The 57,487-nt window shown below is 61.8% G+C and carries 54 protein-coding genes (2 of these 54 running past the window's edge); 23 read left to right on the top strand and 31 right to left on the bottom strand.

The genetic code is table 11. The annotated features are described in order from the left end of the window. Window positions 1-3,607 carry the 3' portion of a hydantoinase B/oxoprolinase family protein gene (locus tag PPGU16_RS32060; protein WP_180726738.1) on the top strand. The gene continues 26 nt to the left of window position 1, outside the view, so the window shows 3,607 of its 3,633 coding nt (coding positions 27-3,633); the start codon falls outside the window, past its left edge; its stop codon occupies window positions 3,605-3,607. A gap of 92 nt (window positions 3,608-3,699) precedes the next feature. Here the strand turns inward: PPGU16_RS32060 and PPGU16_RS32055 are convergent, their stop codons facing one another. Then, a complete protein-coding gene (locus PPGU16_RS32055; RefSeq protein WP_180726737.1) occupies window positions 3,700-3,954 on the bottom strand; it encodes a hypothetical protein in 255 nt (84 codons plus the stop codon). Between the two features lie 106 nt (window positions 3,955-4,060). After that, window positions 4,061-4,330, bottom strand: a complete 270-nt coding sequence (locus PPGU16_RS32050; RefSeq protein WP_180726736.1) for a hypothetical protein — start codon at window positions 4,328-4,330, stop codon at window positions 4,061-4,063. 385 nt (window positions 4,331-4,715) lie between these two features. On the opposite strand from PPGU16_RS32050, the gene PPGU16_RS32045 reads away from it, so the two are divergent. The 3 genes from PPGU16_RS32045 to PPGU16_RS32035 all read left to right on the top strand — a co-directional run bounded on the left by PPGU16_RS32045 (window position 4,716) and on the right by PPGU16_RS32035 (window position 8,594). Then, a complete protein-coding gene (locus tag PPGU16_RS32045; protein ID WP_180726735.1) occupies window positions 4,716-5,399 on the top strand; it encodes a glutathione S-transferase family protein in 684 nt (227 codons plus the stop codon). 133 nt (window positions 5,400-5,532) lie between these two features. Beyond that, window positions 5,533-6,555 (top strand): LLM class flavin-dependent oxidoreductase, encoded by a 1,023-nt coding sequence (locus tag PPGU16_RS32040; protein WP_180726734.1) that lies wholly within the window; start codon window positions 5,533-5,535, stop codon window positions 6,553-6,555. Between the two features lie 521 nt (window positions 6,556-7,076). Continuing rightward, a complete protein-coding gene (locus tag PPGU16_RS32035; RefSeq protein WP_180726733.1) occupies window positions 7,077-8,594 on the top strand; it encodes a CoA-acylating methylmalonate-semialdehyde dehydrogenase in 1,518 nt (505 codons plus the stop codon). A 129-nt stretch (window positions 8,595-8,723) separates the two neighbouring features. Here PPGU16_RS32035 and PPGU16_RS32030 read toward each other — a convergent pair whose 3' ends face one another. Next, window positions 8,724-9,899, bottom strand: coding sequence for an MFS transporter (locus PPGU16_RS32030; protein ID WP_180726732.1), 1,176 nt, complete (start codon window positions 9,897-9,899; stop codon window positions 8,724-8,726). A gap of 188 nt (window positions 9,900-10,087) precedes the next feature. Next, on the bottom strand, window positions 10,088-10,978 hold the full coding sequence (locus PPGU16_RS32025) for a LysR family transcriptional regulator (RefSeq protein WP_180726731.1): 891 nt from the start codon (window positions 10,976-10,978) through the stop codon (window positions 10,088-10,090). 121 nt (window positions 10,979-11,099) lie between these two features. Between PPGU16_RS32025 and PPGU16_RS32020 the strand changes: the two genes are divergently transcribed. From PPGU16_RS32020 to PPGU16_RS32005, 4 genes are all read left to right on the top strand, one after another. Further along, window positions 11,100-11,978, top strand: a complete 879-nt coding sequence (locus PPGU16_RS32020) for an SDR family oxidoreductase (RefSeq protein WP_180726730.1) — start codon at window positions 11,100-11,102, stop codon at window positions 11,976-11,978. Between the two features lie 888 nt (window positions 11,979-12,866). Beyond that, window positions 12,867-13,520, top strand: a complete 654-nt coding sequence (locus PPGU16_RS32015; protein ID WP_180726729.1) for a cysteine hydrolase family protein — start codon at window positions 12,867-12,869, stop codon at window positions 13,518-13,520. Between the two features lie 194 nt (window positions 13,521-13,714). After that, window positions 13,715-14,098, top strand: coding sequence for a tautomerase family protein (locus PPGU16_RS32010; RefSeq protein WP_180726728.1), 384 nt, complete (start codon window positions 13,715-13,717; stop codon window positions 14,096-14,098). Window positions 14,099-14,140: 42 nt separating this feature from the next. Further along, complete coding sequence (locus PPGU16_RS32005) at window positions 14,141-14,731, top strand: TetR/AcrR family transcriptional regulator (protein WP_180726727.1); 591 nt, start codon at window positions 14,141-14,143, stop codon at window positions 14,729-14,731. Window positions 14,732-14,840: 109 nt separating this feature from the next. Here the strand turns inward: PPGU16_RS32005 and PPGU16_RS32000 are convergent, their stop codons facing one another. Beyond that, entirely contained in the window at window positions 14,841-15,470 is a 630-nt protein-coding gene (locus PPGU16_RS32000; RefSeq protein ID WP_180726726.1) for a TetR/AcrR family transcriptional regulator, read from the bottom strand. A 185-nt stretch (window positions 15,471-15,655) separates the two neighbouring features. Here PPGU16_RS32000 and PPGU16_RS31995 point away from each other — a divergent pair, with 185 nt between their 5' ends. Continuing rightward, complete coding sequence (locus PPGU16_RS31995; RefSeq protein WP_180726725.1) at window positions 15,656-15,910, top strand: hypothetical protein; 255 nt, start codon at window positions 15,656-15,658, stop codon at window positions 15,908-15,910. A gap of 99 nt (window positions 15,911-16,009) precedes the next feature. Here the strand turns inward: PPGU16_RS31995 and PPGU16_RS31990 are convergent, their stop codons facing one another. The 11 genes from PPGU16_RS31990 to PPGU16_RS31940 all read right to left on the bottom strand — a co-directional run bounded on the left by PPGU16_RS31990 (window position 16,010) and on the right by PPGU16_RS31940 (window position 26,345). Further along, window positions 16,010-17,092, bottom strand: coding sequence for an extracellular catalytic domain type 1 short-chain-length polyhydroxyalkanoate depolymerase (locus tag PPGU16_RS31990; protein ID WP_180726724.1), 1,083 nt, complete (start codon window positions 17,090-17,092; stop codon window positions 16,010-16,012). Between the two features lie 42 nt (window positions 17,093-17,134). Beyond that, on the bottom strand, window positions 17,135-17,560 hold the full coding sequence (locus tag PPGU16_RS31985) for a CopG family transcriptional regulator (RefSeq protein WP_180726723.1): 426 nt from the start codon (window positions 17,558-17,560) through the stop codon (window positions 17,135-17,137). A gap of 109 nt (window positions 17,561-17,669) precedes the next feature. After that, the gene (locus PPGU16_RS31980; protein ID WP_180726722.1) at window positions 17,670-18,965 is read right to left on the bottom strand and encodes a TRAP transporter large permease; all 1,296 of its coding nucleotides are present in this window, start codon (window positions 18,963-18,965) and stop codon (window positions 17,670-17,672) included. Then, window positions 18,962-19,510 (bottom strand): TRAP transporter small permease, encoded by a 549-nt coding sequence (locus PPGU16_RS31975; RefSeq protein WP_180726721.1) that lies wholly within the window; start codon window positions 19,508-19,510, stop codon window positions 18,962-18,964. Before PPGU16_RS31975 ends, PPGU16_RS31980 begins: the two co-directional genes overlap by 4 nt. Window positions 19,511-19,519: 9 nt before the next feature. Then, window positions 19,520-20,539 carry a TRAP transporter substrate-binding protein gene (locus PPGU16_RS31970; protein WP_180726720.1) on the bottom strand — a complete coding sequence of 340 codons (1,020 nt, stop codon included), beginning with the start codon at window positions 20,537-20,539 and terminating at the stop codon, window positions 19,520-19,522. Window positions 20,540-20,598: 59 nt separating this feature from the next. Continuing rightward, window positions 20,599-21,507: a GTP-binding protein gene (locus PPGU16_RS31965; protein ID WP_180726719.1), complete on the bottom strand. Its 909-nt coding sequence runs from the start codon at window positions 21,505-21,507 to the stop codon at window positions 20,599-20,601. After that, window positions 21,504-22,682, bottom strand: coding sequence for a CaiB/BaiF CoA transferase family protein (locus tag PPGU16_RS31960; RefSeq protein WP_180726718.1), 1,179 nt, complete (start codon window positions 22,680-22,682; stop codon window positions 21,504-21,506). Before PPGU16_RS31960 ends, PPGU16_RS31965 begins: the two co-directional genes overlap by 4 nt. Further along, a complete protein-coding gene (locus PPGU16_RS31955; RefSeq protein WP_180726717.1) occupies window positions 22,679-23,143 on the bottom strand; it encodes a cobalamin B12-binding domain-containing protein in 465 nt (154 codons plus the stop codon). The genes PPGU16_RS31960 and PPGU16_RS31955 overlap by 4 nt, the downstream gene beginning before the upstream one ends. Beyond that, the gene (locus PPGU16_RS31950) at window positions 23,140-24,765 is read right to left on the bottom strand and encodes an acyl-CoA mutase large subunit family protein (RefSeq protein WP_180726716.1); all 1,626 of its coding nucleotides are present in this window, start codon (window positions 24,763-24,765) and stop codon (window positions 23,140-23,142) included. The genes PPGU16_RS31955 and PPGU16_RS31950 overlap by 4 nt, the downstream gene beginning before the upstream one ends. Before the next feature lie 45 nt (window positions 24,766-24,810). After that, entirely contained in the window at window positions 24,811-25,614 is an 804-nt protein-coding gene (locus PPGU16_RS31945; RefSeq protein WP_180726715.1) for an enoyl-CoA hydratase/isomerase family protein, read from the bottom strand. Continuing rightward, the gene (locus PPGU16_RS31940; protein WP_180726714.1) at window positions 25,614-26,345 is read right to left on the bottom strand and encodes an IclR family transcriptional regulator; all 732 of its coding nucleotides are present in this window, start codon (window positions 26,343-26,345) and stop codon (window positions 25,614-25,616) included. The genes PPGU16_RS31945 and PPGU16_RS31940 overlap by 1 nt, the downstream gene beginning before the upstream one ends. 379 nt (window positions 26,346-26,724) lie before the next feature. Between PPGU16_RS31940 and PPGU16_RS31935 the strand changes: the two genes are divergently transcribed. From PPGU16_RS31935 to PPGU16_RS31925, 3 genes are read left to right on the top strand one after another with little or no spacing between them, the layout of a single operon-like run. Next, the gene (locus PPGU16_RS31935; protein WP_180727134.1) at window positions 26,725-28,011 is read left to right on the top strand and encodes an MFS transporter; all 1,287 of its coding nucleotides are present in this window, start codon (window positions 26,725-26,727) and stop codon (window positions 28,009-28,011) included. Window positions 28,012-28,042: 31 nt separating this feature from the next. Next, window positions 28,043-28,912 (top strand): amidohydrolase family protein, encoded by an 870-nt coding sequence (locus tag PPGU16_RS31930; protein ID WP_180726713.1) that lies wholly within the window; start codon window positions 28,043-28,045, stop codon window positions 28,910-28,912. A 32-nt stretch (window positions 28,913-28,944) separates the two neighbouring features. Beyond that, window positions 28,945-29,724 (top strand): class II aldolase/adducin family protein, encoded by a 780-nt coding sequence (locus tag PPGU16_RS31925; RefSeq protein ID WP_180726712.1) that lies wholly within the window; start codon window positions 28,945-28,947, stop codon window positions 29,722-29,724. An 18-nt stretch (window positions 29,725-29,742) separates the two neighbouring features. On the opposite strand, the gene PPGU16_RS31920 is transcribed toward PPGU16_RS31925, so the two are convergent. Next, window positions 29,743-30,339: a TetR/AcrR family transcriptional regulator gene (locus PPGU16_RS31920; protein WP_180726711.1), complete on the bottom strand. Its 597-nt coding sequence runs from the start codon at window positions 30,337-30,339 to the stop codon at window positions 29,743-29,745. Window positions 30,340-30,610: 271 nt separating this feature from the next. Here PPGU16_RS31920 and PPGU16_RS31915 point away from each other — a divergent pair, with 271 nt between their 5' ends. From PPGU16_RS31915 to PPGU16_RS31895, 5 genes are all read left to right on the top strand, one after another. After that, window positions 30,611-31,273, top strand: coding sequence for a DUF3313 domain-containing protein (locus tag PPGU16_RS31915; protein ID WP_180726710.1), 663 nt, complete (start codon window positions 30,611-30,613; stop codon window positions 31,271-31,273). Between the two features lie 26 nt (window positions 31,274-31,299). Then, window positions 31,300-31,509, top strand: coding sequence for a hypothetical protein (locus tag PPGU16_RS31910; protein ID WP_405032065.1), 210 nt, complete (start codon window positions 31,300-31,302; stop codon window positions 31,507-31,509). Window positions 31,510-31,620: 111 nt separating this feature from the next. Next, window positions 31,621-33,180 (top strand): PqiB family protein, encoded by a 1,560-nt coding sequence (locus tag PPGU16_RS31905; RefSeq protein ID WP_180726709.1) that lies wholly within the window; start codon window positions 31,621-31,623, stop codon window positions 33,178-33,180. 13 nt (window positions 33,181-33,193) lie between these two features. Next, window positions 33,194-34,231, top strand: a complete 1,038-nt coding sequence (locus PPGU16_RS31900; RefSeq protein ID WP_243460742.1) for an alpha/beta hydrolase family protein — start codon at window positions 33,194-33,196, stop codon at window positions 34,229-34,231. Between the two features lie 348 nt (window positions 34,232-34,579). Next, window positions 34,580-35,524: an AEC family transporter gene (locus PPGU16_RS31895; protein ID WP_180726708.1), complete on the top strand. Its 945-nt coding sequence runs from the start codon at window positions 34,580-34,582 to the stop codon at window positions 35,522-35,524. A 23-nt stretch (window positions 35,525-35,547) separates the two neighbouring features. Here PPGU16_RS31895 and PPGU16_RS31890 read toward each other — a convergent pair whose 3' ends face one another. Then, window positions 35,548-36,795 carry a Zn-dependent hydrolase gene (locus PPGU16_RS31890; protein WP_180726707.1) on the bottom strand — a complete coding sequence of 416 codons (1,248 nt, stop codon included), beginning with the start codon at window positions 36,793-36,795 and terminating at the stop codon, window positions 35,548-35,550. Window positions 36,796-37,329: 534 nt separating this feature from the next. On the opposite strand from PPGU16_RS31890, the gene PPGU16_RS31885 reads away from it, so the two are divergent. Beyond that, window positions 37,330-37,638, top strand: a complete 309-nt coding sequence (locus PPGU16_RS31885) for a DUF4148 domain-containing protein (RefSeq protein ID WP_180726706.1) — start codon at window positions 37,330-37,332, stop codon at window positions 37,636-37,638. Window positions 37,639-37,793: 155 nt separating this feature from the next. Here the strand turns inward: PPGU16_RS31885 and PPGU16_RS31880 are convergent, their stop codons facing one another. From PPGU16_RS31880 to fdnG, 4 genes are all read right to left on the bottom strand, one after another. Beyond that, on the bottom strand, window positions 37,794-38,939 hold the full coding sequence (locus PPGU16_RS31880; protein WP_180726705.1) for a porin: 1,146 nt from the start codon (window positions 38,937-38,939) through the stop codon (window positions 37,794-37,796). A 441-nt stretch (window positions 38,940-39,380) separates the two neighbouring features. Continuing rightward, a complete protein-coding gene (locus PPGU16_RS31875; protein ID WP_180726704.1) occupies window positions 39,381-40,016 on the bottom strand; it encodes a formate dehydrogenase subunit gamma in 636 nt (211 codons plus the stop codon). Further along, window positions 40,013-40,951: a formate dehydrogenase subunit beta gene (gene fdxH / locus PPGU16_RS31870; protein ID WP_180726703.1), complete on the bottom strand. Its 939-nt coding sequence runs from the start codon at window positions 40,949-40,951 to the stop codon at window positions 40,013-40,015. The genes PPGU16_RS31875 and fdxH overlap by 4 nt, the downstream gene beginning before the upstream one ends. A gap of 10 nt (window positions 40,952-40,961) precedes the next feature. Next, on the bottom strand, window positions 40,962-44,033 hold the full coding sequence (gene fdnG / locus PPGU16_RS31865; RefSeq protein WP_180726702.1) for a formate dehydrogenase-N subunit alpha: 3,072 nt from the start codon (window positions 44,031-44,033) through the stop codon (window positions 40,962-40,964). Between the two features lie 289 nt (window positions 44,034-44,322). Here fdnG and PPGU16_RS31860 point away from each other — a divergent pair, with 289 nt between their 5' ends. Then, the gene (locus tag PPGU16_RS31860; RefSeq protein WP_243460741.1) at window positions 44,323-44,910 is read left to right on the top strand and encodes a DNA-3-methyladenine glycosylase; all 588 of its coding nucleotides are present in this window, start codon (window positions 44,323-44,325) and stop codon (window positions 44,908-44,910) included. A 7-nt stretch (window positions 44,911-44,917) separates the two neighbouring features. Here PPGU16_RS31860 and PPGU16_RS31855 read toward each other — a convergent pair whose 3' ends face one another. Beyond that, the gene (locus tag PPGU16_RS31855; protein WP_180726701.1) at window positions 44,918-45,838 is read right to left on the bottom strand and encodes a LysR family transcriptional regulator; all 921 of its coding nucleotides are present in this window, start codon (window positions 45,836-45,838) and stop codon (window positions 44,918-44,920) included. A 139-nt stretch (window positions 45,839-45,977) separates the two neighbouring features. On the opposite strand from PPGU16_RS31855, the gene PPGU16_RS31850 reads away from it, so the two are divergent. Continuing rightward, complete coding sequence (locus tag PPGU16_RS31850) at window positions 45,978-47,198, top strand: MFS transporter (protein ID WP_180726700.1); 1,221 nt, start codon at window positions 45,978-45,980, stop codon at window positions 47,196-47,198. 81 nt (window positions 47,199-47,279) lie between these two features. Here the strand turns inward: PPGU16_RS31850 and PPGU16_RS31845 are convergent, their stop codons facing one another. The 8 genes from PPGU16_RS31845 to PPGU16_RS31810 all read right to left on the bottom strand — a co-directional run bounded on the left by PPGU16_RS31845 (window position 47,280) and on the right by PPGU16_RS31810 (window position 54,737). Then, window positions 47,280-48,290, bottom strand: coding sequence for a GlxA family transcriptional regulator (locus PPGU16_RS31845; RefSeq protein WP_180726699.1), 1,011 nt, complete (start codon window positions 48,288-48,290; stop codon window positions 47,280-47,282). Window positions 48,291-48,514: 224 nt separating this feature from the next. Further along, window positions 48,515-48,898, bottom strand: coding sequence for a nuclear transport factor 2 family protein (locus PPGU16_RS31840; protein WP_180726698.1), 384 nt, complete (start codon window positions 48,896-48,898; stop codon window positions 48,515-48,517). A gap of 97 nt (window positions 48,899-48,995) precedes the next feature. Beyond that, window positions 48,996-49,262 (bottom strand): transposase, encoded by a 267-nt coding sequence (locus PPGU16_RS31835; RefSeq protein ID WP_180726697.1) that lies wholly within the window; start codon window positions 49,260-49,262, stop codon window positions 48,996-48,998. 288 nt (window positions 49,263-49,550) lie between these two features. After that, complete coding sequence (locus PPGU16_RS31830) at window positions 49,551-50,966, bottom strand: purine-cytosine permease family protein (RefSeq protein ID WP_180726696.1); 1,416 nt, start codon at window positions 50,964-50,966, stop codon at window positions 49,551-49,553. A 93-nt stretch (window positions 50,967-51,059) separates the two neighbouring features. Next, entirely contained in the window at window positions 51,060-52,229 is a 1,170-nt protein-coding gene (gene argE, locus PPGU16_RS31825; RefSeq protein WP_180726695.1) for an acetylornithine deacetylase, read from the bottom strand. Beyond that, window positions 52,222-52,899: a DUF1028 domain-containing protein gene (locus PPGU16_RS31820; RefSeq protein WP_180726694.1), complete on the bottom strand. Its 678-nt coding sequence runs from the start codon at window positions 52,897-52,899 to the stop codon at window positions 52,222-52,224. The genes argE and PPGU16_RS31820 overlap by 8 nt, the downstream gene beginning before the upstream one ends. A 10-nt stretch (window positions 52,900-52,909) precedes the next feature. Next, window positions 52,910-53,347 carry a RidA family protein gene (locus tag PPGU16_RS31815; RefSeq protein WP_180726693.1) on the bottom strand — a complete coding sequence of 146 codons (438 nt, stop codon included), beginning with the start codon at window positions 53,345-53,347 and terminating at the stop codon, window positions 52,910-52,912. Between the two features lie 55 nt (window positions 53,348-53,402). Continuing rightward, entirely contained in the window at window positions 53,403-54,737 is a 1,335-nt protein-coding gene (locus PPGU16_RS31810) for a flavin-containing monooxygenase (RefSeq protein WP_180726692.1), read from the bottom strand. 243 nt (window positions 54,738-54,980) lie between these two features. Between PPGU16_RS31810 and PPGU16_RS31805 the strand changes: the two genes are divergently transcribed. The 3 genes from PPGU16_RS31805 to PPGU16_RS31795 form a co-directional block, all read left to right on the top strand. Next, entirely contained in the window at window positions 54,981-55,907 is a 927-nt protein-coding gene (locus tag PPGU16_RS31805) for a LysR family transcriptional regulator (RefSeq protein ID WP_180726691.1), read from the top strand. A 189-nt stretch (window positions 55,908-56,096) separates the two neighbouring features. Continuing rightward, a complete protein-coding gene (locus tag PPGU16_RS31800) occupies window positions 56,097-57,245 on the top strand; it encodes an SRPBCC family protein (RefSeq protein ID WP_180726690.1) in 1,149 nt (382 codons plus the stop codon). A 32-nt stretch (window positions 57,246-57,277) separates the two neighbouring features. Continuing rightward, window positions 57,278-57,487, top strand: the 5' end (the start) of a protein-coding gene (locus PPGU16_RS31795; RefSeq protein WP_180726689.1) for an ABC transporter ATP-binding protein. It continues 978 nt past the right edge of the window; the window shows 210 of its 1,188 coding nt (coding positions 1-210); the start codon lies at window positions 57,278-57,280; the stop codon falls past the right edge of the window.

Below are 57,487 nucleotides of genomic sequence, written 5' to 3'. Positions count from 1 at the left end.
ATGCACGCCGTCCCGCTGGCAATTCTGGATCGACCGCGGCGGCACCTTCACCGATATCGTCGCGCGCCGGCCGGATGGCTCGCTGACCACACACAAGCTGCTTTCCGATAACCCAGAACACTATCGCGACGCGGCCGTTGCGGGCATCCGTCATCTGCTCGGTTTGCGCGCCGGTGAAGCCATCACGCCACGCGATGTCGAGATGGTCAAGATGGGGACGACCGTCGCGACCAATGCCTTGCTCGAACGCAAGGGCGAACCTGTCGCGCTCGTGACGACGCGCGGCTTTCGCGATGTGCTGCGGATCGCGTACCAGAACCGTCCGCGTCTGTTCGATCTCGACATCGCGCTGCCCGAAGCGCTCTATCAGCGCGTGATCGAAATCGACGAACGCGTGAGCGCGCAAGGCGATGTTGTCGTGCCGCTCGATCTTGCAGCCACGGAAGCTGCGTTGCGCGAGGTCTTCGATGCCGGCATCCGCGCGCTCGCCATTGTGCTCGTTCACGGCTATCGGCACACTGCGCATGAGCGCGACATCGCGGCACTGGCGCGGCGCATTGGCTTTACGCAGGTGTCGGTTTCGCACCAGGTATCGCCGCTGATGAAGATGGTGTCGCGCGGCGATACCACCGTCGTCGACGCTTATCTGTCGCCGATCCTGCGTCGTTACGTCGATCAGGTGGCGAGCGAAATGCCCGGCGTGAATCTGCAGTTCATGCAGAGCAGCGGCGGTCTCACGCGTGCCGACCTGTTCCAGGGCAAGGACGCGATTCTTTCCGGCCCGGCAGGCGGGATCGTCGGCATGGTGCGCGCGGCGCAGGCGGCGGGTTTCGAGCACGTCATCGGCTTCGATATGGGCGGCACGTCGACCGATGTGTCGCACTTCAACGGCGAGTTCGAGCGCGTGTTCGAAACGCAGGTGGCGGGCGTCCGCATGCGTGCGCCGATGATGAGCATCCACACGGTCGCGGCAGGCGGCGGTTCGATACTCGGCTTCGACGGCGCGCGTCTGCGTGTCGGTCCCGCTTCGGCAGGTGCGAATCCCGGACCTGCCGCGTACCGGCGCGGCGGCCCGCTGACGGTGACCGACTGCAACGTCATGCTCGGCAAGATTCAGCCCGATTATTTTCCGCACGTGTTCGGCCCGCATGCCAATGAGCCGCTCGACCGCGACGCGGTGGCCACACGCTTTCGCGCACTTGCCGACGAAATCGGCGCGGCGACGGGCCAACGCCGCACGCCGGAAGAGATCGCCGAAGGCTATCTGGAGATCGCGATCGGCAGCATGGCGAACGCGATCAAGAAGATTTCGGTGCAACGCGGCCACGACGTGTCGCAATACGTGCTCACGACCTTCGGCGGCGCAGGCGGCCAGCATGCTTGCGGCGTGGCCGATGCACTCGGTATGACGAGCGTGTTCGCGCATCCGCTCGCGGGCGTGCTGTCGGCGTTCGGCATGGGTCTGGCCGACCAGACCGCGATGCGCGAGCGCGCGCTCGAAATCGTGCTCGACGACACGTCGCTTGCATCCGTCGATGCGGCGCTCGATGCGCTTGTCGATGAAGCAACCGGAGCGCTGCTCGATCAGGGCGTCGACGCGGCGCGCATTTCGACGGTGCGGCGCGTGCATTTGCGCTATCAGGGCACCGATTCGGCGCTCGCGGTCAACGCGGGCAGCGTGCAGTCGATGCGCGATGCTTTCGAAACCGCCTACCGGCAGCGCTACGCGTTTCTCATGGCCGATACGCCGCTCGTGGTGGAACTCGCATCGGTTGAAGCCATCGGTCATTCGGATGCCCAGCCGGTGACGGGCGGCATCGCCGCTCGCCCTGCCGGCGACGCGCCCGCGGTTGCAGCAGTGGTACGCATGTATTCTGGCGGCCGCTGGCACGACGCGTCGCTCTATGCGCGCGACACGCTGATGGCGGGCGACAGGCTCGACGGCCCGGCCATCATCGCGGAGAAGAACGGTACGACCGTGGTCGAACCTGGCTGGCAAGCGGCGCTGACGGGCGACGGCAACATCGTGATGACGCGCGTGCTCGCGCTGCCGACGCGCCGCTCGATCGGCACGCAAGCCGACCCGGTGCGGCTCGAGATCTTCAACAACCTGTTCATGTCGGTGGCCGAGCAGATGGGGCTACGCCTGCAGAACACCGCCTACTCGGTCAACATCAAGGAACGGCTCGACTTCTCGTGCGCGATCTTCGACGCGGCCGGCAATCTGATCGCGAATGCGCCGCACATGCCCGTGCATCTGGGCTCGATGGGCGAAAGCATCCGGACCGTCATCGAACGCAATCGCGGCACGATGCGCGACGGCGATGTGTTCATGCTCAACGACCCGTATCACGGCGGCACGCATCTTCCTGATGTGACAGTCATCACGCCCGTGTTTGCCGACGGCAGCGAAGCGCCGCTCTTCTACGTCGGTTCGCGCGGTCATCACGCGGATATCGGCGGTATTACGCCCGGCTCGATGCCCGCCGCTTCCACGCATATCGAGGAAGAAGGCGTGCTGATCGACAACTGGCAGCTGGTTTCAGCCGGTGTGTTGCGCGATGTCGAAACGCGCGCGCTGCTCGCGTCCGGCCGCTATCCCGCGCGCAACATCGTGCAAAACATGGCCGACCTGCGCGCACAGGTCGCTGCCAACCAGAAAGGCGTGGACGAGTTGCGCCGCATGGTCGCGCAATTCGGTCGCGACGTGGTGCTCGCTTTCATGCAGCACGTGCAGGACAACGCGGAAGAGGCCGTGCGTCGCGTGATCGGCGCGCTCAAGGACGGCGCGTATCGCTATGCACTCGATAATGGCGCGGTGATCGACGTCGCGATCCATGTCGATCCTGCTGCGCGCAGCGCAACGGTCGATTTCACGGGCACGTCCGCGCAACTGCAGAACAACTTCAACGCACCGAAGGCGGTCTGCATGGCGGCCGTGCTGTACGTGTTCCGCACACTGGTGGGCGATGATATTCCGCTCAACGCCGGTTGTCTGAAGCCGCTTTCCGTGATCGTCCCGGAGGGTTCGATGCTCAACCCCGTCTACCCCGCTGCCGTCGTGTCGGGCAATGTCGAGACATCCTCCGCGATCACGAACGCACTGTATGGCGCGCTCGGTGTCGTGGCGTCGAGCCAGGGCACGATGAACAATTTCACGTTCGGCGATGCGCGCTACCAGTACTACGAGACGATCGCGGGCGGCAGCGGCGCGGGAGACGGCTTCAATGGCGTCGACGCCGTGCAGACGCATATGACCAACTCGCGCCTGACCGATCCTGAAGTGCTCGAATGGCGCTATCCCGTGCGGCTCGAATCGCATCTGATCCGCGCCGGATCGGGCGGTGCGGGGCAGTGGAAAGGCGGCAATGGGGCAATCCGGCGCATCCGTTTTCTCGCGCCGATGACAGCCTCGATTCTGTCGAATAACCGCATTCACGCGCCATTTGGCGCGGCGGGCGGAGGCGCGGGGCGACAAGGCAGCAATCGCGTCGAACGCGCGGATGGCGAGATCGTCGCGCTGGGGCATATCGCCAGTGTCGAGATGGCTGCGGGCGATGTGTTCGTCGTCGAGACGCCTGGCGGCGGCGGTTTCGGGCAGGGTTGACGCGGCTTGCGTTACGTTCTGAAGAAAAAGAGGGGCGCATAAAAACTTCAGCGCCCCTTCACGAAAGGTGCAGCACTGCCTTCAGTGCTGGATCATTCCGTTACCCCGAGCAGGTGTTCAATGTGTTCTTCGACACGGGCGCGCGCCTCGGTGATTGCGCGATCCGTGGTCCGGGAAACGAGCGGAAAGTCGAGACCGTTGCCCTTGAATCTCCCCGCGTGGTGCACCCACGACCGATAGGCGAATACACCCGAATCGCGCCGGACGAGGTTGATCGTCACGTCGTAGGTGCGCTGCATGCCGCTCGCTCGCGTGTAGGGAAACTTGTGGACTTCCGAGTGAATCATGGATAGCGCCTCCTGTTTTGCGATTCTGGCGTGACGCTTCGTGCAGGAAAGCCGTATTTTTCCGGCTTCGAAGCGTGCTGATCGTTAAAGACAAAACGGTTGAATCTCAAAGAAGATCGGTCGTCGCGTCGTGGTTGGAACCGGCTTTCTTTGACCGGATATCGCAAGGCGGTAACGGCATCGGTTCGTTGTCCGCGAATGCCGTGCCGCAGCGCACGGCAAACGCAAAGGCCGATTGCCGGTTCGCGAAGTGGCCCAGATCGCCAAGCGACGTCGCTTCGCCATCCTCTTCGAGAATCGCGACCCGGGCGACAAAGGTATTGCCGCTTCGTGCGACCGACGGCTGAATGGCTACACCGTGGTGATAGAAGTGCATCTCGCCTCCTCAGACCCTTATATGGGAACCCCACGGCGGACTGGATTGCGCCACTCTGTCGGGGAGTTCTGACGACAGTGTAAGGTATTTGTCAGAATTCGGGAATGGGAGCGTCGCTGACCTGCCGCGTCGTATCGTCGCGCGTGACAGGCTGGGTGTTCACACATTGCCCCGCAGAAAAACACGTTCGATTTCATCGAACGTATTCATCGGACAGGCCGCACGGCAAATGGGGCGCTTGAGTTCAGCATGTGACTACGCGATCTGGAGACGGGCTCAAACGCACGTGCCTTCCCGCTCATATACGGAAGGCCGCTTGCAATATACGGAGCCATCAGGCTGCGCATTCGCTGCAATCCACTCAAGTCCTCATCAAGGAAACCCCATGCTTCAGTTTTACTTCCACCCTTCGCCCAATCCCCTCAAGGTGGCGCTGCTGCTCGAAGAGCTTGATACGCCATTCGAGCTGTCCTCTGTCGACACCTTCAAGGGAGAGCAACACGCGCCGGCGTACCGGAAGATCAATCCGAACGGCAAGGTGCCGGCCATCGTCGATGACGGCGTGACCGTGTTCGATTCGCACGCGATTCTTCTGTACCTCGGCGCAAAGCATGGGAAGTTCGTTCCGTCCGCGCCGTCCGAGCACGCAGCGATGCTCTCGTGGCTCCAGTTCGTCGCGACCGGGCTGTCGCCGTTTTCGGGTCAGGCCGTGCACTTCCTGCACCATGCACCGGAACCGTTGCCGTATGCGCGCAACCGTTATCTGAAAGAAGTCGAGCGTCACTATCGCGTTCTCGATGAGCGGCTCGGAACCTCGAAGTATCTGGCCGGCGACACTTACTCGATCGCCGACATCGCGCTGTGGGGCTGGGCGAATTTTGCCGGCTATATCTTCGGTGAGAAGGGACTTGGCGACTATCCGCATGTCAAGCGCCTGGTCGACGAGATCGCGGCGCGTCCGGCGGCTGTCCGTGCGCTGGCGCTGAAAGACCGACTCACGTTCAAGGCCGAGTTCGATGAAGAGACCCGTCGCGCGCTGTTCCCGCAGAACGCCTCGCTCGCGGCCTGAACAGGCCACCGGAACGTAAGCGCCGGCCATCTGAAATAACGCGTGCCGGCGCGTTGCAGATCGATGCGGTAGTGTTACAGCTTTCCTGTCCCGCGGCAGAGGTCGCGGACACCCGCAAACCGAATCTACAGCTATGAAAAGGATTGGCTTTCTCTCGTTTGGCCACTGGGCCAATTCTCCAGGCTCGCAGGCTCGATCGGCAGCCGATGTTCTTCTGCAATCCATCGACCTCGCTGTCGCCGCCGAAGAACTCGGCGCGGATGGTGCCTTCTTCCGCGTCCATCATTTCGCTCAACAGCTTGCCTCGCCTTTCCCGCTTCTCGCGGCGATCGGCGCAAAGACGCGCACGATCGAAATTGGCACGGGTGTCATCGACATGCGCTACGAGAATCCGCTCTATATGGCAGAAGATGCAGGCGCCGCCGATCTGATCGCGGGCGGACGGTTGCAACTCGGCATCAGCCGAGGCTCGGGTGAGCAGGTTATCGACGGCTGGCGCTATTTCGGGTACACGCCAGAGGAAGGCGAGACGCACGCCGATCTCGCGCGCCGTCACACAGAAGTGTTTTATGAAGTGCTGCAAGGCAAGGGCTTTGCACAGCCGAATCCGCGCCCCATGTTCGCCAACCCGCCGGGACTTCTACGCGTCGAGCCGTATTCCGCAGGTCTTCGCGAGCGCATCTGGTGGGGTTCGGGCTCCAACGCAACGGCCGTTTGGGCCGCGACGATGTGGATGAATCTGCAGACCTCGACATTGAAGAACGACGAAACGGGTCGTCCGCTTCATATCCAGCAAGCCGAGCAGATTCAGGCTTACCGCGATGCGTGGAAAGCGGCCGGGCATACGCGAGAACCGCGCGTGTCGGTGAGCCGGAGTATCTTCGCGCTCATGAATCAACGGGACCGCATGTATTTCGGCCGAGGCACGCAGAGCAACGACACGGTCGGCTTTCTCGACGACGATATCCAGAAGATCTTTGGCCGGAATTACGCCGCGGAACCCGATGTGCTCATCGAGGAACTGGCAAAAGACGAAGCCATCGCAGCCGCCGATACGCTGCTACTCACTGTGCCCAACCAGTTGGGTGTCGAGTACTGCGCGCACGTCATCGAATCGATTCTCACGCATGTCGCGCCGGGTCTTGGTTGGCGCTGACGTGTGGAAAAGTCATTTCTGACGATGATCGACGATACATCGGCGCGGCGCGTTTCTGGCCAAACTGGGCGGATTTTGAGCCAGCAAAAAAGAGCCTGACGCACACTTCGCGCTGCGACAACGGCCACTCATTCGATCAGATGTTCGAGTACATCAGGTCGTAGCGGCTTCAATTTCCCGAGGCATAAAACCCTTCACGTGACTACGACGCGCCTTGTCCGATAAGGCGCAGTCGACCTCGAAGCACGCCCGGCACATCAAACCTGCCCTCTTCTTTTAGCGGCTTCAACGCGCCAAAGTTCGCTGCTCAGTGCAGCCGTCCAGACCCTCCCACTCGCTGTCATTTGTTCCTTCCGCGCAAGACTGTTTGTCCGGCGCGGATGTTCGATCTCCGTGTTCGTCCACCTACATTGTGTCTATTGGATCGGTCGGTACGGGGCGTAAAGGCCGAACAACCCACGTTCGACAACATAGGGCAGCGTGGCACGGACAACGTCTGCAGCCCTGGACAGGAGCATGTAATGAGCGAAGCAGATAAAAGCGCTGTGCGCGAGTTGAGTCATTTCATCGATGGTAAGCGCGCGGCGGGTGCGGGCCGGCGGTTTGGCGACGTATTCGATCCCGCACAAGGGCGAATGACGGCCCGTGTGCCCGTCGCAAGCTCGGCTGAAGTCGAGGCCGCCGTCGCCGCTGCGAAAGCCGCCTTCCCGGCATGGAGCGAAACCGCGCCGCTCAAGCGCGCCCGTTTGATGTTCAAGTTCAAGGAACTGCTCGAAGCGCATTCGGACGAACTCGCCGAACTCATTACGCGCGACCACGGCAAACTGTTCTCGGACGCAAAGGGCGAAGTGGTGCGCGGCATCGAAATCGTCGAATTCGCCTGTGGCATTCCGCAGTTGCTCAAGACAGACTTCACTGATTCGATCAGCGGCGGCATCGACAACTGGAATCTGCGTCAGCCGATTGGCGTGGCCGCTGGCGTCACGCCGTTCAATTTCCCGATGGTGGTGCCGTGCTGGATGTTCGTAATGGCCGCCGCGTGCGGCAATACCTTCATTCTCAAGCCTTCAGAGCGCACGCCGTCGGCATCGATACGGCTTGCCGAGTTGTTCATCGAGGCGGGCTTTCCCAAAGGCGTATTCAATGTCGTGCATGGCGACAAGTCCGTCGTCGATGCGTTGATCGCGCATCCCGATGTGGCCGCGATGTCTGTCGTCGGCTCGACACCCGTCGCTGAATACATCTACAGCGAAAGCGCAAAGCGCGGCAAGCGCGTGCAGGCACTCGGCAGCGCGAAAAACCATCTGGTCGTGATGCCCGATGCCAATCTCGATCAGGCCGTCGATGCGCTGATCTCATCGGCCTATGGTTCGGCCGGCGAGCGCTGCATGGCAACGTCCGTCGCGGTGGCGGTAGGTAGTATCGGCGATGAACTGATCGAGCGTCTCGCGCCGCGCGTGCGTTCGCTCAGGATCGGCGGCGGCATGGAGCCCGATCTCGACATGGGGCCGCTCATCAGCGCCGCGCATCGCAGCAAGGTAACAGGCTATATCGAAGCGGGCGTTGCAGCAGGCGCGAAACTCGTGGTCGATGGCCGCGGCCATACCGTGGCAGGCCATGAAGAGGGCTTTTTTCTTGGCGGCTCGCTGTTCGATGATGTGAAGCCGGATATGAGCATCTATCGCGAAGAGATTTTCGGGCCGGTGCTGTCGGTCGTCCGCGTGCCCGATCTTGCGAGTGCGATCAAGCTCGTCAACGCGCACGAACTGGGGAACTGCGTATCGTTGTTCACATCCGATGGCGCCGCGGCACGCCTGTTCTCGCGGCAGATTCAGATTGGCATGGTGGGCATCAACATCCCGAGTCCGGTACCGCCGGCGTGGCATTCGTTCGGAGGCTGGAAGCGGTCGCTGTTCGGCGATCATCACGCCTATGGCGAAGAGGCTGTGCGCTTCTACACGCACTACAAGAGCGTGATGCAGCGCTGGCCGGACAGCATCGCCACCGGTGCCGAGTTCACGATGCCCGTGGCGAAGTAAGGCGTTGCGTTGGCGCGGGCACGGTTGGTTTCGTGCCCGCTGCCGTTTCAAACACAGAACGTCCGATGTTGCACCCAGCGCGACGGCGGCAGACGAAGCCAGTTGCGCCCTGCTCGAGCCAGCCGGTTGCTACGCTTTTGCCGGAAGCGCCTCGACACGCCCCCGGTCCGCGAGGAATGCGAGCATGAGCGCCGTCAGGCCGCATAGCGCGATCAGTGACAGCAGCGCGCCCTTGCCGGCGTGCACCAGTACCCACCCGCCCACAGACGGAAAACCAAAGACTCCGATGAAGTACGCCGCAACGAACCCTGTCAGCGCGACGCGACGATGGGCGGCGGCGGAATCGTTGACCGCCTGAGTCTGGATCACCGGATAGGCAAGCCCGTACCCCGTGGCAAGCAGAACAGCGGCGGCAGGATGAGCCGACACATGGTAAGGCACCGCGAACATCGCCGCGATGCCCAGCACCATCATGACGAGCAGCACCTTCGTTGCCGTTTCGCGGCGCAGATTGATGACCAGTCGGGCGAAAGCCCAGCGTACGGTCACGACGGTTATCGCGTACAGGCTGAAGAAGGTCGTTGCTTGCGCATGCGTTCCCTGCACCAGCGACATCTGAAACGTCATCAAGCCTGAGAAGACGCAGGCGCCCAGCGCGACCATGATGATCGGGTACATCGCACGCGTGCGCACAATGGCGCCGATACCACGCCACCATTGCTCCTGCACCGGCGGCGCGGACAAAAGAGGCGACAGCCGGGCGAACATTTCCAGTATCACCGACGCGACCACACAAAGGCCGCTGACCGTGTAGAGCACGCTGCTGAGCGACCAGTGCAACGAATGTATGGCGACGCCCGCCAGCGCGGGGCAGCCGCCGATTCCCGCCATCTGGAACGTGCCAAAGCGCAGAAACCAGTAACCCCGATCTGCATCATTGGTTCGCTCGGCGAGCGACATCGGCGCCGCGAGATAGAACGCGCCCCAGCCCAGGCCCACGAGAAACGCTGGAATCGCATCGAGCAGGCCAACACGCTCGATCAAGGCGAAACCCGCGACGCCCATGCCCACGCATAACGCCGCAAGCGCGGCCATGCGCGCCGCGCCGATGCGGTGATGCGAAAGCCAGCCAACAAGCGGAACCCCGACAAAGGTACCCACCATCGCAGCCACGAGCGTCAGCCCGGTGTCGACGTCCGTGCCGCCGATGGACCGGAAGCGCATCGAAAGAAGAAAGGTCCCGCCGTATCCTGCCGCCGTGAGCAGGGTACCAACGAGAACGAGAAAGCCGTTGAATGGACGCATGAAAGAGAGGGCCGGGTTAACAATGACAATCGGGCAGTCGTCGATCGCAGGCGCGAGTATGGACCATAGCGGTGGCGCGATAGTGTGATGGTGCGATAGCGAAAGTTCGGTGCGTTGCTATTCCATGCCTTAACAGGAACGGCAAGACGACGCGATGCACTGCCCTCACGTCCGGCAGAGCCTTCATGCTAAGCGCCCGTGGCCTCAGCCTGGTCCAGCATGTCGATGAATGCGCGCACCTTCGCACTCAGGAAGCGCCGCGAACTGTATAGCGCCCAGATTTCGACGGGTGGCCCCGCGTCGAGACCCAACGGCATCAGTTTTCCATCCGCGATATCGGCCTGTACCAGCAGTCCCGGCAAGAGCGCGGCGCCCGTGCCTTCCAGCGTCGCCTCACGTACCATCAGCAGCGAGGAAAGCCTCAAAACGGGCCTCGGTGTCACCGGATACAGCTTCTTGTCCTTTGCCTGAATCTGCCAGGTCTGATCGGATGAAGACGAAAGCACGACGGCCGGTAATGGCGATGTCAGCCCGCGACGCACATCGTCGAGGCATTCGCGAGCAATGGCTGAATCCGGAGCCGCGCACAGCACGCGTCGATCCGTAGTGACGCGGCGCCCCACGAGCAACTCGTCCGCATTGGGATTCACGCGAATAACGAGGTCATAGCCGTCCTCGACAGGATCCGTCATCCGATCCTCGGCCACGATTTCGAGTTCGACCTGCGGATACGCGCGAGCAAAACGCGAGGCCACGCGCGGCAACGCGACATGCGCGTACACGATCGGCGCGCTGACACGCAGACGGCCGCGCGGCGCGGACGCGCGCGAAGCGATCGTCTCGCCTGCTTCGGCTATTTCCGCGAGCAGGCCGCGTGTTTGCTCGTTCAGCATGCGCCCCTCGTCGGTCAGCCGCAGCGTTCGCGCACCTCGCTCGATGAGCCGCACGCCGAGACTCTGCTCGAGTTCGGCCACCCGGCGCGACAGCGTCGCTTTCGGCCGGTCGAGCTTCCTGGCCGCAGCGGCAAAGCCGCCGTGTTGCGCGACGGCGTTGAAATCGGCAAGTGCAGTGAGATCCATGATCGTTCCATGAATGAGACGAGGCGTCTCGTCGATCGGTCTTTCGGCTCATTAACTGAACGTCTATCGTAACTGCATGGGCCGTCAATGCCCAACCCACTTCACTTTAGGGAGATCGAATATGGCTATTCTCGTGACAGGCAGCACCGGCGTGGTCGGGACACAGGTGCTCGACCATCTCAAAGACAGCGGCGCCGAAATTCGCGCGCTGACCCGCAAACCGGAGAGCGCGCAACTTCCGGCAGGCGTCGCGGCCGTCAAGGGCGACCTGTCCGACATCGACGGCTTGCGCGATGCGCTGAAGGACGTCACCACGCTGTTCCTGCTCGCGCCCAACGCGGCGGACGAGCAGACTCAGGCGTTACAGGCGCTGAGCATCGCACGCGAGGCGGGTGTGAAGGGCATCGTTTATCTCTCGGTGTTCAAGGGCGAGCACTACACCGATGTGCCCCACTTCACGAGCAAGTTTGCTGCGGAAAGAATGATCGACCAGTTCGACTTGCCCGCCACCGTTCTGCGACCCGCCTATTTCATCCAGAACGATGAGCGGCAAAAAGAAGCGCTGCTGAAGCATGGTGTCTATGGCATGCCGATCGGCGCGAAGGGCATTTCGATGGTAGATGTACGCGATATCGGCGAGGCAGCCGCGCGCGAACTGCTGCGCCGCGAACGGGCTGGCGAACCGCAGCCGGGCGAAACATACGAACTCGTCGGACCGGACGCGGTGAACGCCGATTGGGTGAGCGCAACCTGGAGCGAAGCGTTGCAACGCCCCATTTCTTATGGCGGTGACGATCTCGTTGCGCTCGAAGCACGTCTGAAATCGGTCTCGCCAGCGTGGCTCGCCTACGACATGCGTTTGATGATGCAACGGTATCAACAGGATGGCGCTGTTGCGACACCTGCGCAGGTCGCACGCCTGGCGTCGCTGCTGGGCCGGCAACCGCGGTCGTATCGGGACTTTGCGATCAGCAGCGCGGCGGCGTGGGCGCAAGAGTGACAAGCTCGTTGAGCGGCGCGCCGTTTAGTCATGCAGATCCGACGCGCCGCGTGAGGTCCAACGCCATGGAATCCGTCCGATGGGATTCCATCGCTGCGAACTCAACTGCCCTGGTAAATATCGCAAGACAAGCCGATGACACACGGCCCGCCATTTCTCCCTCGCCCGCTTCCACTTGATCCACCTGGCTGAGGACCGACCGAATCGTACTCATAGCGATTCATCGAACTGGCGGGCTGTGCCATTTGTGGTTGGGACATCGACGCTGCCGGCGCCATTTGTGGATCGGCGCTACCGGACGGCTGTTGCCATGTTGTCTGTGCATACGCAAAACCCGTGACCGCGGACAATGCAGAAGCCACCAATAATGAAGCAAAATAAACTCTCATTTCTGCACCTTTGTCGATAATGCAATTCGAGTTCATCCATTGAGGATAACGAATCGAAATACATTGATTTGAAGGAACGCCAGACTTTCGGTTGCCAATCGCAGAAAAGGAAGCCTGTTCCGGCGAAGCTCGAAATGCACCGCCTCAAGCACTATGCCGCAACAGACACTTAATAGCGGCACGTGCGAATAACAGCGTGAGTTCTTTGTTATTGGAGGCATCCTCTGAAGAGGTGACAGGGGCACATGTTTAGGGACGCGCCTTTTCTTTTCCTCCAGTTATAGACCCGTCCTCAGAGGAAATCCAGCGGCGAGCACAGCCGTGCCAGTTCTGGTTGCCAAGTCGCGCATGACTTCGGCAAGAGCGCCGCAAACATGTAGATAGCCGGACGATGTCCTTTCATTCATGACAGGTCCGTAAGCGTGCAGGGTCGACTCTGATCGCCTACATTGGTACAGCAATGCCCGCGTCCCGCCATCCACCTCACTGGAGTTCGACCATGAGCTACGACCCCGCTGATACCGCAGTTGTGTTTATCGATCCACAGAACGACGTATTGAGCCCGACGGGAAAAAACTGGGGCGCCGTCGGTGCAAGCGTGACGGAAAACCGAACGGTCGAAAACATGCTGAAAATCTTCAAGGCAGCCAAAGCAGCGAAGTTCAGCGTGTTCATCTCCCCACACTATTTCTATCCAACCGACCGCGCATGGAAATTCAACGGCCCACTGGAGGCCGACGAGTTTGCGACAGGCACGTTCGCACGATCGGGTGCGCTGAACCTGAGCGGATTCGAGAAATCGGGGGCCGACTGGCTGGATGAGTTCAAGCCGTTTATCGAAGACGGCGAGACGATCGTGGTGAGCCCGCACAAGGTATTCGGACCGCAGACAAATGACCTGACGTTGCAACTTCGAAAGCATCACGTGCAAAGAGTCGTGCTGGGCGGGATGCTGGCCAATATGTGCGTCGAGTCTCACCTGCGCGACCTGATCGAGCAGGGTTTCGAAGTGTCCGTCGTCTCCGACGCGACGGCGGGGCCGCGTCATCCGACCTGGGGCGACGGCTATAAGGCAGCGATGATCAACTATGCGTTTCTTGCGCATGCCGTCGTTTCGACCCAGGAGGTCGTGGACTCGATGACGCAAAAGTAGCTGCGGCTCGAAGGGCGATCAAAAGCCTCGCACCGGCCACGTGGCTTCCATCCAATACATGACAGTCATCATCTATTGCATAAATGATGACCATCATTTATTATCGGCATGTCCCCGAATCCGGTATTCGGGCTTTTCTTGTGCACAAACTGATGCCGCGCGCCGGCATCGACGTTCAAATCGAGGAAATTAACATGCCACTCGTACGCATCGATCTCGCAGAAGGCCAATCCGCCGACTATCGCAGCGCCGTCGCCGACGAGGTCTACAAGGCGATGACCACCACGATGAACGTGCCCGTCAATGACCGGTTCATGGTGATCAACGAGCACAAGTCCGGCAACTTCATTGCCGATCCGACCTATCTCGGCATCGAGCGCTCGCCTCAGTGCATCATCGTGCAGCTGACATTGAATGCAGGCCGCGATATCACACTCAAAAAAGCCTTCTATCAAGCGCTGAGCGAAGGTCTTCACGCGCGCGTCGGACTGCGACGCGAAGACCTGTTCATCAGTCTCGTCGAAGTGCCGAAAGAGAACTGGTCGTTCGGTAACGGCGAAGCACAATACGCACAATAAGCGCAGGGTCGAATCGCGCCGCACTCACCACGGAGGGCCCGGATGCCTCGTGTATCGAAGGAACAAACCGACAGGAACCGCCTGCTGATCGAGGCGGCGTCCGCGCGACTCTTCAAGGAGCGCGGGCTGAACGGCGTGTCGGTGACCGACATCATGGCGAGCGCGGGGCTCACGCATGGCGGGTTCTACGGTCATTTCGAATCGAAGGACGAACTCGCGGCCGTGGCGTGCGAGCGTGCGTTCGGCGAATCCGTGGTGCGCTGGAGAGCGCTGGTCAAGGAAGATGCGGACGAACAGGCCTTCGTCGACGCGCTCGCGAAGCACTATCTCAGCGCGAAGCAGCGCGACGAGCCTGGCGGTGGCTGCCCCGCCATCGGTCTCGCCGCTGACGTGGCCCGCGAAGACGCGACCAAGCCGGTGCGCGGAGCCTACGTGCAAGGTCTCAAGGCGATGTTCAGCCGGCTCGCGTCGTTTGCGGGTCCGCGCCCGTCAAAGAGAGCGCGTCAGCGCGCCATCGCCCGTCTTTCGATGCTGGTGGGAGCGGCCACACTTGCGCGTGCGGTGCGAGGCGATCCGCTCTCCGATGAAATACTGACGGCCGTGCGCGATTACCTGCACGACAATTTCCAATAGCGGCACAGCCGGTTAGCGCTGACATTGGCGCGAACGCCTCTTCTGAAGGACGAAACGGAACGTGCGCGAGCCAGCGGGATATCGTTCGACGACACGATGGCTTTACCCACTACGCAGCAGCGCGAAACGGAATCACCGCCAGCAACTGCGCAACCCCGGCGTGCAGCTTGCGTTTGCTGGCACCGTCGGCGGCCTGGACGGACAAGCCGGAGAAAACGGACATGCACAAGGTAGCAAGCGCCGCGTGGTCTGCGTCGCGCGCGAGTTCGCCCTGTTCGACGGCTTTCTTCAAGCGCTTCTCTACGGTACGCGCCATCCTGAGCCGCAACGCCTGAAGAAAGTCTCGCAACTCGACGTGCTCCGCGCCTATCCCCGCGCCGCCGAGAAAAATCATGCATCCACGAGAACGTTGTCCGCTCGTGAAAAGCTCGATGCTCGCGTCGAACATCGCTTCGAGGCTTTCGCGCAACGTCGCGCGCGATTCGAAGTTCCTCAACGCCGCGCCGCCCTCAGCGCGCACGTAAAGCTCGATCGCCTCGCGATACAGGCTTTCCTTGTTGCCGAACGCCGCGTAGATGCTCGGCGAGTTGACGCCCATTGCATCGACGAGATCCGCCATCGAGCACATATCGAAGCCCTTTTCCCAGAAAAGGTCCATGGCGCGCCTGAGCGCCACGTCGCGTTCGAATGCTCTCGGCCTGCCGCGCCCTTTGGTTTCGCCGCAACGGGCTGGCTCCATGTCCCCTCCCTCCGGGCATGCGATTGTCGCAAACCCGCGAAAACTGAATTCTATGTCGATCATAACAAAATTATGGACGCACGCACGCCCGTATGCTTCAATATATGTAATGGTCGTCACAGAAATAGCGTGACCATCGGTCAGGTTCGATGGTCGAGCGGTTCAAACATCTCAAGGATTGTCTAATGAAGCTGATTACCTCTTCCCTTTTCGCTGCCATGCTGCTGGCCGCGCCGATGGTGTCGCATGCGCAAGCGGTTTCCGAGGCGAAGGCTGACTCGCCCGTGTACACCGTGTTCGTCGATACGCCCACGGGCTACACGTTCGTGAAGTTGCCGGACGGCTGGAAATTCGTCGGCGCGGTGACGCAGGAAGACGCACGCCTCGTACAGGCTGGCGCTGTGTCGAAAGCACAATCGTCGGCAAAGCAGTCGAGTTAAGCAGAGGCTGGAAGTACTCAAAAAAGACAAACGCCGCTCTTCGTACGAAGAGCGGCGTTTGTCGTTACGGCGTTGCGTGCGGCAGAGAAGCCACGCGCCTCATCCCCGCCTGGGATGCTCAAGAAAGAATCGCAGCATCTCGGCACTCGCGTCCGGGCCGCTCGGGTCCGTATAACTGCCGCGGGCATTACCGCCCGACCACGCATGCGGCGCGCCATGAATGGTCCACAGTTCCGCCTCGTTCCCATCGGGGGAAACAAGCTTCGAGACGGTACAGCTACGCCGGCCCGCATCGGCATGACGCCGTTCACCGCCGTCATGCCGCGCTTCGAAGCCCTGCACTAACTGCGTGGCGTTCGTGACGTGAACCGTGGCGTCCGCGTCGCCATGAAAGACGATCATGGGTCGCTTGGGCGCGTCGTTGGCCTGCTTCCCGTGCGCTGTCGCGCCGCGGCGTTTGCCGCCTTTCATGGCCGCGAGCGCAGACGGCAAATCGTGCGCGCAGCCCGCGGGCAGACCGGAATGCACGCCCGCTGCCGCGTACAGGTCAGGGTAGGTGGCGACCATGATCGCTGCCATCGCGCCGCCCGCAGACAGGCCCGCAACGTACACGCGCGACGGATCGACGTTGTGGGCCGCGATGATGTCGCGCGTGATGCCTGCGATCAATGACGGCTCGCCATTCTCACGATGCTGATCGTTGGGTTTGAACCAGTTCCAGCACTTCGACGGATTGGCCTGTTGCGGCTGCACCGGGTACGCGACCAGGCATCGATGCTGCTCGGCAAGCGCGTTCATCTGCGTACCTGCGGCAAAGTCGTCGGCGTTTTGCGTGCAGCCGTGCAGCATCACGATCAACGGCAGCGGCTCGCCGACTGCGCCCGCTGGCACATACAGCCGATACTGCCGCGAGCCCGCCGCGTTCGAATACGCATGCGTGCTGAAGTGCCCGCGGTCTTCGACATCAGGGCTGTGCCCTCGTGCCGTATGCGGCGTGACATCCTTCGCTATGGTCCCGGCGAACGGAAAAATCACCGGCTCTTGCGCCGTGTCGCGCACGCCATCAACAGCGCCGCCTCGCAGTGCGCGTTGTATGGCTTCCGTCGCTTCGGCGGGACCGCGGGTACGCAGCAAGGTCATCGCTTCCTGCATTGAATGCATGAAACCTTCGTCGAATTTCATCGTATGTGTCCGGTTAGCGGAAGTGGGTATTGCATCGCCTGATCAGTGGATTCTGTCAGCGAGCGCCGTCTTGACGGCAGGCGAAGCGTGAAAGGCGCCGAGCACCGTGACGCTTTCGATGGTGGCGAGCGCAAGCTCGGGCGTGACGTCGGTCGCGATGCTGGCGAGTCCCAGCACCTGAATGGTGAGGCGCTGGCGCGCAGCGCGAACCGCCTCGAGATCCTGCCGCGAAAAGTGCTGCAGTCCGAGCACGAGCGCACGGCGCGTCACTGTTTCCTGCACGACCTGCGCATGAAGAGCAAGCTGGTTGCGAATGGCTGTCCGGATCAGGTCGGTCCGGTTCGAATAAAAGCCTTCCTCGACCAGCAGATCGATCTGCCCGAGATCGACGGGGCCGAGGTTGATCGTGATTTTTTCCGACTCGCCGCCTTTGGGACGAACCGGCTCGAGTGCTGTGGGCTTCTTCATTTTTCCATCCTCTCACCATCCATATGGATGGTTATAGGCTGGTTTTTGTCGCACCGCAACATCAACATTCAGGGCCGGTACACTTTTCTGGCGGCCCCAGGAATACGCGTTACAGCAGGCTTGTCAGTCGTGGAAAGACGCCGATCAGCGCCAGTACGCCGGCCATGATGAACACATACGGCAGCGTGCCGAGCACGATACGTCGTAGCGGCACGTCCGGCGCCACGCTTTGCACGACGAACAGATTGAGCCCGACGGGGGGATGGATCAGCGCCATTTCCATATTGATGACCACGACGACGCCGAACCAGATCAGGTTCCAGTGATACGCCTGCACCACGGGCACGAGCACGGGCATCGTCACGACGATGATCGCGATGGTCTCCATGAAGCAGCCGAGAAAAATCAGCAACAGATTGATGCTGACGAACAGCACCCACGGCGCGACGTGCGCGCCCGCCACGGCCTGCGTGAGCGACGACGCGACCTGGCTCGTCGTCATCACATAGCCGAACACGATCGCGGATGAAATCACGGCGAGTATCATCACGCTGCTCTGTGCCGCGCTCACGAGAATCTCGTGAAACTTGCGCCAGCTCAGTTCGCGATACACGACGCCCGCGAGAATCAGGCTCGCGATGATGCCCAGCGATGCCGCCTCCTGCGGCGTCGCGAGTCCGCGGTACAGCGAACCGAGGATGATCAGGATCAGCAGCGCGAACGGGCCGATATCCTTCAACGCGACGATGCGCGCGCGAAGCGGCGCGAGCGGACGCCTGCGCGCTTCGCCGCGCGATTTGCGCCGCAGCGCGAGCGCCATCTGATAGAGCGCAAAGGCTGTCGCCATGATCGCGCCCGGCACGAGCGTCGCGACGAACAGGCGGCCGATCGACTGCTCGGCAATCACGCTATAGACGATGAGAGGAATGCTCGGCGGCAGCAGAATGCCCAGCGTCCCGCCCGCCGCGACCGAGCCGCACGCCTGCCCGGCTGGCAGACCATGCCGGCGCATCTCCGACACCGCGAACCCGCCGATCGCCGCCGCCGTCGCCACGCTCGATCCCGATACGGCCGCCATCACGCCGCACGCCAGCGTGGTCGCGACGGCGAGACCGCCCGGCACGCCATCGAGGATCGTCGCGAGCGCGCTGTACAGTCGCGCGCCCATGCCCGACGCCGACACGATCGCGCCCATGAACATGAACATCGGCACGGAGGTCAGCGTGAACGTCGCGACCGAGCCCCAGTACGTGCTCGGAATCAGGTTCAGCGCGTCCCAGCCGCCGCCCGTGACGAACAGCGAGACCAGCGCGACGAACAGCAGCGCGAACGCGATCGGCACGCCGAACGACAATACCGCGAGCAGGCCGCCGAACATCCCGGCGCCGATGAATAGCTGGGTCACTTGTCTCTCCCGAGCGCGAGTTCGTCGACGGACAGATCGTGCGCGAGTTCGCGGCGCGCGAAGACGATGGTCGCGAGCCGCACCAGTTGCACGAGCGACAGCAGCAGCGCGCCGGCGACGAGACACAGATACGGAATCCACAGCGGCAACGAGAACATGCCCCACGAACGCTCGCCGCTCGTGTACGCGTCCCACCAGAACTGCACGGCCAGCACCGCGATCACGACGGCAACAACCGACATCACGAGCGTCGAGAACGCCGCGAGCACGCGCCTGCCGCCTTCGCCCAGATGATGACCAAGCACGTCGATCTTCAGGTGACGCGACTGCCACGCGAGCGCCGCCGTGCCGACGAAGGTCATGTACGCCATCAGATAGGTCGTGACCTCCGTCACCCACACATCTGACAGATGCAATGCCTCGCGGGCCAGCACGCCGTACGAAATCACCGCGACTGTCGCGATCGCCGCGACGCCCGCCGACAGCGCGACGCCCTTGAAAAAGACATCGAGCAGATGCACCACACGATCGAGCGGCCCGCGCATGCCGTTCTCCTACTTGTAGAGCGCGACGCTCTGATCGAGCAGCCGCGCGCCGTCTGGCACTTCGTTGCGGAACTTCGTGAAGCTGACCTGCTGGAACAGCTTCTGCCACTGCGTCCATTCGTCGAGCGTCATCTTGTGGATTTGCACGCCATGGCTGGCAAAGAGTTGCGCGACGCGGCGGTCGTCGGCCTTCGCGCCTTCGAACGCACTTTGTTCGAGGCTTTGCCCGACGTCCGTCATGATCTTCTGTTGCGCCGGCGTCAGCTTGTTCCAGGTCTTCATGCTGATCGCGATCGGCTCGATCGTGTAGTAGATGCTGTACTGCTCGGGCGAGTCGTAGTACTTGGCCACTTCGTAGAGACGGTACGAGCCGAAGGTGCCCGACGAGGTCCACAACCCGTCGAGCAGACCGAGTTGCATCGCGTTATAGGTTTCCGACGACGCCATCGATACCGTGCTCGCGCCCGCGCTCTGCAACGCCGCTTCCATCATCTTGCCCGCGCCGCGTACCTTGGTTTTCTCGAGATCGGCGGGTATGTTGACGGGTTTTCCCTTCGATGCCATGCCGCCCGATATCTGTATCCAGCACAAGGTCTTGAAGCCGTACGCTTCGAGCTTCGTTTCGAGTTCTCGCCACGGCGCCGAGGTACGGAAGCGATAGACGTCGTCGGGTGTCTTCCAGAGGCCGGGCAACAGGATCAGGTTCATCTGCGACACCGCACCCGCTGCGTAGATGTACGGGTAGATCGCCAGATCGACACTGCCGCTGCGTAGCGCCGTATGCATGTTGAGCGCCTTCACCAGCGACTCGGCGGGAAAGATGTCGATATGGATCTTGCCACCCGAGCGCTGCATCACTTCCTGCGCAAACTTCTTGCCTGTCTGCACGACGTAGTCGTTCGGATCATCAGGCCATTGATGCGCCATCTTCAGCGTGATCGTGTCGTCGGCCTGCGCGGCGGGCAACGCGGCGAATGTGCACGCGACAGCCGCTACCAGCGTCGTCATCAAAAAACGAAGTTGTTTCATCCGCGTCTCCTTCCATCCTGGTTTGTCGTTGTGCGGGATGATGTGTCGCTACGCTGGCGTCATCCCGAACCGCCTATCTGCTTCGCGATGCACGCATACAGCTCGGCAACCGATGCCGTGCGCGCGTCGGCAGGCAAGGTATCGATGAGTTCGGCCACGCGGCGCGTCAGCAGACTGCGCACGTGAAAGCGCTTGCGCAACTCGTCGGCGTGCGCTGCGTCCACATGCGCGGCACGCCATGCCGTGTGCGCGTCGATCTCGGCGGAGAGTTGCGCAATCGATGCTTCATCGTTCGCCCGCGTCAACACGACGGGCGCCACGCGCCGCCCGTTCGCGCGATTGCGTTCGAGCACGTTGCCGATGTCCTGCGCGACGCGCTCGGCGCCCGGCAAATCGCATTTGTTGACGACGACGATGTCGGCCGTCTCCAGCACGCCTGCTTTCATCGCCTGGATCTGGTCGCCCGAGTGCGGGCCCATCGTCAGCACCAGCGTGTCGACGAGTGCGCGCGCGCCGTTTTCCACTTGCCCCACCCCGACCGTTTCGAGCAGGATTTCCGCGAAACCATCGGCTTCGACGGCAGCGAGCACGTCGGCCAGATTGTCCGAGAGACCGTCGGCGGACCAGCCGCTCGGCAGCGAACGAATGAAGACGTCCGTGTCGGCGAGCACGGCATCCATCCTCACGCGGTCGCCGAGCAGCGCGCCCGAGGTCGTGGGACTGCTCGGGTCGATGGCGATGATTGCGATGGATTCGCCGCGCGCCGCGCGCGCCTTCGCCAGGCGGCCGATCAATGTGCTCTTGCCCGCGCCCGGCGGCCCCGTGAAGCCGATGCGGCGCGCGGGCCTGACGCAGTTGTCCCGCAACAGATGCAACGACTCGGCGACGCTCGCGCGCGCGAGCTTCGACAGATCGCGCGCCAACTGACGGCGCGCGACGCCGGCAGTGGCATCCGCTGCGCCGCTCATGTCGACACCTCGCCGCACCACGCCGACGTGTGTTCGCCCAGCAGCGGCGGCAAGCCATACCGCGTGTGAACGCCGTCGATATGAATCGGGTTGCCCACCACCTTCAGCGGCCCCGCTTCCGATTCGATCTCCACGACGAGCCCGCGCGCCTGCGCCTGCGCGCTCTCGAGCGCCTCGGCAATCGACGCGAGCCGCGACACCACGACGCCCGACGAAGCCAGCGCATCGAGCCAATGCTGCGTGGTCTCGCCCGCGAACATCTCGGACAGCGCACCGATTACCGCGTCGCGATGCGCGCGCCGTTCCGCCATCGTCGCGAAGCCCGTCTGCGTGATCCACTCGGGATGCCCGACGCGTTGCGCGAAGATGCGCCAGAAGTTGTCGTGCGTGATGAACAGCATCAGCCAGTCGTCGCGCGTGCGGAACAGTTGCGCCGGCACGATATAGGGATGCGACGACAGCGCATGCCGCGAAGGCTGCTCGCCGCCGTTGAGCGCGGCGCCTGCGACGTAGTTGAGCTGCGAGACCATCACGTCGAACATCGCAATGTCGACCTGGCCGCCACGCCCTTCGACGATCTTCGCCAGCAGGCCGACGGCGCCCATGATGCCCGTCGAGTTGTCGACGGTCGAGAAGCCGGCCTTGGTCGGCGGACCATCGGGATCGCCCGTCAGATGCATGATGCCCGTGAGCGCCTGGATCACGTAGTCGTAGGCGGGCAATTCGGCATTCGGACTGTCGAGACCGAAGCCCGTCAGCGCGACGCAGACGATCCGCTCGTTGTGCTCGCGCAGCCGGTCGTACGTGAGGCCGAGCTTGCGGATCGCGGACGGCCGCAGGTTCGTCACGAGCGCGTGCGCATCGCGCACCATCGCTGCGAGCGCGTGCTTGCCGCTTTCGCTTGCGAGATCCAGCACGACGCTCTGCTTGTTGCGGTTCAGGCTGGCGAAATACGCGTTGTGCGGGCCGATCGTGTGCGGACTGATCGAACGCCCGATGTCGCCTTCGGGAGGCTCGATCTTGATCACCTCGGCGCCGAGATCGGCGAGCAGCATTCCGCAGTACGGGCCCATCAGCATGTGGCCGATTTCGATCACGCGTATCCCCGCGAGCGGTCCGCCCGACGCGCGGCCATGCGGCGTGTCGTCGGGCGCGGCGAAACCGGGCGCGTTCATCCCAGCACCTTCGCGACGGCGTCGATCACGTCGTCGAGCGGCATGTCGCTGGTGAATACGCCGCGTATGCCCGCCTTCAGGAAAGCCGCGCGATCGTCGGCGGGAATCGTGCCGCCGACGAACACGGGAATCGCGCCCGCGCCCTGATCCGCGAGCAGTTCGACCGTGCGCGCGACGAGTTCGTTGTGACTGCCCGAGAGAATGGACAGACCGACGGCATCGACGTCTTCATCGACGGCAATCCGCGCGATGTACTCCGGGCTCTTGCGCAAGCCGGTGTAGATCACGCTCGCGCCCGCATCGCGCAACGCGAGCGCGATCACTTTCGCGCCGATGTCGTGCCCGTCGAGTCCCGGCTTGGCGACGAGAATGCGCTTGCCCTTGAGCGGCGCATGCGGGCTTCGGACTGTTGCGCCGGCAGCGACGGACGGATCGGCGGACTTGCTGCTCGTGCTGTTCATAGATGGACCGGCTCCTCGAATTCGCCCCATTGCTCCTTCAACCGCGCCACCATTTCGCCGACGGTCGCGTACGCATGACAGCAGTCGACGAGATACGGCATCAGGTTGCCGTCTTCGCGCGCGGCCGCCGCGCTCAGCGCGTCGAGCGACTTGTGCGCTTCCATCTGATTGCGCGTGTCGCGCAGCCGCTCGAAACGTTCGACGACAGTCGCGCTCGCCTGCGGATTCAGATGAAACAGTTCGCCCGGCTGCTCGACCTGGTTCTCACGCCGGAAGCAGTTCTGCCCAACCACGAGCCGCTCCTGGTCATCCGTTTCGCGCTTGCGCTGCAGCGCGCTCTTCGCGATGCGCAATTGCAGCCAGCCGTCTTCGATCGCTTTCACGGCGCCGCCGTATGCGTCGATTTCATTCATCAGTTCGCGAATGCGCGCCTCCGTGCGATCCGTCAGTTCCTCGACGAAGTACGAGCCGCCGAGCGGATCGACCGTGCGCGCAATGCCGCTTTCGTAGCCGATGATCTGTTGCGTGCGCAACGCAAGCTCGGCGGAGAACTCGGTTGGAATCTGAAACGCTTCGTCGTACGCGCAGGTGAACACCGACTGCGCGCCGCCCATCACGGCCGCGCATGTTTCGATCGCGACCCGAACGACGTTGTTGTACGGCTGCGCCGACGTCAGCGACGAGCCGCCGCACACCACGCCGAAGCGGAACATCTGTGCCTTCTCGTCATCGACGCCATAGCGCTCCCTGATGAGCCGCGCCCACACGCGGCGACCCGCGCGAAACTTCGCGACCTCTTCGAAGAGGTCCATATGCACGTAGAAAAAGAAGCTCAAACGGCGCGCGAACTTCGCGACATCGCCGCCGCGCGCGACGACGGTATCGACATAAGCGAGCCCGTTGGCGAGCGTGTAGGCCATTTCCTCGACGGCCGTGCAACCCGCGTCGCGCATGTGCGCGCCCGCAATCGAAATCGGGTTGAAACGCGGCGACACTTCGTTCGAGTACAGGATCGAATCGGCGATCAGGCGCATCGACGGACGCACGGGGAAAATCCACGTGCCGCGCGCCACGTACTCCTTGAGGATGTCGTTCTGGATGGTGCCCGTCAGCTTGTCGCGCGGCACGCCCTGCTTGTCCGCGCACGCGACGTACATCGCGTAGATCATCGCCGCCGTGCCGTTGATCGTGAACGATGTCGAGATGCGGCTCAGGTCGATGCCCTGAAACAGCAACTCCATCTCGGACAGGTTCGACAGCGAGACGCCGACCTTGCCGATCTCCGAGCGCGCCATCGAATCGTCAGGATCGAGGCCGCATTGCGTCGGCAGATCGAGCGCGACGGAAAGCCCCGTCTGCCCCTGCTCCAGCAGAAAGCGGTAGCGTTCGTTCGATTCCTCAGCCGTGCCGAAGCCGGAATACTGGCGCATCGTCCAGAGACGCCCGCGATAGCCGTCCGCGAAGATGCCGCGCGTGAACGGAAACTGGCCCGGCGCGCCGACGTTGTCCGCGCCGTTCGCTTCGCTGGGACCGACCACGACGGGCACCTGCAGTCCCGACGGCGTGCGGTCGGGATGCGGCATCGCTATCGCTTCGTCGAGTTCGGCTGCGCTTGACTTCATGCTGTGACGCTCCTTTCTTGCGGTGGCTGAACGGCGCGACTCGGGCTAGCTTGTTGACCCGCTTGCCGTCGACGTGCGCTGCCGGTCGAGAAACTTTTGCGCCTGCTCCCAGTGCGCGGGCGCCGTCCAGGTCGCGACGAAAGCCGCGCGCTCGGCAGCGCGCGTGGCTTGCGACAACGCGCTGCGATGCGCGGCGGCAATCTGCTTCATCGCGCGAATCACGTGCGGCGGACGGCCAACGAACGGCTTCACGAACTGCGCGACACAGTCGTCGAGCGGTTGACCTGGCGCGCACACGTCGTCGAGTAGACCGAGCGTCAGCGCTTCGTTTGCTTCGAGCACACGCGCATCGGCAAGCACGCGCATCGCGCGCGCGGCGCCAAGCAGCGCGAACAGATCGCTGCCGCCGCTGAAACCTGTGGTGATGGCGAGCGTCGCCTGCACGAAGCCGATGCATGCGTGCGCCGCCGCGACGCGGTAGTCGCACGCGATCGCCAGTTCCGCGCCGCCGCCCAACGCCGTGCCGTTCAATGCGGCGATCACGGGCACGGGCGTCGCGCGGATCGCATCGAGCGCGGCGGCCGCGTGGTCGAATAGCGCGGCGGCGTCGGCTTGCGTGCGCAGCGCGTCGAATTCGCGCAGATCGCCGCCCGCCGCGAAGCTGCGATCGCCCGCCGCCGACAGCACGACGGCGTGTAACGCTGCGGCATGCGCAGTCTCAGCGAAGGTTTCGCGCAAGGCATCGAGCGTCGCGCGATTCAGCGCGTTGCGCTTGTCCGGACGGTTGATCGTCACGTACAGCACGCCGCTGCGCACGCTCGTCAGCACGCTCGACACTTCGCCGCTCATCAATGACCGCCCGCTTCGATCGAACGCTTCGCTTCGAGCAGCACCGCGCCGATCCGCTCGATCTGATCTTCCATGCGATGGCGCGGCCCGGCGACGGCAATGCCCAGCACGTCGCGATTCACATCGACGGGCACCGCGATCGCGAACACGTCGCTGACGCTCTCGCCGCGCGTCACGAAAAAGCCCTTCTCACGCGATTGCGCGATGTCGTCGAACAGGTCGTCGGCGGAGGTCAAGGTGTTGTCGGTGACGCTCGTCAGCGCGGCCTGCGCCAGGAAGCGGCGAAGTTCGGTGGCATCGACACGGCTCAGCATCGCCTTGCCGATCGACGTCGAATGCAGCGGTTTCAACGCGCCCGCCGCCGAGCTGTAGCGGATCGTCTGCGGCCCTTCGAGCACGCTCAGATAGACGATCTCGTCGTGCTGCCGCTTGCCGACGATCACGGTTTCCTGCGTCGCATCGCGCAGCGTCTGAAGCTGCGGCTCGATGCGTTCGAGGTAGGGATCGTTGGCGATGATTTTTGCGGCCATGTCGTACAGGCGACGCGTTGGAAAGAGGTCCTTTCTTCGGCTCGTCAGGTACAGGTAGCCGCGTTCGAGCAGCACGCGCACGATGCCGTGACTCGTGCTGACAGGCAAACCGGCCGCCTCGGCGAGTTCGCTGAGCGTCATCGGACGCCCTTCCGCCTCGAATGCTTCGAAGATGCCCAGTGCGCGATCGGTTGGTTTCATTTTCGTATGTTCGAAAAGTAATTTGCTATTTCGAAATTCAGTATAGGCCAAACGCCGGGTTGCGCCAGCGCTGACTGCTCATGGAAAGCCCTGGTGTGTGCCTGAGAAAGCCGCGAAGCCTTGCTGGACAAGCGCCTGACGCGCCTTTGACGACGTTCTCCGCGGGCTGACCCATTCTTGACACCTCAAAAACCGACTCCTATAGTCAATCCATATATTCGAAATTACTTTCGAAATAGCGAAAAGTAAAGGTCGACGCATCCCACGCGGCGGCTCGCCTCGATACGGCACCGAAACGGTTCGGATGACGAATGGTTTCCTGCATGCCGGAGGTTTCGATCAAAGCCGGCGCGCGACGAGCATCGGCAAGGAGACAGACATGTGGATGACGGAGCTCGACAGGACTGAGCGGCGCACCATGGCCGGCTGCTTTCTTGGCTGGACACTCGACGCGCTCGATGTGCAGGTCTACAGCTTCGTGATTCCGGCGCTGATGGTCGGTTGGCACATCACGGCTGCCGAAGCCGGCGTGCTCGGCACCGTGACGCTGCTGGCGTCGGCTGTCGGCGGATGGTTGAGCGGCCTGGCCGCCGACCGTTTCGGTCGCGTCGCCGTCTTGCAGGCGACGATTCTCTGGTACGCGATCTTCACCTTCGCCTGCGGCTTCACGCAGAACTACGAGCAGCTCTTCATTTGCCGCGCACTGCAGGGCTTCGGCTTTGGCGGCGAATGGGCAGCGGGCGCCGTGCTGATCGGCGAGACGGTGCGCGGCGCGTACCGGGGCCGCGCCGTCGGCATCGTGCAGAGCGGCTGGGCCGTGGGCTGGGGCATGGCCGCCTTGCTGTTCGGCCTGTTCTTTTCGATCATGCCGGAGCAACTCGCGTGGCGCGCGCTGTTCTGGGTCGGCCTCGCGCCCGCGGTTCTGGTGTTCTGGGTGCGCCGGCACGTGCCTGAATCAGCAGTGTTCACCAAGGGGCGACGCGAGCGGCGCAACCGCGGCATGCTGCGTCAGTTGCTGTCAATCTTCCGCCTCGACTACCTGGCGACGACGCTCAGGGTCTCGGCGCTCGCAACGGGGTCGATCGGCGGCTCTTACACGTTCCTGATCTGGCTGCCGACCTATCTGAAGACGGCACGCGGCCTGTCGGTCATCGGCACTGCGAGCTACACGACAGTGATGATTCTCGGCGCGTTCGTCGGCTTTATCCTCGGTGCGTATCTGGCTGATTCGATTGGGCGCAAGCGGACTTTCATGGTCAGCGCGATCGGCTCGGCCGTGATTCTCGCCGCCTATATGCTGATGCCGATCAGCAACGGCGCGATGCTCGTGCTCGGCTTTCCACTCGGCCTCTGCGCGTTCATGATGTTCTCGCCAATGGGACCGTACATGACCGAGTTGTTCCCGACGCGCATGCGCGCGGCGGGCCAGGGCTTCTGCTACAACTTCGGCCGCGGAATCGGCGCACTCTTCCCGGCGCTGGTGGGCAAGCTGACGAGCGTGATGGGACTGGGCAATGCGATTGCGGCGTTCGGTATCGCGGCTTATGCCGTCATGCTTCTCGCCGTGCTGCTGTTACCCGAAACGCTCGGCAGACCCTTGCCCGATGACGCCGACACGCCGCTGCAGACCGAGGGCGGCGCTGCGAGCAGCTATACGCCGTCCTGACATCGACCCTTTCCGTCAACGCCACCGACACATGTCCGCAACCTGCCAGGCTCCACGCGCGACCATCAAGACGCCCGACCAGAAGGCGCCGCCCGGCGCGTGCGATTGCCATATTCACATCACGGGTCCGTTCGAACGTTTTCCGTTGAGCGAGCGACGCGCCTATACGCCGCCCGAGGCAACGCTTTCCCAGTATGAGCATGTGCAGGATGTGCTCGGCACGCAACGCGTGGTGATCGTGCAGCCCAGCTTCTATGCGACGGACAATCGCTGCACGCTGGATGCCGTCGCGCACTTCGGCACGCAACGCAGCCGTGCCGTCGTCGTGGTCGATCCGCAGATCGGCGAGACCCAGTTGCGGCAGATGCACGAAGCGGGTGCGCGCGGCGTGCGCGTCAATCTGGTGACGCCGGGCGGGCCGCCCGTCGATCATCTGATCCAGCTCGCCGACAGGATCGCGCCATTCGGCTGGCACACGCAGATCTACGCGAACGGCGAGGATCTGCCCGATCTGCTGCCGATCCTGCGCCGCCTGCCCACCGATGTCGTCATCGATCACATGGGACAGATACCGGCCGCGTGGGGCATCGCGCATCCGGCGGTCACGGCGCTGCGCGCGCTGCTCGATGGTGGACGCGCGTGGTTGAAGCTGTGCGGTTATCGCTGTTCGAGCGTAGGCTATCCGTTTCACGATGTCGACGCACTCGCGACGCTGCTGGCGCGCGTCGCGACCGAGCGGTGCGTGTGGGGCACGGACTGGCCGCATCCGAATCTGGAAGGCACGATGCCCGACGACGGCGAACTGCTCGATGCATTGATGCGATGGGCGCCCTCGTCACAGGCGCAACGACGCATTCTCGTGGACAACCCTGCCGCGCTCTACGGGTTCGACCCGCAATGAGCGCGTGATCCTGTTGAGTACTGGAGACGAACATGCTGATGGAACAACAGATGCCGTCGAATGTGAAGTCGATGGTTTCCGAAGCCGAATGGAACACGCGTGTCGATCTTGCCGCGTGTTATCGGCTGATGCCGTATTTCGGATTGAGCGATCTCGTGTACAACCACATCACGGCGCGCATCCCTGGCGACGACACGCGGCTGCTGATCAATCCGTATGGCTACATGTACGAGGAGATCACGGCGTCGAGTCTGATCACGATCGATATCGACGGCAACGTTCTGTTCAATCCGAACGAGGGCACGTATGGTGTGAACGCTGCCGGTTATGTGATTCATAGCGCCGTGCACAGCGCACGGCACGACGTACACTGCGTGATCCACACGCACAGCCGTGGCGGGCTCGCTGTGTCGGCGTTGTCGTGCGGGTTGTTGCCGCTCACGCAAACCGCGATGCGCTTCAGTCCCGTTGCGTATCACGACTATCAGGGCGTCGCGATCGATCTCGAAGAACGCAAGACGCTTGCGGAAGATCTGGGCCAGGCCGAGGCGATGATCCTGCGCAATCACGGACTACTGGTTGCGAGCGCCTCGATTCCGCAAGCCTTCAATGCGATCTACTGGCTCGAGAACGCGTGCCGCGCGCAAGTCGATGCGATGGCGTGCAATACCGAACTGCATATGCCGCCGCAGCATGTGATCGACAAGACCGCGCATCTGTACAAGCCGGAAACGCGCCGCCCATACGGCGAAATGGAATGGCCCGCAATGCTGCGCTTTCTCGACAGACGGGACCCGTCGTATCGAAACTAGATGCAGCGCTGGCGCACCTTATCGCACAGCCCGCTTTGGCGCTTTGGGCTGCTGCTTCTGGGTCTGCCAGCTGTCCTCATCGAGCAAGCGGTCAAACAGACGATTGATCATGGTTTGAGGCAGCGGTGCGAGTCCGAGCAATGAATTGAACGCGATGCCGCTTGCAGCGAAATAGCGAAGCAATGAAAGCTCGAGGTCGCCCGATTCGCGCTGAAGCGCTTTCATCCTGTCGGCGTCCGCCGCTTTGGAATCGTCGAGCAGTTCCGGACTCTCGACCAATGCAGCCAATACCGCTCGCGCGACCGAGTGTGGCTGCTTGATGGACTCCCGATAGACGGCGATATGCGCCGAAAGATTGGGTTCGGCTTTCTTGCCTGCTTCTTTGGCCAGGTAGTCGAGCCGGATCTGTTCAAACTGTTGCCGCTGAAAATCGAGCAGCGCCGTCAGCACACCATGCCTGGTGCGGAACTGATGCAGCAGCCCTCCCTTGCTCACGCCACTCTCGCGCGACAGCGAATCGAAGGTAAGGCCACCCACGCCTTCTCGCGCAAGGATCGTGAATGCGGCGTCGATAGCCTTCTTGCGGGTCGTCTCGGAACGGGTCTGATTGTCCATTGATCAATAATGATGTCGTCGCGTCAACCGGTCATGCCGTCTGTTGCAGGTCTGGCGGCGGCTGATGCCCGCCCCGCCAGCCGCTGATATCCGATACAAACCGGGCGTTCATGCTGGTGAAGCCTGAATTGTACGCCCGAGTTTTCCATAAAAACAAACCGGGTAGACGGTTTACATATGAAAACGGCGATGCTACGCTTCGGCCACACATCGGGATTCACCCGACGTGACGCTCTTCCGACACCTGCCATCGGCTTCCAGGGAACACCACATGCTCAAGCTCAGACTGACTCCGCTCCTCTTCGCCGGCGCAACCGCGCTGGCCTTAACGGCCTGTGCTGGCGTGCAGCCCGTGGCGTACTCGGGTATCGCCTCCGCGCCGCAACTGAAGCAAAACCGGGATGACGACTCCGCCAAGGTGCCGTACCGGTTCGCTGCCCCCGTGGTCTGGTCGCGCTACAACCAGGTGATCGTCGATCCCGTCGATGTCTATCGGGGCAATGACAACCAGTTCGGGGATATGAAGGATGACGACCGGGCCGCCCTCGCTGACTACATGGGCAAGACGTTCGCATCGAAACTGTCGAAGCGTTTCGAAATCGCCGCACAGCCCTCGCCTGCCACCCTGCGTATCAAGCTCACGCTGACGGGCGCGGAACCCACCACGGCACTCGTCGGACAGGTGATGCACTTCGATATCGCCGGAAATCTCTATAACGGCGTGCAGGCCATCCGCGGCGGCAAAGGTGCGTTCAGCGGCTCGGTGTCTTACGCCGTCGAGGTGTACGACAGTTCCAATGGGCATCTGTTGAGGGCATATGTGACGAAGCAGTATCCCAACGCGATGAATCTGCCCGCCGCGTTCGGCTCGCTCAGCGCCGCCAGAACCGGGATCGACAAGGGTGCCGATGCCCTCGTCGCGCAACTGAAGTAACACCCGGCAAGCCACGTGGTTACGCCATGATGCATGCCCTGGCCGACCTCGTCATGACGACACCGCCGCCATTGATGGTCGTGATCGTGTTCGCGGTCACCTACTTCGTGGTGGGACTCCCGGTTCATTTCACGCGCGGTGCTGGCTACAGGGATGTGCTCGGGACGATGGCGGGCGTGTTCGCAGCGCTTGTCTACATCGCGCTGGCCGTCAGCTCACATGCGAACCTTCACTAGTCACGGCGATCGGCCAGCGATGAAGCGTCTGCGCCGCCGGTTGAAGGCGTGCGCAGCCATCGTTCGCCGGTTCGGCAGGCGACTGTGCGACGTGATCACTGGAACGCTGTGATGAAGAGCCGGCGCCGGCCGTCGGCTGTATGGCTCATTCCTCTTGCCGCGCTGCTAATGTGCGGCGCGCTGCTCGTTGCGTCCGTCTTGCAACGCGGACCTCGTATCAGGATCAGTTTTACGAGCGCCGAAGGACTCGAGGCGGGTAAGACGCGGGTGCGATACCGGGATGTCGAGATTGGCACGCTCACCGACCTGCATCTCACATCCGATCGCGCACGGGTTCTCGCCGATGTGCAACTGGACGACTCGGCAAAAGCCTTTGCGGCATGCGATACGCGATACTGGGTGGTACGTCCGCGTATCGGCATGACAGGTATTTCCGGGCTTGCAACGGCTATTTCAGGTTCGTATATCGCCGCCGATACGGGGCGCACTGCCGGCGTTTGCAAAGACTTTGCGGGCCTGGAAGTGCCGCCCTCCGTCACCTCCGATCAGAAGGGAAAACGCTTTGTGCTTCACACAAGCTCTCTGGGGTCGCTGACACCTGGCTCGCCCGTCCTCTTCCGCCGCGTTCAGGCCGGTCAGGTTCTCGGCTATTCGCTTTCGAAGGATGGCGCGGAGGTGATCGTCGATGTCTTCGTCAACGCGCCTTACGACCAGTTTGTCACCTCGACTACGCAATGGTGGCACGCGAGCGGAATCGACTTGCGCTTCGATTCCAACGGGCTGCGACTGGACACCCAATCGGTCGCGTCGATCCTCTCCGGAGGGGTCGCGTTCGATATCGTTGGGCCGGCAACGACGCGATCTCAGGCATCGGATGGCACGTCGTTCGCACTGTCCGCGACGCGGACGGAGGCCGCGCGTCAAGCCGAGGATGGTCCGGCCGCGCGTGTGCTCATGCGGTTCGGACAGTCGTTGCGTGGCTTGTCGATCGGTGCACCGGTGGATTTCCACGGTGTCGAACTGGGTCAGGTCGTGGCTATCGATGTCGACTTCAATGTTCGAACCGCGCACGTCGACATGGTCGCTACACTCGATCTTTACCCGTCGCGGCTCGGACGACGCTACCGGGAAGCGCTAGGAAACGGCGATGGCGCCGAGGGCCGACGATTGTTGCATCAACTGGTTGCCGACGGGCTACGCGGACAATTGCGCACGGGCAGCGTGTTGACCGGCCAGCGTTACGTCGCACTCGACTTCTTTCCACACGCTCGCGCGGTCAGGATCGATACGCAGCGAACGCCCGTCGAACTGCCGACGGTACCCAATACACTCGAAGAACTTCAGGACCAGCTTGCAAGCATCGTGAAAAAACTCGACGATGTGCCCATCGATGAGATTGGACACAATCTCGACAAGGCGCTCCGGAACTCGGCGTCGCTGTTCCAGAAGATCGATGGCGAGCTGGTCCCCGAGACGCGGGCGGAACTGGAAGCCGCGCAGCGTTCGTTCGACGCGGCGAACGCTACGCTTGCGAAGGACTCTCCGCTTCAAGCCGAAGTGCATCAGGCGCTGGGCGAATTGCGTCGAACGCTTGCCAGTCTTGGCTCACTGTCGGAGTATTTGCAACGGCATCCTGAATCCCTTTTGTGGGGTAAGCCGGACCATAACTGATCCGATCAGATTCATGAAAGCTGCAACGGCGCGCGGCGCGAACAACGCACAGAGGGAGATTGCTGTCGTGAGGCTATTTGCTGTGGTTGCTGTCGTTTGCGGTTTGCTTGCTACGCCAGCTTTTGCTGCCAACGTCGGCTTCGAGGAAGTGAAGATCGCCAATGGTGCGGAACCGCCATTGACGGTCGGAATCTGGTATCCGACGGACGCTGCTGCAGTCGAGCAAACCGTCGGCACCCACACGGAGACTGTCGCACGGGATGCACCCGTCGCAGGCCGTCGCTTGCCGTTAATCGTAATCTCGCACGGCGGTGGCGGCTGGTACGACAGCCATTACGACACCGCCATCGCGCTTGCCCGCGCCGGCTTCGTGGCAGCGGCGGTAAGTCATGCCGGTGACACGTTCGACGATCAGAGCCGCGTTATGCAGCTATGGCGTCGTCCGGTTCAACTGCATCGGTTGGTGGACTACATGCTCGACGAATGGGCCGATCATGAGCATCTGGACAAGGCGCGCGTCGGCGCGTTCGGCTTCTCCAATGGCGGCTTCACTGTGCTCGTGATGCTGGGCGGTGTACCGAACCTGTCCGAGATCGCTCCATATTGTCACGCACACCCGGATCACGACCTGTGCAGCGCGCTGCAGCATGCCGGAGTCAATCCCGACCTGGCTGAGACTGTGCCCGCCAGCGTGTGGCTGCGGGACCCGCGAATCAAGGCCGCCGTGATTGCGGCTCCCGCTTTCGGATTCGCGTTTGGACGCGCAGGTTTGAGCGGCGTGCGCGCGCCAATTCAACTGTGGCGGGCCGCCGATGACCGTCATCAGCCGGACCCATACTATGAAGAGGCAGTGCGCGTCGACCTGCCCCATCCGCCCGACTATCACGTTGTACCGAACGCAGGACATTACGATTTTCTGCCGCCTTGCGATGCGCGCCTCGCCCGCAAAATGCCCGCCCTTTGCAATAGCTTGCCGGGCTTCGATCGCGCTGCGTTCCATGAGCAGTTCAATGAAGATGTGGTCGATTTCTTCCGCGCGGAGTTGCACTGAGTCTTGCCGTTGCGCCGGCGTCTAGCGGTTGACGTCCCGCAGAAGCAGACAGTCGAGACCCGCGATGAGCAAAACGAAAATCACCTTTTCCCCAATGAGAATCAGCGTCACTGCGATTGCCAGCTAGACCAGGGATCGCCATTCCCCAACGCACACCCCGTGTGAGAAAGCCTCCCGACACTGTGTTCGACGAGCGGCACCTTCACAGCGTGCTCCGACATTGCGCGTTATGGTTGTGAACTGCTCGCCAAACGAAGTGCGACACGTTCGATGTGAATCGGCTCATGCCGTGCAAGCGAATCGAAAAGCAGCGCGATATCTACCGGTTAATAAAACAGGAGTCGTCCTTTGCTCAACACCATTCTCAATGGACTGTTGCCGGTTGCATTCGTCATCATGCTCGGTTGGCTCTCGGTGCGCATCGGCTTGTTGAAGCACGACGACGCCAGCGTGCTGGCAACCCTGGTGGTCCGGTTTGCGCTGCCTTTTGCGCTGTTCGAAGGCGCGGTCAAGACCTCGCCGGACAAGCTGCACAACGTGGGCTTCGCGCTGTGCCTGACACTTGGCTTGATGGGTACGTATGTCATTGCGCTGGGCGTCGGCCGCTTTGTGTTCAGGCATGACCTGCGCACCGCCACCATGCAGGCACTGGTGTGCGCTTTTCCGGACATGGCTTATTTCGGCGCGCCGATTCTCGCCGCCGTGTTCGGGCCGGAGGGATTTCTCGCGGTGCTGGTCGGCAATCTCGTCACCAGCATCTTCATGCTGCCGCTCACCATCGTCCTGACCGGACTGGGCGACAAGAACGAGGCGGGAAAGGCGCAGCCGGACGTGTTGCGGGTATTTGGACAAAGTATCGCGCGCGCCGTCATCCATCCCATTGTCTGGCTGCCGATCTCGGGCATGGTGCTGAGCTTCTGCCATGTCACGCTGCCCGGACCCGTCCTGACCTCCGTCGACCTGATCGCAAAGGCCGCGGGCGGGACGTCGCTATTTGCGCTCGGATTGATACTCTATGGCGAGCGCTTCGTGATCAACGCCAACGTCCTCGCGAATCTGGGTATGAAGAACTTCCTGCAACCGGCCTTGATGGCGCTCGGCGCCGTATTGTTTGGCGTCGTGGGCGCACCGGCTCACCAGGCCGTTATCACGGGCGCCGTGCCGACGGCCACCGCGGCCGCCATGTTCGCGCTCAAGAGCAATACGTACACACGCGACGCCACCGCAACCATCCTGATCAGTACGATTCTCGGCGTCGTGACCGAGGGACTGCTGATCGCGTATTTTTTCTGAGGATGCAAACGGGACATCAGCCATCAAGCTGAAAGCCGCAACGCCTCCACGATCCCCGCCGCCGCCCGTGCCGCCACCTCACATCCGAGCACGATATGCGCCTCGGCCGTATCTTCGATGAAATCGTGACTGACGCCGCCAATGCTCGGCACGAAAAGCATGCAAGCGGGAATGTGATGCCCGATCACCTGCGCATCGTGAGACGCGCCGCTCGGCATCCGAATCCACTGTCCCGGCGCGACCGCTTCGGCCGCTTGCGCAATATGCTGCTGCCACGCCGTATCCATCACGACCGGCTCCTCGGGACCGTCGCAAGGCATCAGCTCGACGGGCACGGCATGCTGCGAATTCCACTCGTCCACCAACACAGCAAGGGCGCTTTCCATCGCATGCAGCCGCTCGGGGTTGCCGTCGCGGAACTGCAAGTACATCTCAGCCTTGCCGGGCACCACACTGAACGAACCCGGATCGAGATCGATCCGGCCGACCGTCCACACCGTATCCGCGTCCGCCAGCCGGCCAAACGCCGCGTCGATGCGCGCGATGAACGCAACCAACGCCGCACCCGCGTCCCGCCGGATGGACATCGGCGTCGTGCCCGCGTGATTGCGCTGTCCGGTGAAGCGCAACTGAAACTCGCGGATGCCGACAATCGTCGTCACCACGCCAATCGACTTCCCCGATGCTTCGAGCCGACCGCCCTGCTCGATGTGCGGTTCGAGATACGCGCGTTGTCTCGCGCGATCGAGCACCACGCGCGGCGCGTTCGCAAGGCCTGCTTGCGTGAGCGCATCGCCGAGCAACACGCCTTCACGATTGCGGGCGTGCTGCAACGACGCATCGATTGCATCGCCGACGAAACTACGGCTGCCGAGAAAACTCGAAAACGTGCCCTCTTCGTCGATCCACGAGGCAACGTCCACCGCGAAATCACGCGTTGCCGCGCATTCGTGAAGGGCGCGCGCGATTTCGAGCCCGTAGATCACGCCGAGCGCGCCGTCCAGCCAGCCGCCCGTCGGCTGCGTATCGGTGTGCGAGCCGATAACGAGCGCCGGGCCGGACTTGCGCGAGCGTCCGAACACCGTACCGGCACCATCGATAGCCGCGTCCAGCCCGGCATCCGTCATGCGCCCCGCGAGCCATCGGCGCGCTTCCATATCGACCGGTGAGAGCGACAGGCGCACCACGCCGGGTCCGTTGGCGCCGAAGCTGCGCAGCGTCTTGAGATCGTCGAGCAGGCGAACGGGATTGATGCGAGGGAAGTCGTGCACGCGAGTTCTCCAAAACACGGGTCGATGGACAAAGCGTGATTTTCGCATCAAGGCGATAGATTCGCGTGGAACGATAGAGTCAGCCTGTCGCGCAGCGTGGCACGGCTTCCTGGTCTATGCAGTGGCAGCGTCCGTGATACGAACGGTCATGCTTCACTCGTTTCGCACGCTGCGTGAGGCATGTTGGCCGCGCGTGTGTGTCTGCGTTGTCGAGTTCCCTTTCCGCTGTCCATCAAGCCCTCTCCCTGCTTCCCAGCACAACAGTGTTTCCCGAGGGGAATAAATCCCCAACGTGCACGGTATTGCCTCACGTGTCGGCAGCGTTGCCGGCCCTTGCCCACCGGGCGAGGGGCGTACGTCGATGCAAATGGTGAGCGTCGTTGGCATGTTCGACATGCTGTGCATGCACAGACCCAACAACAATGCTTTCCACCTGGCCACCTTAATCTCGCGCCTGTTGCTATCTACACTGCAGTCACTGGTTCTCGAACAGAAATCGTTTGAAGACCAAAACAAATACTGGAGGTCACTATCATGAAGTCCCTGATTCAAGCCGCTGTTATTGCCGCTGCCCTCGCCGCTCCCGTAGCCGCATTTGCGCAGTCGAACCAGCCCATCACCCGTGCGCAGGTGCGCGCCGAACTCGTTCAGCTGGAAAAGGCTGGCTATCACCCCGGCGATGGTGACAACACCACCTATCCGGAACAGATTCAGGCAGCCGAAGCGAAGGTCGCCGCGCAGAACAATGCGACGGGCGTCGGTGGGGTCACCAGCGGATCGTTTAGCGCAGGTCACGCGGCCGTCTCGAAGGCGGACTGGGACGCGATGTACAACCGTCCCTGACATGCGCGCGATCTGATATGAAAACTGGCCGGCTGTCGCTGTTGAATTCGATAGCGGGCCCGAGTCGTTGTACATCACCTCCGCTGTCGAGTTCCTCGACGGCTTCGCACAGACCTCGAAGGTCTGTGCGTCTTTTTCGCTTCGCCTGGACCCGATCAGAACCGTGCGCGCATGCCCACCGTGCCGACAACCTGATTGGCCGTCGATGACGCACCGCCCGAGTTATTGATAAACGCCACATAGCCGTGGCCAGTCGTGTGCTGGTACATCGCTTCGGCGTAGACATCCGTGCGCTTCGAGAACGAATAGACTGCCTGCACATTGACCTGATTCCATTTCGGATCTGCGCCAAAGGTCGTGGTTTGGGATACGTGTCCGTCCGTGTACGTGTACGACCCGCCAAGCGCGAACGCGTGCGTGAGTGCGTATTTCACGTTTAGATCGTAGTTGTCGAAGCGGAGCGTGCCGTTATTGGACCCGAACGACTGCGTGCCCTGGAACTGGCTATGAGAATAGGCAAACCCGACAACGGCCGGACCATAGCTATAGTTGATGGCGGCCGCTGCGGTGCGTTGTACGTCGGCGCCAAGCTGGAATCCGCCTACCCCGTTTGCGCCCGATTCGGCTGTGTCGATAGCGCCCGTAGCCGACGTCGTCGAGTTCGATCCGTTTATCTGCAGATAAGCCGCCGCGATATTCAACGGACCGCGGCTATAGATCGCGCCGACGCTGTAGGCCCGATTGTTTGCGAAGTTCTGGTTGTTCGAGAACGCGTACATGCCGCCAAACTTGAAACCGTGATAGTCGGGGCTGCTGTATTTGATCGCGTTGTTGATACGGAAAGAGTGATCGAAATTGTCGTTGTCGTACGGGTGAGCAAACCCGGTGTCGCCCAAAGTCCCCGAGACGCCTGACAATGGCGCGACGTAATCCGTCAGGAAGTCGTATTGACGTCCCAATGTCAACGTGCCGAACATGTCGCTCCTGATGCCCACGAAAGCCTGCCTGCCGAAAAGCCGGCTATTTTGCGCAAGCTTGCCGTTCTGCACGTTGAATCCATTTTCCAGAACGAAGATTGCATGCAGACCGCCGCCCAGGTCTTCAGATCCGCGAAGACCAAACCGGCTTCCGTTGATTTCGCCGCTGGTCGCCTGGAACAGTGAACCATGCGATCCGCCCTTCACCACGTTGTTTGTGTACATGAGCCCTGCGTCGATGAGACCGTAAAGGGTCACGGAGCTCTGTGCGTGCGCAGCAGTCGCTGCGACCATCGAGAATGCGACAACAGCGATTCGTTTCATTTGCCACCTCTTGAAAGAAATCGACTTCGTCCAGTGAAGAATCGTCAAATAGCGTGTGGTGTCCGGACTCCTCGGAAGTACGTTTCTGGCGGCTCAAGAAGCGGATATTTATTTATGTGAAAGCCGATCGTCAAACAGCTATTTATATTTTTACGCGGCCGAAGTATTGGATTGTTTTTCTTCGTTTATTCGTGGCTGCCACGCGAACCAAAAGGACATCGAGCGGCGTCGGCAAAGGCGAGCCGCAGCGAAGTCCTGTCACTTCATCTTGATCGCTTCAGATCATTCATCCAGATCGAAAATTCTCGGGACGAAGACACACGCATGAATCACATAAGAGCGCAAACGCGACCAGGCGTCGATTGCACTTTTGTATTGGCGGTCATACTTTGGTTTAGTTGGTTTTTGCACTGAGCCAACAAGCGCACTGACTGCACGGGCTTACTTGATACTCTCGCGAAACCACTTCGGATGATGCTTGCGCGCCCAACCGAGCGTCACCGTGCCACGCACCATCGCGCCGATCGAACCCTTCACCCAGATCGCCGCGTAGATATGCACGATGATGCTGCAGATCAGCACGAACGCCGTCGCCGCATGAATCACGGCCGCGACGCGCACCACTTCGATCGGAAAATAGAACGCGAAATACGCGCGCCAGATGACGATGCCGCTCAGCAGCAACAGCAGCAGGCACACCACAAGAACAAAGAACAGCAGCTTCTGCCCGGCGTTGTATTTGCCGACTTCGGGCAGCCGGTCTTCGCGGTTGGTGAGTACATCGTTGATCTGGCGCAGCCACTGCCGGTCGTCGGCATCGAGGTAGTTGTGATGCCAGAAGCGCAGCGCAAGAATCATGAACGACACGAACATCACGAGACCGACGAACGGATGCAGAATACGCGTCCACTGTCCACCGCCGAACAGCGCGGACAGCCAGAACATCGACGGATGAAACAGCGCCAGGCCCGACAGCGCGAGCAGCACGAACGTGATTGCCGTGATCCAGTGATTCGTGCGTTCGTTCGGCGTATAGCGCACGATCAGGTCCGGGTTCTCATGCCGATGATGTTTCATTTGACGGGCTCCTCGGGCTTGTGCTCGCGACGTTCGCGGATATCGCGCGCGGCGTTGCGGGCGGCGTCTTCGTCTTCTTCGCTGACTTCGTTCGGACCGATGCGCGTGTAGTGGAAGAAGCCCGCCAGTGCCGTCAGCGCGATAGCCGCGACGCCGAGCGGCTTCGCAAGGCCTTTCCACAGTTTCACGAACGGGCTGATATGCGGATCGTCGGGCAGCCCGTGATACAGCGACGGCTGGTCAGCATGATGCAGCACGTACATCACGTGCGTGCCGCCCACGCCTGCCGGGTTGTACAGTCCCGCGTGTTCGAAGCCGCGTTCCTTCAGGTCGACGATGCGTTCTTCCGCGTGCTGGATCATGTCGACCTTGGTGCCGAACACGATCGCGCCCGTCGGGCAGGTTTTGACGCACGCCGGTTCCTGACCCACCCCTACGCGGTCCGAGCAGAGCGTGCACTTGTAGACGCGATGATCGGTCTTCGACAGCCGTGGGATATTGAACGGGCAGCCCGCAATGCAGTAGCCGCAGCCGATGCAGTTCTCCTCGTGGAAATCGACGATGCCGTTCGTGTACTGCACGATCGCACCCGGCGACGGACACGCCTTCAGGCAACCGGGGTCTTCGCAGTGCATGCAGCCGTCCTTGCGGATCAGCCATTCGAGATCGCCTTTCGGGTTCTCGTACTCGGTGAAACGCATCACCGTCCACGAATGCTCGGTGAGGTCGCGCGGGTTGTCGTAGATGCCCGTCGTGATGCCGACCTCGTCGCGCAGGTCGTTCCATTCCATGCACGCCGTCTGGCACGCCTTGCAGCCGATGCACTTGGTGACGTCGATCAGCTTCGCGACGTCGCCGGTGACAGGCTCGCGCACCGACGTCGGCTGTACCGTAGTGGCAGAGAGACGTCTGATATCGAGCGATTGAAATGCCATGACGTCTCCCCTATGCCTTCTCGATTTTGACGAGGAACGACTTCGATTCCGGCGTCTGCGAATTTCCGTCGCCCACGGCAGGCGTCAACGTGTTCGTGATATAGCCAGGTTTCGTGAGCCCCTTGAAACCCCAGTGCAGCGGAATGCCGACCGTCTGCACCTTCTTGCCGTCGATCATCAATGGCTTGATCCGCTTCGTGACGACGGCGACGGCCACGATATATCCGCGCTTGCTCGACACCTTCACGCGATCGCCCGCGACGACACCGATTTCTTTCGCGAGGTCTTCGCCGATCTCGACGAACTGCTGTGGCTGCACGATCGAGTTCAGACGTGCGTGCTTGGTCCAGAAGTGGAAGTGCTCGGTCAGACGATAGGTGGTACCCGTATGCGGAAATTCGGGCGACTTGCCGAACGCCGCACGATCGTCGGGAAAGACGCGCGCAGCCGGGTTGCTGGTCGCCAGCGGATTGTTGGGATGGAAGGTGTTGTAGCCTAGCGGCGTTTCGAATGGCTCGTAGTGCTCGGGGAACGGTCCTTCGTTCATCGCATCGCGCGCGAAGAAACGCGCGACACCCTCCGCGTTCATGATGAACGGATTCATGCCGTTCTCAGGCGGCTCGTCGATCTTGAAGTCGGGAATGTCGGGGCCGCTCCAGCTCGTGCCGTTCCACGCAATCAGCTTGCGCTTCGGATCGAACGGTTTGCCGCTGAGGTCGCACGACGCGCGGTTGTACAGCACGCGCCGGTTCGCAGGCCACGCCCATGCCCAGTTCAGCGTCTGGCCGATGCCCGTCGGGTCGCTGTTGTCGCGCCGGCCCATCTGGTTCCCGTTCTGGGTCCACGCGCCACAGAAGATCCAGCAGCCGCTCGTCGTCGTGCCGTCGTCCTTCAGTTGCGCGAAGCCGGCCAGTTGATCGCCTTTCTTGACCAACACTTTCGATGCATCCTTCGGGTCTGTAATGTCGGCGAGTGCGCGGCCGTTGTACTCCATTGCGATCTCTTCGGGCGTCGGGCTTTCAGGGTTCGCGTAAGGCCAGTCGAGTTTCACGATCGGATCGGGATACTTGCCGCCCTGCTCCACATACGCCTTGCGCATGCGCAGAAACAGACCCGACATGATCTCGAGGTCGCTGCGTGCCTCATTGGGCGGCTGTGCGCCTTGCCAGTGCCATTGCAGCACACGGCTCGAACTGACTAACGAACCGCGCTCTTCGGCGAAGCAGTTGGTCGGCAGCCGGAACACCTCCGTCTGGATCTTCGACGCATCGACGTCGTTGTATTCGCCGTAGTTCTTCCAGAACTCGGAGGTTTCCGTCGCGAGCGGGTCCATGATGACGAGCCACTTCAGCTTTGCGAGGCCCGCCGACGTCTTCGCCTTGTTCGGCGCTGCCGCGAGCGGATTGAAGCCCTGGCAGATATAGCCGGTGACCTTGCCCTGATTCATCAGCTCGATCATCTGCATCAGGTCGTATGGCTTGTCGAGCTTCGGCAGGTAGTCATAGCCCCAGTTGTTGTCGGCCGTCGCAGCGGCGCCCCACCACGATTTCATCATGCTGACGAAAAACGCGCGGTAGTTCCTGTAATAGCTCAACTGGTTCGGCCGCAGCGGCTGTGCGGCGCGCTTCTTGATGTAGCCGTCGAAATCCTGCTCAGGCTCGTTCGGCAACGTCATATAGCCGGGCAGCGAGTTCGACAGCAGCCCGAGATCCGTCAAACCCTGAATGTTCGAATGGCCGCGCAATGCGTTCATCCCCCCGCCTGCAATGCCGATATTGCCCAGCAGCAGTTGCACCATCGCACCCGTGCGGATCATCTGCGCGCCAACGGAGTGTTGCGTCCAGCCGAGTGCGTAAAGGATCGTGCCGGCGCGGCCGGGCGTCGAGGTCGTCGCAAGCGTCTCGCAGACGTGCAGGAATTTGTCCTTCGGCGTGCCGCAGGTCTTTTCGACCATCTCCGGCGTGTAGCGCGAATAGTGCTGCTTGAGCAGGTTGTAGACGCAGCGCGGATGCTGCAGCGTCATGTCGACTTTTGCGTAACCGTCGTCGCCGCGCTCGTAGTCCCATGTCGTTTTGTCCGGGTACTTGTGCGCGTTCGCGTCGTAGCCGGAATAGATGCCGTCTTTGAACGAAAAGTCTTCGCGGACGATGAACGCAAAGTCCGTGTAGTTCTTCACGTACTCGTGCTGGATCTTGTCGTTGGTCAGCAGATAGTTGATCACGCCGCCAAGAAATGCGATGTCGGTACCCGTGCGGATCGGCGCATAGAAGTCCGCGATCGACGCCGTTCGCGTGAAGCGCGGATCGACCACCATCAGCTTCGCCTTGTTGTGCGCCTTCGCCTCCGTCACCCATTTGAAACCGCATGGGTGCGCCTCGGCTGCATTGCCGCCCATCACCAGAATCACGTCCGCGTTCTTGATGTCGACCCAATGGTTCGTCATCGCTCCACGGCCAAACGTCGGGGCAAGACCTGCCACCGTCGGGCCGTGTCAGACACGCGCCTGGTTGTCGAACGCGAGCATCCCCATGCTGCGGATGGCCTTGTGCGTCAGATAACCGACCTCGTTGCTGGCCGCCGATGCCGCCAGCATGCCCGTGGTCAGCCAACGGTTGACCGTTTTGCCATCTTCAGTCTTCTCGACGAAGTTGGCGTCGCGGTCTTCCTTCATCAGCTTCGCGATGCGGTCAAGCGCGTCGTCCCATGAAATGCGTTGCCATTGGTCGGAGCCAGCAGCGCGATACTCGGGATACTTCAAACGGCTCGGGCTATGGATGAAGTCGATCAGGCTCGCACCCTTCGGGCACAACGTGCCGCGATTGACCGGGTGATCGGGGTCGCCTTCAATGTGGATGATGCTGGCCGTCGCGTTCTTCGCGCCGTCGCCCAGGCCGTACATCAGGATGCCGCAGCCGACTGAGCAATAAGGACACGTGTTGCGCGTTTCGGTAGTACGAGCCAGTTTGTACTGTCGGACTTCGGCGAGCGCGGGTTCCGGCGAGAAGCCCATCAGGGCCAAACTCGATCCGGCCAGCGTGCTCGCCGTCACCTTCAGGAACTGACGGCGGGACATTTGCAACATGGTCGCCTCTCGTTCTGATGCTTGAGCAAGTGGCGAGAGTATATGTCGCTTCCCGTATTGCGTATTGGGAGGGTACGTGACCACTTCGTTGCGCAAGCAACGCGCACCCTGACGGGTCAGACTGTTGAGCAACGCGAAACCTGTCTTTTCCGTTCGCGTCTTTAAACATCAGTCCGGGTAGTGAATACTCGCGTCGACCCTACGCCGCAACCGATAACATGAGCAAGCTGTTTTAACCGCGAATCTGTCTGTGTCGCTGCACAGGTTTGCAGTTGAATCCTTACCCACCGTGACCTTACGCCTTTCTTCCAATATCGGATCGATCGATTTTGCGGCGTCCGCCGACCTGGTCGCACAGCGGCTGATCGGCGCGATCCTGACCGTGGATGGCGTTGGCGGCCGTATCGTCGAAACGGAGGCGTACGATCCCGAGGAACCGGCGTCGCATGCTTTCGGCGGACTGACGACGCGCAACACCGTCCTGTTCGGACCGCCCGGACACGTCTACGTGTACCGGTCGTACGGCATTCATTGGTGCCTCAACTTCGTGTGCCGTGAAGAAGGTCACGGCGCCGGCGTACTGATCCGCGCGATCGAACCGTTGACCGGCCTGGACGCAATGCGCCAGCGGCGCGGGCTCGAACCGGTCCGTCAGCTCTGTTCCGGACCAGGCCGCGTTGGACAGGCACTGGGCATCACGCACCGGCACAACGGCATGTCGTTACTGGAAGCGCCTTTCCATATCGAAGCGCCGCAAGAACCAGTGTCGATCGTGACGGGGCCGCGCATCGGCATTACCAGGGCAATCGCTTTGCCCTGGCGTTACGGTCTCGCCGCGTCGAAGTTCTGGAGCAAGCCGTTTCCAAAGCACACTTGAGCGCGGTTCATGCTGTCGTCGCGTCATCGAGTATGCGCGAGGTACGGGTCCGCAAACGCGGCGCCACGAAGTCGAGAAACGCGCGTAACTTGAGCGGCAAAGGCGCCTGGCCTTTATGCACGAGACTGATGGGCAAGGGTGCCGATTCGAATGTGTCGAGCACGATGCTCAGTCCGTTGTCACGAATGGCATCCGCGACCTGATACGACAACACACGCACCAGTCCGACACCGAGCTTCGCGGCTGCGATCGCTGCTTCCGCCGTATTGACGGCAAATCGTGACTGAACGGGCACGGACACTTCCGACTTGCCCGACCCGAACACCCAGGCACGCGTCGAGGCGAGCACCTCGAAGGTGATGCACTGATGCGCTGCGAGATCGCGCGGCTTGACGGGCACACCATGTGTTGCCAGATACGCGGGGCTCGCGCAGACGACGCGGCGGACCGTTCCCACTCTCGTCGCCATCAGCGTGCTGTCGGGCAGTTCGCCGATCCGGACGGCGACGTCCGCCTGCTCTTCCATCAGATGGACGACGCGATCCGTGAGCATGAGACTCACGTCGATTTCCGGATAGTGCGCGAGAAATTCCGCAACCACGGGCACGACGTGCAAGCGGCCGAACACGACGGGTGCCGTGACCACGAGTTCGCCCTTGGGAGACGCGTATTCGCCCGTCGCCGCACGCTCGGCTTCCGCGATCTCATCGAGGATCCGCCGGCACGCCGCCACGTACGAGGCGCCCGCTTCCGTCAATGACAACTGCCGCGTCGTGCGTTGAATCAGACGTGTCTTCAGATGCGATTCCAGTTCTGCCACCTTGCGGCTCACCGTCGCCAACGGCATGCCGAGGCGCCGCGCCGCCGCCGACAGACTGCCCGAATCAACGACAGCGACAAGGATGGACATGGAATCAAGCCGGTTCATCGGATGGGCCTATCAAAAAATGGAAGGATGATTCCCGATGTTGGGAGATTCTCTTTAGAAATGCAAGCGCGTAGCCTTCTGGCGATGGGCCACAGCGTCGTGCTTCATGCCCTGAAGATCGAAAGAAAAGGAGAGTGCCGTGAACGGCCTGCCAACCACACCTGATCAACCCCAGCCCCCCGCGGTCGCGTCACGCGCCAGGATCGTCATGATGGCGGTCATCGCGGGCGCGGTGATCACCAACATCTACTGCACGCAACCGATCCTGCCATTGATCGCGTCCGGCCTGCAGGTCGACCTGACCACCGTCGATCTGGTCGCCGGCGCGGCGCTGCTCGGCTTTGCGACGGGTCTTGCCTTGCTGTTACCACTCGGCGATCGCTTCGACCGTCGCAAGCTCGTGCTCGCGCAGATTGCGCTCGCCTTCGTCTTCGCCTTGGGTTCCGCGTTCTCACCCGGCATCTGGCCGTTGATCGGCGCGTCCTTCGGACTTGGCGTCGTCAGTTGCGTGCCTCAGCAGCTCGTGCCCTTCGCAGCCGTCATGTCATTGCCGAGTGAACGCGGGCGTTCGGTCGGCACGGTCGTCAGCGGCATCATGGTCGGCATTCTGCTGGGCCGTACGATCAGCGGCGTGGTCGGCGCGGCCTACGGCTGGCGCGCGGTCTACGGCGTAGAAGCGCTGTTCATGATCCCCGTCTGGATCGCTGCCGCGTCGCTGCTGCCGCGCGGCGTGCCTTCCACCGATCTCTCCTACGGTCGTCTGCTCGTTTCGCTCTGGCCGCTGGTTCGGGACAATCGCCCAATTCGCGAATCGATGATCGTTCAGGCGCTGTTGTGGGCCGGCTTCAACGCGTTCTGGGTCAACCTGGCAGCGCTGCTCGCAAACGGGCCGCAGCATCTTGGCAGTGCGTGGGCTGGTGGTTTCGGCATCATTGGCGCGACGGGTGCACTGGCCGCTTCGCTCGGCGGCCGTGCGACGGATCGGCTCGGCTCGCGGACCGTCATCGCGGCGAGCATCGGTATCGTTACGCTGGCCTATGTGCTGCTCGCCGGCGCGGAGTCTTCGCTTGCGTTTCTGATCATCGGCGTCATCGTGCTCGATATCGGTGTGCAGTCGGGCCTGGTGTCCAACCAGACGCGCGCCTTTGCCGTCGATCCCAAGGCGCAAGGCCGCATCAACAGTCTTTATATGACGGCCACCTTCTCCGGCGGCGCCATCGGCGTGATGATCAGCGGCTGGCTGATGACCCGCTTCGGCTGGACGGGCGTCGTCGTCTTCGGCATTGCACTGGGGCTCGTTGCTTCTGCATACCACTGGCTTGGTGGCAACCGGCGCGTGCGAAGCGCGGCTCAATCGTGACGTCGATCATGCGCTCAAGGTGAAACGCCAGGTTCGCGTGGCGGCCAATATCATCGTCGCATGGCATTGGTCGCCCGTGCTTTACGCCGTGGCCTCGAAGTCAATGGATCGATCCGTCCGATGCATGCGTCGCGGCATGCCGTGCACACTCTGGCCACTTCGCTTTTGCTGTCGATACTGCATAGGTGTCACGTTGATGCGCCTAAGAAAAACCATACGCATATGCGTCGCGTTGTGAAAACCGCATTTGAATGCAACGGTCTTCAGCGGATCGTCCGTCTCACCCAGTATCTTTCTCGCGGCGTCTACCCGAAGTTCTTCCACGAATGCGGATGGTGTGGTCTGCGCGTGTTTTGCAAACAGCCGCGAAAAACTTCTTCTGCTAACGGAGACGGCGCTCGCAAGCTGTTCGATCGACAGTTCATCGGCGATATGTTCGTTGACGTAGCGCTGTACTTTCTCGATCAGCGTGCTCTTGCCTGCAGCGGGATCGATATACGGTCGGCCCTCCTGATCCATGTCCATGCCGAGCCGTGTCGCGATCCGTGCAGCGAATTCATGGCCCCAGTCGTCGGCGACCTGGGAAAGGCAAAGATGCCAGCCCGCCGTTGCACCGGCGCATGAGACCAGGTTGCCATCGCGGATCAGGACCCTGTCGGGGCGGATGCGTGCCAGCGGAAATTCTCTTGCCAGAGAACTGGCATCGGCCCAACTGGCGCTGACTTCTCTGCCATTGAGCACACCTGCCTGCCCTAACAGAAACGCCCCATTGCAAATGGAGCCGATCCGCTTCGATTGAAGAGCACGATCGCGCAGCCAGTCCAGGAAGTCGCGCTTCGGGCGACAGTTCGACGCGTGCGCTCTCCCCGTCACCAGCAACACATCGACAGAGGTTCGAAACGCCGTGTAGTCGAACGGAACGGAAAGCTGCATCGAATTCGAGCAAGCTATCGGGCCCGCACGTTCACCGATCAACGAAACCTGATACTGACAGGCTGCCCGCAGGCATTTATTCGCTTCGGCGAAGACATCGAGTGCGCCGGCAATATCCAGCGCTTGCACACCGTCGAGCACGACAATAGCGATTTTCATTTTCCGGATCCGCACGTGTGCGACTGGAACGACGTTATCTTGCGCGTGACACACCCAGATCGACATGACGGCAATCACGTTCGACCTTGTTGGTAAAACTAGTCGTATAGCCTACAGATAACCACCCCACTATTGTTCGAAACCGTCACTGCAATGGGATGGACGGGTCATACTTCCGTATAGTCCGGGTGGCGTGCGAGCGGAAGAAGGGCCGAACGGATTCGTCACGCGATACGCTGAACCCATTGACTACGCCAGTCTGGTGCATCGAAGGGGTCCGCAAAGTATTGCGTCTCGTGTACGACCTTGCTGTCATGGAATCTCATGATGCTCACGACGTAGGTCGCACGATCCGTGTAATTGATCATGTATTCCGTGATCCAGAGATCGCCGTTACCCTGAATTCGCCTGACCTCGAAACCAGAAGGCCGGCCGGGATGATGACCGCGCAACGCCTGCAGATTGCTTCGTCCAAGGATGCGCTCGCCTGATTGCGGGTAATCGCAAATGGCGTCGTCGTGATAAATGTCATGTTCCAGTTCGAGGTCGCCTTCCGCCGACGCGCGCCAGTGCGCATTCAGGACCTCACGAATCTGTTCCTCTTTCATCCGCCACCTCCAGCATCAGGATGCGCATTCAGGCATTTGCAAGCTCTGCCTCAAGCGACATGCGACCCATGTCAGCAGCATAGGCGCAAATCGAGTGTCACGCTGGTGGTAGAACGAGTTCCGATCCCAACTCATCGACGATCTTTTGCCACGTGCCGTCCTTTTTCCAGGTCAGCCATTTGTTGTAGCACGTCTGGGAAGCAGGATGCCCGGGTGGAAGATGGTGCCAACGCTTGCCCTGAACGACGACCCATAGAATGGCGTTCAACGCAGCGCGAGGATCGGCGGCGGGTCGCCCCGCTTTTGCAGACGTGTCGAACAGATGACTGACGCGCGCCCATTGGCGGTCGGTTAGCGGGTCCATCTGTGCCCCCAATATGGTGTCGATCAATTCCGAACCGATGTGGCAATGGAGATCGACACATGCTGTGGGTGCAAGAAGCGAGCCACGCAGATAGCGGCTTTCCCGAAGGCTTATGAAACCGCTATTTAAGACGTGACCTGGCGCGCGACGCGCGCCCTTCGTTTCGTCACGCCGCGAATGGCGGCTGAGAATGATCGAGCGGCAGGGCTGCCGCTCAGATGTACCGCGTTCGGAGTCCCGCGATACGCGGGGCTCCGCTCTTTACGACAGTTTCAGATCGACACTCGCTCAACGAACCGTCGCCCCCAACCCCGCATTCAGACGGCGCCGATACGTCGTATTCCGCGTTGCCAGCCAGTAGTACAGCGGTGACGTCAGCACCAGCCCGATCACCCACGAAAGATCCGCGCCGTCCAGATAGCCAGGTACGGGTCCGGCATACATCGGCGTGTTCATGAACGGAATCTGCACGGCAATACCCACGGCGTAGGCGATAAGCGCTTGCGGATTGAAGCGTCCGTAAATGCCGCCGTCCGCCTCGAAGATCGAGTCGATGTCGTACTTGCCTTGATGGATGACGTAAAAGTCGATCAGATTGATTGCCGTCCACGGCACGAGCACGACGAGCAGCGCAAGCACCAGATCGACCAGGTTGCCCACGAAGTTCGTCGACGCCCCGAGCGCCGCATAGCAGCACGCGGCAAGAATGACGACCGAGAACACCGCACGCGTTTTGGCCGTCGGAATCCAGCGGTACGCAAAGGTCTGCACCGAGGTGATCGCCGCGAGCACCGCGCCGTAGAGATTCAACGCGTTATGACTGATGACGCTCAGCAGGAACAGCACCAGCATCGGCAGGCCGAGCGGCCCCGTCGCCTGCTTGACGGCATCCATCGCATCGACGCCGGGCGGCACGGCCAGCACGGCAACGGCGCCGAAAACGAACGCGAGGGTCGAGCCGATCGTACAGCCCAGATACGTCGCCCAGAACGTCGACGCGACACTGACATTCTCAGGCAGGTAGCGCGAATAGTCGGACACGTACGGCGCAAACGCGATTTGCCAGAGCGCGGACAGCGAGACCGTCGCGAGCCATCCAGCGATATTGAAACCGCCGCGCGTCAGAAAGTCCGCCGTCGACACGTGCGTCAGGATGTACCAGAAGCCGACAAAGATGCCGATGCCCAGCACCCACGTGCCGATCCGGTTCAGTATGTGGATGAAGCGATAGCCGATGATGCCGATCAGCCCCGAGCCCAACGCGCCAAGCACGATGCCTACCGGCACAGGCACAGTCGATTCGATTCCGTGCAGCGATTTCCCCGCCAGCACGATGTTGGAAGCGAAGAAGCCCACATACATCACGCCCGCAATGACCGTGACGAGCAGCGCGCCCCACGATCCGAACTGCGCGCGGCTCTGGATCATCTGCGGAATGCCCATTTGAGGACCTTGCGCGGAATGCAGCGCCATCAGCACGCCGCCGACGGCCTGCCCCACAACGATCGCGACGATGCCCCAGAACAGGTTCAAATGGAAAAGCTGGACGCCGAGCGCGCCCGTCACGATCGGCAACGGCGCGATATTGCCGCCGAACCAGAGCGTGAACAGATCGCGCACCTTGCCGTGACGATCCGCGGGTGGCACATAGCCAATCGTGTGTTTTTCGATCAATTGGGAAGCTTTGCTGTCCGTGGTGGCCAAGATGCTGTCTCCTGTCTCGCGCAGCTGCGCTGCGATATTCAGCGGCTCAGGCGTTGCCCGAGCGCGCTCGTTGCTTGCGTTCATCCATTCGAATCACGAGCCGGACCGGATCGAGAGGTGATCCGCCAGTCGCATCAACATCGCATCGCATGCTTCGAGTTGCTCGACTGTGACGAATTCGTCCGGCTTGTGTCCCTGATCCATGCTGCCGGGTCCGCAGACCACGGCAGGAATGCCTGCCTGATTGAAGAGTCCGCCTTCCGTGCCGAATGCCACCGTGCCGAACTCGCGGGAGCCACACAGCATGGCGAGTAGCTGCGCTGCGTCGCTGCCGGGTGGCGTTGCGAGGCCGGGGTATGCGGAAAGTGACTCGAGGCGAATATCGGTGTCGGCGTTCACTGCGCGCATCTTCGGCAATAGCTGGGTCTGCGCAAAGGTCTGCAACTCGTCGGCCACGTTCGTTGCGTCGTAGCCGGGCAGCGCCCGCACTTCGAAATCGAATTCGCATTCGGCCGGCACGATGTTGAGCGCCCTGCCACCTTTGATGACACCCGTCTGCACGGTCGAATACGGCGGATCGAAGCGTTCGTCGTGCTGTTCAGGCGACGACAACTGCTCGCCGATCTCTTCGAGACGGTTGATCAGACGCGCCGCGTACTGAATCGCGTTGACGCCATACGGCGCGTACGCCGAATGGCAAGGTGCGCCCTTGACCTGGCAGCGCATCGCCAGCTTGCCTTTGTGACCCAGCACCGGCTTCAATTCCGTCGGTTCGCCGATCAGGCACAGCGCAGGCTTGTGCGCGCGCTTCGCCAGTTCGGCGAGCATCGGCCGCACGCCCAGACATCCCACTTCCTCGTCATACGAGAACGCAAGATGCACCGGCACCTTCAGATCGCGAGCGACGAACCCGGGCACGGCTGCCAATACCGATGCGATGAAGCCTTTCATATCGGCCGTACCGCGTCCATACAGGCGTCCGTCTTTTTCACTCAGACGGAACGGCTCGACCGTCCAGGGCTGCCCGTCGACAGGCACCACATCGGTGTGACCGGAGAGCACGATGCCGCCGCCGTCATCCGGACCGATCGTCGCGAACAGATTCGCCTTCGTGCGCTCCGCGTTGTAGAACAGCTCGCTATGCACACCGAGATCGCCGAGGTAATGCCGGATGAAATCGATCATCGCGAGATTGGAGTCCCGGCTGACGGTGGGAAATCCGATCAGCTGTTCGAGCAGCGCGCGGCTCGAGCGGTCATTCATCGCCCGGTACTCCATAACTCGGCGCGGCCGTTGGATTGAGCGCGCGGGTCACGTAGTCCTGCATTTGCGGCTTGTACGCTTGCCAGAGACCGTCGAGCTTGCCGATGGGATCGTCGTCGGCCCAATCGACGCGCAAATCGACGATCGGCCAGCTTTGATCGCCGACGATCTTCAGCGCCGCCGAATGCACGGGGCCCGCTTCACCGCCTGCGGCCATCGCGGCATGCATCGCCGCGAGCAGACGATCGGCGAGTGCGCCTTTCGCATTCGCAAATGCAGGCGCCATCGACTCGATCACGCCAATGTCCGCCAGCATATTGCCCGCCGCGACGCACTGTTCGCCCGCCACTGCGTGATACGTGCCCAGTGCTTCCTTGCCGCTGAAAAACGCGGTGCGTCCGCTCGCATCGATCACCGTTACCTGTCGATACTCGCTCCAGTCGTTCGCCCCGAGCGCACGGTCCAGCGCTGCCGCGGGTTCGAGTAGCGTGTGCTGCAGCAGATCGAGAACCTGCGGACCGAGCGCGGGCAGCGTCACGTTCTGCGTCGCCACTGCGCCCACGCCCGCGCGCACCCACGGGCAACGCGCGCCGACTGCGATGCTCGAAGAACTGATCGCAATGCCGAGTTGCCCCGTTTCCGCACAACGTCCGACGATAGAAAAAGTCATGTCGTGTTCCTCAGCCCTGAGACGGCGTCCATCCATCGGGAATGACGGCGATCACGTCGATCTCCATCAGCCATTGCGGCTGGCCCAACGCCGTGACGACCAGACCCGTCGAAATCGGGAACACGCCCTTAAGCCACTTGCCGACTTCCTGATACACGGGCTCGCGATACCGCACGTCAGTCAGAAACGTGGTCGTCTTGACGATGTGCGACATGTCGCTGCCCGCTTCCTGGAGCAACTGCTTGACGTTCTTCATCGCCTGCTCGGCCTGCGCACGCGGATCGCCAAGCCCCACGAGCTGCCCGTCGAACGTGGTCCCCACCTGGCCGCGCACGTACACCGTATTGCCCGCGCGCACGGCCTGACACAGGTCGTTGTCGAGCGTCTGGTTCGGATACGTGTCCTTCGTGTTGAACATGCGGATACGGGTATGCGTAGGTTGGCTCATCAATGCACCTTGATACGAAAATAAAGGGAGAATGCGGGTCGGGTTCGTGGGCGCGTCAACTCAGGTCGAGTTCGCTGACCTTGTGAATGCCTGAATCGGCTACGGCGTCGTTCGGTGCCTTTGCCTGGCGATCAGGCGCGTCGTAGTACGCGTGATATTTGCGCTGCGTGGCGATGTGATCGGCAACATGCTTCGCGTCGTGCCACACGCCCCAGATGAAAGCGGAACCGCGACGCGATAGCCACGGAAGACCCAGAAAATAGATGCCCGGCTCTTTCGATACACCGCGCTGATGCTTTGGCTTGCCTTTCTCGTCGAAGGCATCGACTTGCAGCCAGTTGAAATCGACGGCATAGCCGGTCGCCCAGACAATCGACGTCACACCGGCCTTGACCAGATCGAGTTCGAGAATCGGATTGATGACACAGTCCGGGTCTGCGGGAATGACGCGCGCCTCGGGTTCTTCCGGAAGTTCGAGACCGTTGCGGGCCGCGTACGCATCCGCTGCATCGAGCAACGACAGATAGTTTTCGTCGCCACGCGCGATGTTGTCCGCCAGGTCCGAGTCGAACGTGACGACGGTGTCGTCGAACGATTTCGTCAAACCGACGAGCGTGACGCCCTGATGCGCAAGACGCCGGAAGTCCACGGTGTGGCCGCCGCGCGCACCGCTCACCGCGATGGTCACATGTTCCTTGCCCGGACGCATGACTTCGGCATCCCATTCGCCGAGCACGCCGAGCCACCAGCAGAAGTCGCGGCCACGATACCCGCGCGGCGGGCGATCGTGCGGTCCGACCGACAGATACACCTGCTTGCCCGAACGCTGCAGTTCATCGGCGATCTGCACGCCCGACGAACCCGCGCCGATCACCAGCACGCCGCCTTCGGGCAACTGCTGCGGGTTGCGATAGTCGGCGGAATGAATCTGCGTGAACCGATCCGATTTCGGCGCGACGGCGGGAATCAGCGGGCGTTGAAACGGTCCTGTTGCAACGACCACACGGTTCGCTTCGAACGTACCCTCGGAGGTCTCGACGATGAAACCCTGGTGGCCCGCATTGCGCACCACTTTCTTCACTTCGACGCCCGTGCGGATCGGCGCGTCGAATTTCTTCGCATAGGCGACGAAGTAATCCGCGACCTGATCCTTCGACGCGAAGCCATTGGGATCGACCTCGGCGAACTCCAGATTCGGGAAACGATCGTGCCACGCGGGTCCATTGGCAACCAGCGAATCCCAGCGTCCCGTGCGCCACCGCTCGGCGATGCGCGCGCGCTCCAGCACGATATGCGGCACGCCGATGTTGCTCAAATGTTCGCTCATCGCCACGCCGGCCTGACCGGCGCCGACTACGAGCGTGTCGATTGACGTTGTTTTCACTGCCATGGCTAAGTCCTTCTCAAAGGCGGTTTGATTCGAGCCGTCGCGGCGTCGCGTTCGATGCGGGCGAAGCGACCTGTCGAGCGGCGCGCAGCACCGTGAATCAGCTGTCCTGGTGCAGAATCTACGCGCGCCCCTCGAATCCGAAAAATATATTTAAAAAATGCATGGCATCGGATTTACCTATGCAGCGTTTTTTGAACGCATCACAATGGTGCGCAATGAACGCCCGAATCTGGAGCATTGCCGATGGAAAACCATCCCCTGCGCTACTCGCTTCGCCAGTTGCGCTATTTCGTGGTCACGGCGGAAACGCTGTCCTTTACGGCCGCCGCGAAGCGCCTGCATATCTCGCAGCCGTCGATCTCGACGGCGCTCGCCGATCTCGAATCGTCATTCGGCGTGCAGCTTTTCATCCGACATCACGCGAGCGGCCTGTCGCTCACGCAAGCGGGCCGCGATCTGCTTGGGCAGGCGCGCAATCTGCTGAAGATCGCCGAGGAATTGCAGACGTCCGCGAAAGAGATGGACGGCGGCATGACGGGCTCGATCGCGCTCGGCTGCCTCGTTTCGCTCGCGCCGCCCCTGATGCCGAGGCTCATCAGCCGGTTCGCGAGCGAGCATGCGGGCATTTCGTTTCGCACCGTCGAAGCGCATCAGGACGGTCTGCTAAGAGGCCTGCACGACGGCTCGCTCGACATAGTTCTGACCTATAGCCTCGACCTGACCGAGGACATCGCCTTCACGCCGCTGCTGTCGTTGCCGCCGTATGTGATCCTGCCCACGTCTCACCGTCTTGCCCGCGCGCGCAAGGTATCGCTGGCCGACCTGTTGCACGAGCCTTACGTGATGCTGGATCTGCCGCACAGCCGCGAGTATTTCGCCGCACTGTTCGACGCCGTGGGCAGCCGGCCCGTGCCGGCGTTCCGCTCATCCCAGCCGGAGGTCGTGCGCGGCATGGTGGCGAACGGACTCGGCTACAGCATCCTCAACTTTCCCCTCAAGTCGAACCGCACTGTCGACGGCGAAGACTTCGTCGTGAAGCGCTTCAAGGACAACGTCAACGCGACCACGCTCGGCATCGCGCAATCACGCACCATGCGGCCCCGGCAGGTGGTGCACCGGTTCGCGTCGTATTGCGAAACGTACATCAGACGGTTGCATCTGGACTCGTAAACCCTGCTCCAAACAGGCGTTGGGGCCCGTGCTGACAGCATCGGCGCTGCATAGTAAAAACCTTTGCTTTGCATCCAAAAACAATATTTTGGCTGGGAATTTGGCTTGATAGATTGATGTCCATGTCGAGCGCAACACCGCGCAATCCAGCGTCGGCCGCACTCGCAAGCTCGAAACAAGGAGGGCGACATGGCAAACCCGGCAAGGACGATCGCAATCGATGCGCTGGTCGATGAACTCCTGACCGGTTGCGATCGCCCTTTCAGCGAAGCGCGCTCGATGCCGCCCGGTGTCTACACGTCACCCGAATTTCTCGCACTGGAAGAGCGCGATATCTTCTCGCGCGAATGGCAATGCGTCGGCCGCGCGAGCGCGTTGAAGGACGCCGGCGACTACCTGACTGCGCGCATCGGCGACCAGCCGATCGTCGTGCTGCGCGACGAGCAGATGCAGTTGAAGGCAATGTCGAATGTCTGCCTGCATCGCATGTCGGTGCTGCTCGAAGGACGTGGCAATGTGCGCCGGATCGTGTGCCCGTATCACGCGTGGAATTATTCGCTCGATGGCGCGCTGAAGGGTGCGCCGCTGATGGATCGGCAAGCAGGCTTCTGCAAGGAGAGCTACCGCTTGCCTGCCGTGCGCTGCGAAGAATGGCAAGGCTGGATCTACGTGACGCTCGATGAAAACGCCCTGCCCGTTCACACGCGGCTCGCTGAATTGAACGAGTTGATCGGCGCATACGGCATGTCCGACTACATCGAAACTTTCTATGAAGAGCACGTGTGGGATACGAACTGGAAGATCCTCGCGGAAAACTTCATGGAGAGCTATCACCTGCCGATGCTGCATCGCGCGACGGTAGGCCCGCATTCGCGGCTCGAAGAAATGGAATGCCCGCCCGGCCTTCCGGCCTTCAACTATCACTGGATCACTAAGGAAGCGTCCTTGCCGATCGGCAACGCGCATCCCGACAACACGCGTCTCACGGGACACTGGCGCAAGACCACGGCTTTGCTCGCGATTTACCCGACGCATCTCGTGACCCTGACGCCGGGGTACTTCTGGTATCTCGTGCTGCAGCCCGAAGGCGTGGGGCGCGTGCATATCCGCTTCGGCGGCGGACTGGCGCCGGAGTTCGTCGCCGATCCGCAGGCGCACGCCTACATGGATACGCTGAAAAAGCTCCTCGACGACGTGAATGCGGAAGACCGGCGCGGCGTCGAAGCCGTGTTTCGCGGCGTGCATGCACCGCTTGCGAAGCCCGGCCATCTGAGCCATCTCGAACGCCCCAACTATGACTTCGCGCGCTATCTCGCGGCGAAGATCGGCACGCATTGACTACGACGCAACACCGACAGGACGCCAGCACGATGTCTAACCCTTCCTTCATTTCATTCTCGGGCGTGAGCAAATCGTATGACGGCGCGAACTACGTCGTCGACGATCTAAACCTCGACGTGCGCAAGGGCGAATTCCTGTCGCTGCTCGGGCCGTCGGGTTCGGGCAAGACCACCACTCTGATGATGCTCGCGGGTTTCGAAACGCCCACGCAGGGCGAGATTCGTCTCGACGGCAAGCGG

It is taken from the genome of Paraburkholderia largidicola (assembly GCF_013426895.1).
Classification (GTDB): Bacteria; Pseudomonadota; Gammaproteobacteria; order Burkholderiales; family Burkholderiaceae; genus Paraburkholderia; species Paraburkholderia largidicola.
This window is presented reverse-complemented; position numbering and strand designations above follow the sequence as displayed.

Coding starts and splice junctions, on each gene's coding strand:
- PPGU16_RS32055 (WP_180726737.1), bottom strand. CDS start 3,954: ATGATTCACTCGGAAGTCCACAAGTTTCCCTACACGCGAGCGAGCGGC.
- PPGU16_RS32050 (WP_180726736.1), bottom strand. CDS start 4,330: ATGCACTTCTATCACCACGGTGTAGCCATTCAGCCGTCGGTCGCACGA.
- PPGU16_RS32045 (WP_180726735.1), top strand. CDS start 4,716: ATGCTTCAGTTTTACTTCCACCCTTCGCCCAATCCCCTCAAGGTGGCG.
- PPGU16_RS32040 (WP_180726734.1), top strand. CDS start 5,533: ATGAAAAGGATTGGCTTTCTCTCGTTTGGCCACTGGGCCAATTCTCCA.
- PPGU16_RS32035 (WP_180726733.1), top strand. CDS start 7,077: ATGAGCGAAGCAGATAAAAGCGCTGTGCGCGAGTTGAGTCATTTCATC.
- PPGU16_RS32030 (WP_180726732.1), bottom strand. CDS start 9,899: ATGCGTCCATTCAACGGCTTTCTCGTTCTCGTTGGTACCCTGCTCACG.
- PPGU16_RS32025 (WP_180726731.1), bottom strand. CDS start 10,978: ATGGATCTCACTGCACTTGCCGATTTCAACGCCGTCGCGCAACACGGC.
- PPGU16_RS32020 (WP_180726730.1), top strand. CDS start 11,100: ATGGCTATTCTCGTGACAGGCAGCACCGGCGTGGTCGGGACACAGGTG.
- PPGU16_RS32015 (WP_180726729.1), top strand. CDS start 12,867: ATGAGCTACGACCCCGCTGATACCGCAGTTGTGTTTATCGATCCACAG.
- PPGU16_RS32010 (WP_180726728.1), top strand. CDS start 13,715: ATGCCACTCGTACGCATCGATCTCGCAGAAGGCCAATCCGCCGACTAT.
- PPGU16_RS32005 (WP_180726727.1), top strand. CDS start 14,141: ATGCCTCGTGTATCGAAGGAACAAACCGACAGGAACCGCCTGCTGATC.
- PPGU16_RS32000 (WP_180726726.1), bottom strand. CDS start 15,470: ATGGAGCCAGCCCGTTGCGGCGAAACCAAAGGGCGCGGCAGGCCGAGA.
- PPGU16_RS31995 (WP_180726725.1), top strand. CDS start 15,656: ATGAAGCTGATTACCTCTTCCCTTTTCGCTGCCATGCTGCTGGCCGCG.
- PPGU16_RS31990 (WP_180726724.1), bottom strand. CDS start 17,092: ATGAAATTCGACGAAGGTTTCATGCATTCAATGCAGGAAGCGATGACC.
- PPGU16_RS31985 (WP_180726723.1), bottom strand. CDS start 17,560: ATGAAGAAGCCCACAGCACTCGAGCCGGTTCGTCCCAAAGGCGGCGAG.
- PPGU16_RS31975 (WP_180726721.1), bottom strand. CDS start 19,510: ATGCGCGGGCCGCTCGATCGTGTGGTGCATCTGCTCGATGTCTTTTTC.
- PPGU16_RS31970 (WP_180726720.1), bottom strand. CDS start 20,539: ATGAAACAACTTCGTTTTTTGATGACGACGCTGGTAGCGGCTGTCGCG.
- PPGU16_RS31965 (WP_180726719.1), bottom strand. CDS start 21,507: ATGAGCGGCGCAGCGGATGCCACTGCCGGCGTCGCGCGCCGTCAGTTG.
- PPGU16_RS31960 (WP_180726718.1), bottom strand. CDS start 22,682: ATGAACGCGCCCGGTTTCGCCGCGCCCGACGACACGCCGCATGGCCGC.
- PPGU16_RS31955 (WP_180726717.1), bottom strand. CDS start 23,143: ATGAACAGCACGAGCAGCAAGTCCGCCGATCCGTCCGTCGCTGCCGGC.
- PPGU16_RS31950 (WP_180726716.1), bottom strand. CDS start 24,765: ATGAAGTCAAGCGCAGCCGAACTCGACGAAGCGATAGCGATGCCGCAT.
- PPGU16_RS31945 (WP_180726715.1), bottom strand. CDS start 25,614: ATGAGCGGCGAAGTGTCGAGCGTGCTGACGAGCGTGCGCAGCGGCGTG.
- PPGU16_RS31940 (WP_180726714.1), bottom strand. CDS start 26,345: ATGAAACCAACCGATCGCGCACTGGGCATCTTCGAAGCATTCGAGGCG.
- PPGU16_RS31935 (WP_180727134.1), top strand. CDS start 26,725: ATGTGGATGACGGAGCTCGACAGGACTGAGCGGCGCACCATGGCCGGC.
- PPGU16_RS31930 (WP_180726713.1), top strand. CDS start 28,043: ATGTCCGCAACCTGCCAGGCTCCACGCGCGACCATCAAGACGCCCGAC.
- PPGU16_RS31925 (WP_180726712.1), top strand. CDS start 28,945: ATGCTGATGGAACAACAGATGCCGTCGAATGTGAAGTCGATGGTTTCC.
- PPGU16_RS31920 (WP_180726711.1), bottom strand. CDS start 30,339: ATGGACAATCAGACCCGTTCCGAGACGACCCGCAAGAAGGCTATCGAC.
- PPGU16_RS31915 (WP_180726710.1), top strand. CDS start 30,611: ATGCTCAAGCTCAGACTGACTCCGCTCCTCTTCGCCGGCGCAACCGCG.
- PPGU16_RS31910 (WP_405032065.1), top strand. CDS start 31,300: ATGATGCATGCCCTGGCCGACCTCGTCATGACGACACCGCCGCCATTG.
- PPGU16_RS31905 (WP_180726709.1), top strand. CDS start 31,621: ATGAAGAGCCGGCGCCGGCCGTCGGCTGTATGGCTCATTCCTCTTGCC.
- PPGU16_RS31900 (WP_243460742.1), top strand. CDS start 33,194: ATGAAAGCTGCAACGGCGCGCGGCGCGAACAACGCACAGAGGGAGATT.
- PPGU16_RS31885 (WP_180726706.1), top strand. CDS start 37,330: ATGAAGTCCCTGATTCAAGCCGCTGTTATTGCCGCTGCCCTCGCCGCT.
- PPGU16_RS31880 (WP_180726705.1), bottom strand. CDS start 38,939: ATGAAACGAATCGCTGTTGTCGCATTCTCGATGGTCGCAGCGACTGCT.
- PPGU16_RS31875 (WP_180726704.1), bottom strand. CDS start 40,016: ATGAAACATCATCGGCATGAGAACCCGGACCTGATCGTGCGCTATACG.
- fdxH (WP_180726703.1), bottom strand. CDS start 40,951: ATGGCATTTCAATCGCTCGATATCAGACGTCTCTCTGCCACTACGGTA.
- PPGU16_RS31855 (WP_180726701.1), bottom strand. CDS start 45,838: ATGAACCGGCTTGATTCCATGTCCATCCTTGTCGCTGTCGTTGATTCG.
- PPGU16_RS31845 (WP_180726699.1), bottom strand. CDS start 48,290: ATGAAAATCGCTATTGTCGTGCTCGACGGTGTGCAAGCGCTGGATATT.
- PPGU16_RS31840 (WP_180726698.1), bottom strand. CDS start 48,898: ATGAAAGAGGAACAGATTCGTGAGGTCCTGAATGCGCACTGGCGCGCG.
- PPGU16_RS31835 (WP_180726697.1), bottom strand. CDS start 49,262: ATGGACCCGCTAACCGACCGCCAATGGGCGCGCGTCAGTCATCTGTTC.
- argE (WP_180726695.1), bottom strand. CDS start 52,229: ATGAATGACCGCTCGAGCCGCGCGCTGCTCGAACAGCTGATCGGATTT.
- PPGU16_RS31820 (WP_180726694.1), bottom strand. CDS start 52,899: ATGACTTTTTCTATCGTCGGACGTTGTGCGGAAACGGGGCAACTCGGC.
- PPGU16_RS31815 (WP_180726693.1), bottom strand. CDS start 53,347: ATGAGCCAACCTACGCATACCCGTATCCGCATGTTCAACACGAAGGAC.
- PPGU16_RS31810 (WP_180726692.1), bottom strand. CDS start 54,737: ATGGCAGTGAAAACAACGTCAATCGACACGCTCGTAGTCGGCGCCGGT.
- PPGU16_RS31805 (WP_180726691.1), top strand. CDS start 54,981: ATGGAAAACCATCCCCTGCGCTACTCGCTTCGCCAGTTGCGCTATTTC.
- PPGU16_RS31800 (WP_180726690.1), top strand. CDS start 56,097: ATGGCAAACCCGGCAAGGACGATCGCAATCGATGCGCTGGTCGATGAA.